Source organism: Pseudomonas pseudonitroreducens (genome assembly GCF_021603645.1).
In the GTDB taxonomy this organism is placed as follows: Bacteria; Pseudomonadota; Gammaproteobacteria; order Pseudomonadales; family Pseudomonadaceae; genus Pseudomonas; species Pseudomonas pseudonitroreducens.
Genome location: NZ_BQHJ01000001.1, coordinates 798,085 through 855,755, shown reverse-complemented (window position 1 = coordinate 855,755; position 57,671 = coordinate 798,085). Strand labels below are relative to the sequence as shown.

Below are 57,671 nucleotides of genomic sequence, written 5' to 3'. Positions count from 1 at the left end.
CAGCCCGCAGAGTGCCGAGCCCAGCAGGAACAGCACGATGGCGGTCTGCAGCACCAGCTTGCGGCCATACAAGTCGCCGAATTTGCCGTACAGCGGCACCACCACGGTGGATGCCAGCAGGTAGGCGGTCACCACCCATGACAACAGGTGCAACCCGCCCAGCTCGCCAACGATCGTGGGCAGTGCGGTGGATACGATGGTCTGGTCCAGCGCCGCGAGGAACATCACCAGCAGCAGCGCTGCCAGCAGCAGTGGAATGGATGGGCGGGTCGTCTCGGCGTCGTGCGCAGGACCGGCGCTGGTGCCCAGGGATTGATTGGAAGCCGATTGCATGGGGCTGACCTGATGAGATGGGACGTCGTTGGGTATCAATCGTGTGGCGGCCGCGCTCAGGACTTCGCTGGCGTGGCGCGCTGGTGGTACTGCCGGCCGACTTCCTGCAGGCCCGCCAGGGTGAAGCTGTAAAGCTGGGCGACAACCATGTCCGCGGGCATGTCGAGAATGTCGCGCAAGGCGCCATGCCCCCCGCGCGGGCCGATCAGCAACATTGCCCAGGGCGCGGTCACGCTGAGAATGCAGGGCACCAGCGCGGGATCATCGGCCGCTATGCCGGTGATCTCGCTGAACAACTGCTTGAGCAATGTCAGCTTCAGCGCCTTCTCCGGGTGCAGGACTTCCTGGCCATGGCTGCTGGGCGCCAGGGCCTCGGCCGCCAGCACTCGCAGATGCCAGCTCTCCCGCCCGCGCGCGGCCTTGCGCACGACTAGTTCGGTCAATGCGCGCAATTTGTCCGGCGCCGGCTGCTCGCTCTGGATGATCCGTTGCAGGTCGGCGATATCCAGAAAGCGCCGGCGGGCCTCCCCCAGTACCGCCTGGTAGAGGCCATTGCGGCTGCCAAAGTGGTAGTTGATCGAGGCCAGGTCGACTTCAGCCTTGGCCGCCACCGCCTTGTTGCTGGTTTCGCCAAAGCCGAGGTTGGAGAACAGCTCGCCGGCCGCCTCCAGGATGCGGATGCGCGTCGCTTCACCGTCTTTTCGGGATTCGCGGGAGGCCATGGTGACTCCTGAACAATCTGGCAATGTCGGCTAGCCTGGCCCAGGTTAAATCTAAATTCAATTTAAATTTAGATTTTGGCGACGAAGGGCGACACCCAGCAGAAATGGCAGACTCAGGTTTGGCGGGCTGCGCAAAACACTAGGCTTGCCTAAAACATATGGATAACCGTATATTCGATTATCCATATATGAAGATGAAGCCATGATCACCCCACCCGAAGTCTTCAAGAGCCTGGCCGACGAAACCCGCGCTCGCGCCACCCTGCTGATTGCCAGCCTGGGCGAGCTCTGCGTCTGCGAGCTGATGTGCGCCCTGGACGACAGCCAGCCGAAGATCAGCCGCCACCTGGCGCAATTGCGTAGCAGTGGCCTGCTGCTGGATCGCCGCCAGGGCCAGTGGGTGTATTACCGCCTCAACCCCGAGCTGCCTGCCTGGGTCCACGAGATGCTGCAGGTCACCCTGCGGGCCAACGCGCAATGGCTGGCCGACAACAGCCTGCGCCTGCAGAACATGGACGGCCGCCCCGTCCGTGACGCCGCCTGTTGCTGAGTCCATTCGAGCGAGTCATCCATGCTGGTCGCCATTGCTGTCTTCGTCTTCACCCTGGTTCTGGTCATCTGGCAGCCCAAGGGCCTTGGCGTTGGTTGGAGCGCCGCCCTGGGGGCGTTGATAGCCCTCGCCGCGGGCGCGGTTTCCCTGCACGACATCCCCACCGTGTGGGCCATCGTCTGGAACGCCACCGCCACCTTCGTCGCCGTCATCATCATCAGCCTGCTGCTGGATGAGGCCGGTTTCTTCGAATGGGCCGCACTGCACATAGCGCGCTGGGCGAATGGCAGCGGCTATCGCCTGTTCGCCTTCTGCATATTGCTCGGCGCCGCCGTCTCGGCACTGTTCGCCAACGACGGCGCAGCGCTGATCCTCACCCCCATCGTCATGTCGATGCTGCTCGCGCTGCGCTTCCCTCCCGCGGCGACGCTGGCGTTCGTCATGGCCGCCGGCTTCATCGCCGATACCGCAAGCCTGCCGCTGGTGGTGTCCAACCTGGTGAACATCGTCTCGGCGGATTACTTCGGCCTGGGCTTCGCCGAATACGCCTCGGTGATGCTGCCGGTGAACCTTGCCAGCGTCGCGGCCACCCTGCTGGTGCTCCTGCTGTTCTTCCGCCGCGATATCCCCAGGCAGTACGCACGCGAGGCGCTGAAGGAGCCAAGGTCGGCGATCCATGACCGCGCCACGTTTATCGTCGGCGGCTGGACGCTGCTGCTGTTGCTGGTCGGCCTGTTCACCCTGGAGCCGCTGGGCATCCCGGTCAGCGCCGTGGCCGCCGTCTGCGCAGCGCTGCTGTTTGCCGTCGCCGCGCGTGGCCAGCGCATCTCCACCCGGCGTGTGCTGCGTGAAGCGCCCTGGCAGGTGGTGATCTTCTCCCTCGGCATGTACCTGGTGGTCTACGGCCTGAAGAACGCCGGCCTCACGGACTTTCTTGCCCAGTTGCTCGACCGCCTTGCCGAACAGGGCCTGTGGAGCGCCGCCATTGGTACCGGGCTGCTCGCGGCGCTGCTCTCGTCGGTGATGAACAACATGCCCAGCGTGCTGGTCGGCGCCCTGTCGATCCAGGCCAGCGGCGCGGAAGGCCTGGTGCGCGAGGCGATGATCTACGCCAACGTCATCGGCTGCGACCTCGGCCCGAAGATCACTCCCATCGGCAGCCTCGCCACGCTGCTCTGGCTGCATGTGCTGGAGCGCAAGGGCGTGCGCATCACCTGGGGTTACTACTTCAGGGTCGGCATCCTGCTGACCCTGCCCGTCCTGCTGATCACTCTTTCGGCCCTGGCGCTGCGCCTGAGCCTCTGACGTCCGCCCTGAGCGGAGGAGCTTTCCATGCGAGTCCTGTTCATGTGCACGGCCAACAGCTGCCGCAGCATCCTCTCCGAAGCGCTGTTCAACCACCTGGCGCCGCAAGGCTTCGCGGCGATCAGCGCAGGCAGCTTCCCCAGGGGCCAGGTGCTGCCGCGCAGCCTCACCACCCTGCAACAGGCCGGCATCTCGATCGAGGGGCTGAGCAGCAAGGGCAACGATGCCTTCGAAGGCAACCCACCGGACATTGTCATCACCGTCTGCGACAAGGCCGCCGGCGAAGCCTGCCCGGTGTACTTCGGCCACGCGCTGAAATCCCACTGGGGCCTGGAAGACCCTTCGGATGTGCAGGGTGATGAGGCAACCGTCGACGCGGCCTTCCGCGCCACGCTGGCGCGCATTGAGCTGCGCTGCCGGGCCTTCCTGGCCCTGCCCTTCGACACCCTCGGCCGCGACGAACTCAAGCGCGAGCTGGATCGAATCGGCGCCCTCTGAGCAGGAGCAAGACATGTCGGAACAACTGCCCAACCTCGACCTTTCGCTGTTCGACCTGCCGCCGGCGGCAAACCGTACCAGCGAGCACAAACCGCGCATCCTGCTGCTCTACGGATCGACCCGCGAGCGCTCCTTCAGCCGCCTGCTGGTGGAAGAAGCCGCACGCCTGCTGGAGCACTTCGGCGCCGAAACCCGAGTCTTCCACCCTTCCGGCCTGCCGCTGCCTGACGACGTGCCCGTGGAGCACCCCAAGGTACTGGAGCTGCGTGAGCTGGTGCAGTGGTCGGAAGGCCAGGTGTGGTGCTCGCCGGAGCGTCACGGAGCAATGTCGGCGGTGTTCAAGGCGCAGATCGACTGGATTCCCCTGGCGCTTGGCGCCATGCGCCCCACCCAGGGCAAGACACTGGCGGTCATGCAGGTTTGCGGCGGCTCGCAATCCTTCAACGTGGTCAACCAGCTGCGCGTGCTCGGCCGCTGGATGCGCATGTTCACCATCCCCAACCAGTCCTCGGTGCCCAAGGCCTACCTGGAGTTCGACGAAGCGGGCCGCATGAAGCCGTCGCCCTACTACGATCGGGTGGTCGACGTCATGGAAGAACTGCTGAAGTTCACCCTGCTGCTACGTGATCGCCAGGAGTTCCTGGTGGACCGTTACTCGGAACGCAAGGAAAGCGCCGAACAGCTTTCCGCGCGCATGAACCAGCGTTCGATCTGAGGTCGCCATGTCCATCGAAATCAGACCAGCACGCGCCGAGGACGCCCCGGCAATCCTGGCCATCTACGCGCCGATCGTGACCACTACGGCAATCTCCTTCGAGGAAGTGCCGCCGACCATCGAGGAGATGCGCCAGCGGATCGTCACCACCCTGCAGGCTTATCCCTACCTGGTCGCGCTGCGCGACGGGCGCCTGGCCGGCTACGCCTACGCAAGCCAGCATCGGGCGCGCGCCGCCTATCGATGGGCGGTGGATGTCACGCTCTACGTTGCCCAGGGTGAACGCCGCACCGGCATTGGCCGCCGCCTTTACGCCGAGCTGCTGGCCCTGCTCGCACGGCAGGGATTCAACGCCGCCTATGCCGGTATCGCCCTGCCCAATGCGGCCAGCGTCGGCCTGCATGAACAAATGGGCTTCAGGCACATAGGCACCTTCCCGCAAGTCAGCTTCAAGCTCGGCCAGTGGCACGATGTGGGTTACTGGCGCCTGGCGCTCGGCGTGCAGAGCAACTCGCCTGACGAACCCCGTCGATACCCGGAGATCGCCGGCTGAGCCCTCGCCCGGCAACGGCAGGTGGATGCACTGCCGCAAAGACCGGTACCCGACCTGCAACAGTGGCCTGTTCAGGCTGCCGCTGCTCTTCAGGCAGCGCTGAGAAAGAGGAAGGCGTATTCCGACGCCGCCGCAGGCCTGGCGCTGGACCTGCTGGCTGCCTGCGCCACCGGGGCAATGCGTGCGGTGATGGAAGGCCACGGTGCACCGGCATGGCGCTGGAGACCATGGCGGTAAATCGCCTCGGCGCAGACCGGCGGAATGATGGGGTGGTGCACGTCAATGCGGCCTTGTTGGATGCTCATTGTTGTTATGCGTCTCCTGCGGCTGGCCATGACCTGGAGATGAAATATTGAACATCAGTGTTCAAATTCTTTAAGCCAATGCTCACCGCCGACAAGAATTGAAAATTCTTTACTTCCAACAAAAACGTTAAAAGACAACAATATATAGAAGTAAACGGTGAATCTCTTGGCCGCTTGTGGAAATTTGATCATTGACGGAAATTGAACACGAGTGTTCAATCATTTCCAGTTCGATTCTGGAACCCAGGCCAATGGAAGATCTCAACCCCGTGCAACGCCGCATCCACCAGGCAGCCCTGCGCCTGTTCACCGAAAAGGGCATCAGCCAGGTCAATATCAGTGACCTGGCCCAGGAAGCCGGCGTGGCGCGCGGCACCGTCTACAACAACGTGGAGAACATCGAGCAGTTGTTCCGCCAGGTTGCCAGCCAGTTGAGCAAGGAGATGCACCAGCGCGTGAGCAGGAGCTTCGCCGAGCTGCAGGACCCGGCCGAGCGCCTGGCCAACGGCATTCGCTTCTTCATTCGGCGCACTCACGAGGAACCGCAGTGGGGCGCCTTCCTCAATCGCTTCGCGATGAGTGATAGCGCGTTGCGGGAAATGTTCTACAGCCAGGCCACCACCGACCTGCTCAGCGGCCTGCAGGGCGGCCGTTACCGCTTCCGCCAGGAGCAGTTGGTGACAGTGATCTCGCTACTGGCCAGCGCCACCCTTGGCGCCATGTTCCTGGTCATCGAGGGCCTGAAGACCTGGCGTGACGCTGGCACCGATACCGCTGAACTGGTGCTGCGCGCACTGGGTGTGGAAGAAGCCGAAGCACGACGCCTGGCGACACTCGACCTGCCGCCGCTGGCCGCGCGCGACTGACCACGACGGACTGATTTCCGCCAACCGACAACACCTCCGCTCGCCGGAGGTGCGGGCCCGGCCTTGCCCGCGAAAAGGCTACGGAGAACAACAGGAATGACTCGAGCCACCGACCTCCCCGCGCTGGCAACGCCCCAGCCGGCACGGCATCCGCAGCCGACAGTGAAGGCCCGTGAGCTGGCCTGGCTGATCTTCGAACGCCCGGACCTGGAGCTGGCCGAGCGCTTCCTCGGCGACTTCGGCCTGCTCCTGGCGCGTCGCGATCGCGACTGCCTGTACTTTCGCGGCACCGGCACCGCGCCCTGCTGCTACCGGGTACAACGGGGCGACACCGCGCGCTTTGTCGGTTTCGGCCTGGCGCTGGGCAGCCGCGAGGACCTGCAGCGCGTCGCACGACTTCCCGGTGCCTCGGCCATCGAGAACCACGACGCCCCCGGGGGCGGCCAGCGTGTGCGCCTGCATGATCCTTCCGGCTTCCTCGTCGAAGCGATCCACGGCCAGCAGCCGGCAGCGGCGCTGCCCCACCGCCCGGCACTGCCACTCAACCAGGTCGATGCGGCGCCGCGCATCAACGCCACCCAGCGTCCCCCCATCGCGCCGCCGGAGATCATCAAGCTCGGCCACGTGGTGCTGGAAGTCGCCGACTACCAGGCCACCTGCGCCTGGTACACCGAACACTTCGGCTTCATTCCCAGCGACGTGCAGGTGCTGCCCGACGGCTCGCCGGCGGTGACCTTCCTGCGCCTGGACCTGGGCGATACGCCCGCCGACCACCATACCCTGGCGCTCGCCCAGGGCTTCATGCCCGCCTACAGCCACAGCGCCTATGAAGTGATCGACGCCGACGCCGTCGGCATCGGCCAGCGCGTGCTGCTCGAACGTGGCTGGAAACATGCCTGGGGCATCGGCCGGCACATCCTCGGCAGCCAGATCTTCGATTACTGGCAGGACCCCTGGGGCCACAAGCACGAACACTACTGCGACGGCGACCTGTTCACCGCCGAACGCCCCACCGGGCTGCACGCGGTCAGCCCCGAAGCCATGTCGCAGTGGGGCCAGCGCATGCCGCGCAGTTTCACCAAGCCGGTGATGAATATCGCCGCCCTGCGCGCCCTGCTGCACAACCTGCGGCACAGCCCGGACCTGACGCTGCGCAAGCTGCTGACGCTGGCGCGGATGTTCGGCTGAGTTCCCGACCACAACAAGACCAACGCCGCCCCGAGGCGGCCCACCGCAGTACCAGGAGTCGTTGCCATGCCCGTGCACCTCGTCCGCTACCAACACCAGAACACCGTCCGCTGGGGCGTGCTCCGCCAGGGGCGCATCACGCCGATTGCGGGCGAATACGCAACCACTGGCGAGCTGATCCAGCACACCAGTGCCGGGGAACTGGAGGCGCTGCAAGGTGACGAGATGGCGCTGGAGGCGGTAACGCTGCTCAGCCCGGTGACGCGCAACCAGCAGTTCGTCTGCCAGGGCGCGAACTACCGGCAGCACATGCTCGAGTCCGGCATGGACCCGGACGCCAAGCACTTCAACATGATCTTCACCAAGGCGCAGAGCTGCATCGTCGCCGCCGACAGTGACCTGATCAAACCGCGCCAGGTGCGCTTTCTCGACTACGAGATCGAACTGGGCCTGGTGCTGCGCCGCGAAATCACCGGCAAGGTCGCGGTGAACGAAGCCAACCTGCACGAGTTCATCGCCGGCGTGGTGATCGTCAACGATTACTCCGCGCGGGATATCCAGATTCCGCAGATGCAGTTCTACAAGGGCAAGAGCTTCCGCACCTTCGGCCCGGTCGGCCCGTACCTGTGCCTGTTGCGCCGCGAGGACATGCACTACCTCGGGCAGTTGCAGCTGCGCCTGACGGTCAACGGCGAGGTGCGCCAGAGCGACAGCACCGCCAACCTGGTGCACGGCCCGGCGGCAACCCTCAGCGAACTCTCCGGCGTGCAGGATTTCGCCGCCGGCGACCTGATCGCCACCGGCACGCCCGCTGGCTGCGCGCTGTCGATCCCGTCGCCGGCCAAGCAGCGCATCGCCGCGCTGCTGCCCGAGCAGATCAAGTGGAAGGCCTTCCTCAAGGCTCAGGCGGCCCGCCGCCAATACCTCAAGGCTGGCGACGTGGTCGAGGCGAGCATCCGCAGCGCCGATGGCGCCATCGACCTCGGCACGCAGCGCAACCGCGTCGTGGAGCAAGCCTGATGGGCGTGCGCAGCCTCGCCGACATTCATGCCCTGGAAGCCACGCCACTGGCCGCACGCAACCTGCCCGAGAACACCTACGAGGCACTGCGCCGCGGTGCCGCGCAGCACCGCGACGCCACGGCGCTGAGCTTCTTCCTCGATGCCGGCGACTTCACCCGCACCCATGACTGGAGCTATCGCGAGCTGTTCGCCGACATCACCCGGGCGGCGAACGCTTTCCAGCAACTGGGCGTCGGGCCGCAGGAAGTTGTCGGCTTCGTCTTGCCGAACCTGCCGGAGACCCATTTCACCATCTGGGGTGGCGAGGCCGCCGGGATCGTCATGGCGATCAACCCGCTGCTGGACGCCGCGCAGATGGCCGAGTTGCTGCGGGCTGCGAAAGTGAAGGTGCTGGTGACCCTGGCGCCGACCCCGGGCAGCGACCTGTGGCCCAGGCTCGCCACACAGCTGCACGCGCTGCCCGACCTGCGGCAGATCGTCTGGGTCAGCATGGCGCCCTATGTCAGCCTGCCCAAAGCGCTGCTGTTGCGCTGGCTGGCGCGGCGCGAGAAGGCCCGCCACCCGAATCTGCCGATCCACGATCTGCGTACGCTGATGAAGCGCCAGAACGCCGAGCGCCTGGACAGTGGCCGCTGTATCCAGGCCGGCGAGCGCTCCTCGTACTTCTGCACCGGCGGCACCACCGGCCTGCCGAAGATCGCCGCGCGCACCCACGGCTCGGAGGTATTCAACGCCTGGGCCATGGCCGCCAACATGCAACCGCGCGATGCCGGCCAGACCATCTTCTGCGGCCTGCCGCTGTTCCACGTCAACGGCCAGCTGGTGACCGGGCTGATGCCCTGGACCCACGGCGACCGGGTCATCCTCGGCACACCCCAGGGCTATCGCGGCGACGGCGTGGTGGCGAAGTTCTGGGCGCTGGTCGAGCACTTCGGCATCAACTTCTTTTCCGGCGTGCCGACCGTTTACGCCGCCCTGCTCCGCCAGCACCCCGAACGCCACGACCTGTCGAGCCTGAAGTACGCCCTGTGCGGCGCAGCACCGCTGCCCCAGGAGCTGTTCCGCGACTTCGAACGGCAGACCGGCGTGCGCCTGCTCGAAGGCTATGGCCTGACCGAAGCGGCCTGCGTGTCATCCAGCAACCCGCCCGAAGGCGAAAGGCGCATCGGCTCGATTGGCCTGCGCCTGGCCTACCAGGCCATGCGCGCGGTGATCCTCGACGCCGAGGGCCGCTACGAGCGCGACGCCGGCACCGACGAGGTCGGCGTCATCGCAGTGCACGGCCCCAATCTGTTCGACGGCTACCTGGAGCCGCAGCACAACCAGGGCATCTGGCTGCAGATCGACGGCAAACGCTGGCTCAACACCGGCGACCTGGGGCGCCAGGATGGCGACGGCTACTTCTGGCTCACCGGGCGCAAGAAGGAACTGATCATCCGCGGCGGCCACAACATCGACCCGAAGATCATCGAGGAGGCGCTCCAGGCACACCCGGCGATTGCCCTGGTGGCGGCGGTCGGCAGCCCCGACGCGCACGCCGGCGAACTGCCGGTGGCCTACGTGCAACTGCATCCCGGCCAGGCCTGCGACGCCACTGCGCTGCTGAGCTTCGCCCACCAGCACATCAGCGAGCGCGCCGCCGTGCCCAAGCGTATCGAAGTCCTCGACGCCCTGCCGCTGACGGCAGTGGGCAAGATCTTCAAACCGGCCCTGCAGCAGCGTGAGATCGCCCGTGTGATCCGCGAGGAAGCCCTGGCCCTGGGCCTGCCGGAGCCGGCCGTGGAAGTCGTCCAGGACGCCCGCCGCGGCCTGGTCGCGCGGATCGCCGGCAGCGCGGATCGCTCACCATTGGCCCGCGCCCTTGGCCGCTACAGCTTCCAGACCGACTGGTCGGGCTGAGTGACCCACCCCCTCCCCGCCTTGCGCGCACGTTGCCCATAACAGGAGCGGCTGAGCGTGCTCGCCCTCGCCATCGCTGCGACCAAAGCCCAGCAGCCACCTGGCAGCGCAACGACAACTGGAGCCTGACCAGCAACACCACCCTGCCGCTGTGCACCAACTGCTCCCCGCAGAACGCCGGCAAGGGCCACTGACCACGGCCGACGCCAACAGCATCGGCAATTCCGGCCACGGCGACGGCCTCGGTGCCGAGGAAAATCAGGGACGCACTACAACGCATCGCGCAGACGCACTATTACCCGCCATCGGTCCACGGCGAATGATCGTTCCTGAAGCAGAACTCCAGGAGATTCGCCATGAACCACAGTCCGCTGCACGCCAGCGCGCACTCGCCCCTTCGCCTCAAACGCCTCGCCATTGCCGTGGCGCTGGCGTCCCTCGGGGCCTGCTTTCCCCTCGCCGGCATCGCTGACAACCTGCCCCAGGGCGGTACGGTCATCGGTGGCCAGGCCACCATCTCCAGCCAGGGCAAGGGCATGGACGTCAACACGTCCAGCCCTCGCACCGCCATCGACTGGAAGAGCTTCAACGTCGGCCCGGATCACCGCATCACCTTCAACCAGCCGGATGGAAAATCGGTGACGCTGAACCGGGTGACCGGCACCGATCCGTCGAAGATCTACGGGGCAGTCACCTCCAATGGCCAACTGATCCTGGTCAACCCCAATGGCCTGATGATCGGACCCAATGCGCACCTTTCCTCCAGCGCCCTGGTGGCCAGCGCCGGCTTCCTCACCGACGAGCAGGCCAGACTGTTCGCCCAGACCGGCAAGCTGGATGTCCAGCTGACCGGCAACGTCACCCACCAGGGCCGGATCACCGTCCACGACAACGGCATGGTCGCCCTGCTCGGTGCCCAGGTGAACAACGCCGGTGTCATCCAGGCGAAGAAGGGTTTCGTGCAGTTGGCCACCGGGCCCAGGGCCACGCTGGACTTCCACGGTGACGGCCTGCTGAGCATTGGCATCAATGGCGAGCCCGGCGAGGCTTCCAGCGTCAACGGCGACGTCAGTGGTGGCGTCACTCACAGCGGCGAGATCGACGTCGGCAACGGCGTCGTCGCCATGAGCGCCGCCCGCGCCGCAAAGCACCTCGACTCGGTGATCAACGTCTCGGGCAGCGTCGCCGCCAATTCGGTCAGCAGTGACGGCGGCACCATCGTCCTCGGCAATGCGGCGCGAACCCAGGTCAGCGGCTCACTCAGTGCCAAGGGCGCCAGCGGCGGCACAGTGAAAGTGCTGGGTGATGAAGTGAATGTCGCCGGCACGGCGCGGATCGACGCCTCGGGCACCCGCGGTGCCGGCGGCAAGGTGCTGGTCGGCGGCAGCTTCCAGGGCAAGGGCAGCGAACAGCGCGCCCGCAGCACCAGCGTTGCCAAGGGCGCCGAGCTGCGTGCCGATGGCCAGACCCAGGGCGGGCAGGTAGTGGTCTGGAGCGATGGCCAGACCCACTTCGCCGGCCATGCCAGCGCCAGGGGCCAGCAGCAGGGCGGCGTGGTGGAAACCTCCGGCAGGCAGCTGCGGGTCACCAGCGACGCCACTGTCGATACTCGCGGCGCCGTCAAAGGCACCTGGCTGCTCGATCCGGAGACGGTCAATATCGTCAGCGACGCCCAGGCCGATTCCGCAACCGGCGTGAGCAGCGGCTCCGCCACCGGGCCGAGCACCGCCGACCTGTGGAACGTCGCCGCCAGCGCCATCGTCAACGGCCTCGCCAACGGCAATGTCGAGGTCTCGGCCAGCCAGCGTATCAACGTCAACAGCGCCATCGTGGCCACCAACATCGGTCAGGATGGCAACGGCCAGCCGGCTACCCTGGCGCTGATCGCTACCGGCAATCCGGTGCAGGGCAGATCCTACGAAGGCGCTGACCTGAGCAGCGACAGCGGCTCGGTGCATATCAACGCGCCGATCCTGCTCAAGGACGGCAACCTGTTCATCGCCGCCACCGGCGACATCCGCCTGAACAATGCCGGCGCGGATTACGGCCAGCGGGCAATCATCGATGTCGGCAACGGCATCGCCTGGCTGCGCACCTCCAACGTCGCCTCGATCATCCAGCAGGACGGCACCGCACTGATGGGCGGCCAGGTCGCCCTCGAGGGCGCCAGCGTGCGCATGGACAGCGACCTCAACTACGCCGGCAGGTTGGCCGGCAAGGCCAGCAATGGCGTGTTCCGCTTCAACCAGACCAATGCCAGCGGCACCACCACCACCGGCACCGTCACCGCGCCCTACTCCGGCGAAACCCTGACCGGCGTAACCGCCCAGCAACTGGTCTATCGCGGTTATCAGGACGTCGTGGCAGACCCATCCCAGACCTGGGGCGCGAATACCCGCCAGGTCACACTGCAAACCCAGGACGGCTCGTCGTTCGACTACCTGGTGTTCGAAGCCACCGGCTACGTCACACCCGACGGCAAGGGCGGCTACCGGGAAATCGACCCGGCCGTGCTGCTGAACTACCTCGACAGCTCCGACTACCTGGTCAGCGGCCTGACCTTCAAGGACTCGGCGGGTATCACCTGGCGGATCACCCCGGACGCCAACCAGCCCACCCTCTCCAGCGTCATTCGTATCGATACCGATGGAAACCGCAGCAGCGCGTCACTGCCCGTGGGGTTCTCGTTCAGCGCCAACGGAGGCCTGCAGGTGGTGTCCACACTGCACGAGCATGGCTGGGGCGTGGAGTCGTATTCGGCGATCCAGGGCGCGAGCGACCAGAAGGAAATCCAGCACAACGCCCAGGATGGCAGGAGCCAGCAGCTCATCGTCGATCTCGGCACCAAGGTCGACTCCCTCGATGCGCTGATCTCGAACCTGATCAACGACACGCCCTGGCTGCAGAAAGCCGACACCAGCGGCCCCTCGCTCGCTCCCGGCGAACAGGCCCTGGAGCGCGGGCGGGTGCACTTCTACGAGACCGTCGACAAGACCGCCGAGCCGGGCGTGATCCTCAACCACGCCGCCCAGGCCACGGTCAGCGTCACCGCCGATGACCAATCCCGCGAGTATGGCGAGGCCAATCCGACGCTTACCCAGACCACTGCCCGTGACAGCAGCGCCCAGGCCGTCAAGAGTGTCGACGACTACGTGAACCAGCAACTGGGGCGCAGCGGCATCCAGGCCGGCGCACCGAGCACCACCGCCACGGCAACCAGCGATGTGAAACCTGGCGGTTACGAGATCACCAACCAGATCAGCGCGGATGAGCGCTCCCAGGGGCGCTATCGCATCGAGGACAACCAGGGCACGCTGACAGTCCGGCAGGCGGAACTGAAGGTCAAGGCCGACGAGCACTCGAAGGTCTATGGCGACCAGGACCCGGCCCTGACCTACCAGGTCAGCGGCCAGAAGCTCGGCGAAGACGCCGCCAACCTGGTCGCCGGCAACCTCGCCCGCAGCGCCGGCGAAAATGTCGGCGACTACGGCATCCACCAGGGCGCAGTCGCCAGCCTTTCGGGGAACTACCGCCTCAGCTACGAAGGCAATCTGCTGCACATCACTCCGGCCCAGCTGGAGGTCACTGCCCAGGACCAGACCAAGGTTTACGGCGACCGTGATCCCGCGCTCGCGTACTCAGTCAGCGGGCTGAAGAACGGCGACAAGGCAGACGCTGTACTCAACGGCGGCGACCTGCAACGGGAGTCCGGGGAGAACGTCCGCCCGCAGGGTTACGCCATCGGCCAGGGCAGTCTGGCGCTGTCCAGCGCGAACTACACGCTGCTGTTCAAGGACGGCACCCTGCAGATCACTCCGGCCCGGCTGGTGGTGAGTGCGGACGACAAGTCGAAGGTACAGGGGCAGGCCGACCCGCAACTGACCCATCAGGTCAGCGGCCTGAAAAATGGCGACAGTGCCGATATCGCCCGGGGCAGTTTGAGCCGAGCCCCCGGCGAGGAAACCGGCAGCTATGCCATCGGCCAGGGCACGCCATTCAACGCAGGCAGCAACTACACCGTGGTGTTCCGCGACGGCACGCTGACCATCAGCGGCCCGCTGGCTCCACTGGAGCCGGTGAACCCGGTGGTGCCGGGCAGCGCACCGACTGCCCTGCCGGTTACCGCGCAGTCGCCCGGCAACACCCGCTGCGACGCGCTGGAATCGCCCAGCGCCGTCTCCGCCAACTACACCGTCTCGCCCGCGGTCGCACGCACCTATTCCGTCCAGCTGATCTGCAAGCCGCGCTCCTACGGCAACCAGCAGAGCACCACGGCGGACCTGCGCGACGTCCTCACCTACGCCAACAGCCTGTTCAAGGACGGCAAGCTGATCGTTCCCGACTGGAACCGCAGCGTGATCCCGCATGACCTGCCGGCCCCCGGCAAGGGAGGTAAATGATCATGAAATCGCATCCCTCTTCTCTCAGCCATCTGGCCGTAGCGGTGGTCTCGGCCTTCCTGCTGGCCGCTCAGGTGCAAGCTGCACCCCTGGGGCAACTCAACCCCGGCCGGGTGGAAATGCCGGACAAGGCGGGGGCCCGCACCTTGCCCACCGAGATGCCCGGCACCCTCGAATTGCCTGATAGCGTGGTCACGCCCGAACCCACACCACCGGAGCTGGAAGCCTTGCCCAGTACGCGCTTCCCGGTGGGCAGAGTGACCCTGGTCGGTGCCAGCAGTTACCCACCCGGCACCTTCGACGCAGTGCTCAAACACCTGGAAGGCCACACGGTCAACCTGGCCGAAGTGCATGCCGTTGCCGACACCATCACCGCTCGCTATCGCCAGGCCGGCTTCCTGCTGGCCAGGACCATTGTGCCGGCGCAACGGCTGGAGGGAGGCAACCTGGTGCTCCAGGTCTTCGAAGGCAAGGTCAATAAGGTCAGCTTCACCGGTCCCAGCAACAAGGCACTGGAACGCTACGCGGACAACATCCGCCAGGAAACCCCGCCGACCAGCGAGACCATCGAACGCAACCTGCTGTTGATGAACGACGTATCCGGCAACGACAGCCGCGGCACCCTGCAGGCATCGCCAGTGGAAAGCGGTACTGATCTGCTGGTCGAGAACGCCTTGCGCAAGTACGAAGGTTTCTTTGGCTTCGACAACCGCGACAGCCGCTACTTCGGCCCCTGGCAGGTGTACGGCGGCGTCGGCGTGAACGACCTCAGCGGCCATGGAGACCACCTTGGCATCCGCGCCGGCAAGTCCGTCGAAGGCAACAAGATGACCTTCTTCGAAGGGCAGTACGAAGTGCCAGTCGGCAGCCAAGGGGACGTCGTCAGCTTCCTCGCCCAGCACAACGACGGCCACGCCGACACCTACTCCTTCCTCAACGCCAACAGCTCGGGGGACACCTTCGCCGTACGCATCACCCGTCCCTGGATTCGCCAGCGCGACGAGACACTCAAGACCTCCGCCGCCTTCACCTACTACAACGGTACCTCCGAGTACCTGGACGACAAGAAGTTGCCGCCCTCGAGCGAGGACCGAATCCGCGCTGTTCGCCTGGGCGCCAGCTACGACTGGTTCGACGCCTACGGCGGCAAGAACCTGGTAAAAGCCGAGATCAGCAAAGGCCTGGCCATCATGGGAGCGAGCAACGAGAGTCGCCCCAACCCCTCTCGCGCAGGTGGCCAGACCGACTTCAGCAAGCTGCAGATGGACGCACAGCGCCTGCAGGACCTGTCGAAGCTGATGGATGGGCTCAACCTGTACCTCGCCGCCACGGCACAGACATCGTTCGGCCAGGCACTGCTCAGCCCCGAGCAGTTCGGCGTGGGCGGCAGCGAGTTCGGCCGCGGCTACGACCCGTCGGAGATTACCGGCGATAGCGGCTTCGCACTGAAGACCGAGCTGCAGTACAACCGCATCCATACCTTCAAGAGCTATGCCGTGCCGACGCAGTACTACGCGTTCTGGGATTTCGGCAAGGTCTGGAGCGAAGACCCCAGCTGGGTGAGCAGGGAAAGCCTCTCCTCCACCGGCATTGGCGCGCACCTGAACATCCTCAAGGACACCTATGTTTCGCCGGAAGTCGCCTTCCCGCTCACCCGCTCCGTTTCGGCGAAAGAGTTCGATGACGACAACGGGAAAGCGCCAAGGCTCTACATCAACTTCCTCAAACTGTTCTGACCCCGCAGCTGGGGCCTCGCGGCCCCAGCATCGCCTGTTCTTCGAGCGATTCCGGCTTGTGCTGAGCAGGCTGCTTCCGGGTTCGCCTTATGCTGACTCCAGGCTGTCGCCGGGCCGGTGCCGCCCAGGCAACTGAAATCGGTCAGCCTGAGTTGGCAGTAATCCGCCAGAAGCGGCTGCAAAGGCTCGACCTTGCAGGCTGGAGGCGTCCATGAACGCGAGGCCGTGCAGGATAGTGGCTACCCTGCGCTGATCGATTCAACTCGATTACGCCCACCTTTTTTGGCCTGATACAGACACTGATCTGCCCGCTTGAGTGTTGCCTCTGCCGACTCGCCTGCACTGCCGCAACTCGCCACACCAATGGACACGGTGACGTGACCGATCGGTGGAATCTCACGAGCAGCGATTGTTTCGCGAATGCGCTCGGCAATCGCTTGCGCCGTCGTCAACGACGCGTCCGGCAAGATCAGGGTGAACTCCTCCCCACCAGCCCGGCACGCCAGGTCACCAGCGCGGGTGTATTCCTGGAGCACTACCGCTACCTGTTGCAGCGCTACGTCTCCCGCATCATGGCCATAGGTGTCGTTGACACGCTTGAAGTAGTCGATATCCAGCGCCAGCACCGAGAATTCCTGGCCTGTTTGCTCCAGCAACTGAAGGAGCTCGCCCATGGCACGGCGATTGGCAAGACCGGTCAGGCAGTCACTTTGCGCCTCATGGCTCAGCCGTCCCAGTTTCTGCTGCAGCAACTGCACGCCAGCCAGCATGGCCTGGCGAATCGCCGAAGCATCGGGGTACCAGGCATTCACCGCCTTTAACCGCTCCGCTGTCTGCGACGCCGACAATTGCTCGGCGATCGACGCGAGCTCATGCAGCGGACGGGCAATCAGCGCAGTGCCGTACCAGACCAGGATCAGCCCGACGAGTCCAGCCGGAACCATCTCCAGGATCATGTCGCGCATCAGCCGCCCGAGCGGTGCCAGCGCTATCTCACGCGGTTGCTGAGCGACTACCGCCCAGTTGGCGCTTTCCACGTAGGCGTACCCGGCAAGCATCGGGATCCCCAGGTAGTTCGGTACCTCCATCGACCCGCTCGCACCTCGCAACGCAGCATCGACGGTCTTGCTCCAGTCGAGCTTTTCGCCGATGCGATTCTGCTCCGGGTGGAATAGCAGACGACGGTTTCCGTCGGCAACGAAAGCAAAAGTCCCTTCATGGTGGAAATGGCTGCTGATCACGGTATGCAGCGCACTCTGCTTGCGCAGATAGACAGACCCGCCAACGGTTCCGAGGAAGTTTCCGGAGGAATCGAAGATCGGCTGCGAGATGAACACCACCAGGTTGCCGGCCACGGAAACATAGGCTGGGCTGATTTGCGGGCGACGAGTCTGCAGCGCTTGCTGGATACTTTCCGAGCGCAGCGTGGTGCCAATGATCTGCAATGCATCCGGATAGGCCTGCAAGACCTTGCCGTCAGCATCGACAATGGCGATGGAGTTGAAGTCGATGTCCTGCGTCTGCAAACGCACCGCTTCGTCTCGCAGGCGTGAAGCATCGCCCCAATGCTTGCTCAGCTCGCCAGCGCTGAAGCGCAGGTGGCTTTGAGTCGAACGCAGGAACTCACTGATGCTCGAAGCGACCTTTGATGCATAGGCGCTGTTGGCCGCCAGTGCATGCTCGATCAGCGCATCACGCTGGACTCTGTATGCCATCGTCAGACTATTGGCCAGCGTGGCCAGAACTGACAGCAGGACCAGCCCGAGAATCAGCCAACGCAGATCCAGTGGCCAGGCAGTTTGCTGCTTCATGCGAATCACCTTGCTCCAACGCATCGACAAGCGCCCCGACGTCGCCACGAGCCTCGTGCTTACCGGGCCGGAGCGCCCCGGAACCAGGAGGACACGAGTTCAGTGAATCAGCCTCCGCCGCACGACAAAAAGCTACCGATAAAGGCATTCTCTTCGTATGTCGTGAAGCAAGAGATATGAAAAGCAGTCGAACTTTGTAGGAAAGTGATTACACGAAGATCAGCATGGCTGACTCTGCCACGCCCCGCAGCTTGGCCCGCGACAAGCGTTGGCAAGCTCGCCATGGCTCGGTAGTTGCCTCGCAGGAACGGCAGCAAGCGGCCATTAACGGACACTCGCAGACGCTGACTCGCCTCTGAGTGCCATCCATGAAAGTGCAGCCACCCAGACAACTGAAACTGCGTAATTGAGTCGCTGATACAAGCCAAACCCATGTCCGTCGCCGAATGCCTTGGCCATCATTGCGACTGTGACGATGGCAAGGATCACGCAGAACAACGAGAACCACCCGAACCATGGTGATGACAGTAGTTTCTCGCCAAGAAAGATCCACAACGCGCCGGCCAGCGTCAGCGAGAGGAACATCACCAATCCTGCCAGATTGTGCACCTGCTGCGAGACCGACGGCTGTGCCGGCGCACATCCCTGGTCGCAAGAGAACAGGCCGGTCGTGAAGCTCGCGAGACCGTGAAGCAGGATCAAGGCCGCGCTTAGCAGCGCCAGACGCGACCTTGCGAACCGCCGTGCCACACCTACCGCGAACAGCACAAAGAGCACCCCCAGGGGGAAGTTATTAACCCATGCTGAATAGTATTGCGTGGGCGCTCCCACCGCTCCCAACTGGCTCATCGCCTGGTCAACATGGCTATAACCCGGATATCCCAGCGAGGTCAGCGCCACGCCAGCGAGCAGCCAGAGAGGAATCAACAGCCCCAGCCCCAGAAACGTACGGTCAATGGTCTTCACGGTACGGCACTCCCTTGTCATGCGATGAAGAACTCCATCTTTTAGTCGCTGCATGCTAAGGAGGGGATTCGTCTTCGCGTTACCAATTTTTTTGCAAGCCAGCTTGCGCATGCGTCATCCTGTCGCCCCTCGAACCATGGAGGGCTCCAATGAGCAGACGTCTGCCGAGCATTGCCGCACTGCTTGCGCTGGAAGCAGCCGCCCGTCACCAAAGCTTCGCCAAGGCGGCACAGGAGCTGTCCCTCAGCGAAGCCGCCATCAGCCGACAGATCGCCAAGCTGGAAGAATTTCTTGGAATGCGGCTATTCCATCGTGTCGGCAATCGAGTCGAACTATCAACCCATGGTGCAGGCTACGCGTCTCAGATTCGCGCTTCACTGGCCGATATCGAGCGGCACACCCTTCAGCTAATTGCAGGCTCACGAGGCATTACCTCGCTGGAGATCGGAGTCATCCCGACGCTCGCCAGCCGTTGGCTGATTCCCAGGCTCACGCGCTTTCAAGAAAAACATCCAGAGATCGAGATCAACCTCCGCGAACGAACTCACCCATTTTCACTGGAGGAAAGTGGCCTGCACGCCGCGATCAACTTTGACTACCCCATATGGCACACCCTGAAAGTACAGCCACTGTTCGCAGAGCCGATGGTCGCTGTCTGTCATCCCCGCCTGGCAAGCCAATCCCCACAAAGCATGCCGCTGCTACACAAGCTGGCAAGCCCCTACACTTGGCCGCGCTATGCTGTGCTCGCCGGCTTGCCCCTTAGTGGTGACCCCACTGGCCCCACCTATGATCGCTACGCTCTACTGATCGAAGCGGCAAAAGCAGGAATCGGCATGGCGCTGGTACCTGGCCGCTACGTTGAGGAGGAGTTGCGGGGAGGCAAGCTCGTCGCGCCGTGGCCAGCCATCGCGGAATTGTGCGAACACTACGTCTTGGTGACACGCCCAGATATGGAGACCTCTTCAGCTCTGGAGAAATTCGAGCGCTGGCTGCTGGAAGAAGCTAAGGCGGAATAGACGAACCGCCTCCGCCCAGGAGCGTCCGCTATGGGTCGGTAGCTGCCTCTCACCAGCGGCGAAATCGGCCAGGAGCGGACGCTCGCCAGCCTGCAGTTTTCAAGCATTGCAACATCCCGTATATTTGATAACGATTGTCGTTTGCAAATTGTTCTTAGGGGATTGCAATGCAGGGAGATTCGTCGCTGCAGGCGGTAGGGATGCTTTACCGCGACCATCACGGCTGGCTTCGTGGCTGGCTGCGCAAACGCCTCAACGACTCTGCCGATGCGGCCGATCTGGCGCAGGACACCTTCGTGCGCGTCCTCATGGCAAAGAGCGCCGGGAGCATTCGCGAACCCAGGCACTACCTGCAGACCATCGCCCGCGGACTGGTGATCGACCTGTACCGGCGGCGCTCACTGGAGCGCGCCTATCTGGACGCGCTCGCCCTGCTTCCCGAGGCTGTTCAGCCGTCCCTCGAAGAGCAGGCCCTGCTCCTCGAGGCGCTGACAGAGATCGACCGGATGCTGGATGGCCTCGGGCAGAAGACCCGGCAGGCCTTCATCCTGTCCCAGCTCGAAGGACTGACCTACAGCCAGATTGCCGAGCGGCTGGGTATCTCGATCCGCACCGTCAACAAGTACATGGCCAAGGCCATGGAGCACTGCTGCCTGGCCATGGCGGGCATCTCGTGAACGACGCCCTCAAGCCGAGTGAACGCGAGGCCATCAGCGAAGCGGCGCAATGGTATGCGCGGCTCGCCAATGAATCGCCTGCCGCCAGCGACCAGCAGGCCTGGCAGCGCTGGCTGGCGGCCGACCCGATCAATCAGCGCGCCTGGCAACGTATCGAATCGGTGAACCTGCAGATGGCTCGGGTACCGGGTCGGCTGGCTGCGGCAACCCTGGCCTCGGCCGGAGAATCTCGACGCCAGGTACTGCGTAGCGTCGTGGTGCTGGCCTCGCTGGGCGGACTGGCCACCCTGGGTTGGCGCAGCGATGCACGCCAACGCCTCACTGCCGGTTACAGGACTGCCGTGGGCGAGCGCCGTAGCTTCACCCTGGCCGACGGCAGCCAGTTGCTGCTCAACACCGACAGCGCGGTGGATGTGCGTTTCGACGCGAACCAGCGCCTGATCATTCTGCGTGCCGGGGAGGTACTGGTAAGCACCGCCAGCGATGCGCTCGGCAGGCCATTCCGCGTACAGAGCCCCGATGCCAGCGTGCACGCTCTGGGAACTCGCTTCACTGTGCGCAGCTGGGCTGGCGGCACCGAGGTAGCGGTACTGGAGAAAGCCGTCGAAGTGAGCGTGCCGGGCCAGCGCACGGCCCTGCGCCTGGAGGCGGGCCAATACGCCCGCATCGCCTCTGGAATCATCGGCCCCGCGCGAGCCAACGATGCCTCTGTGGGCGCCTGGGAACAGGGCAGCCTGATCGCGATTGACCGCCCACTCGGCGAGTTGCTGGAGGAGCTCGGCCGTTACCGCCATGGCTGGCTGAGGTGCGATCCACGCATCAGCGGCCTGCGCATTTCCGGGGCCTTCCCACTGGATGACACGGACCTTGCGCTGCGAGCCCTGGAGCGCAGCTTCCCGGTCTCGGCGGTGTATCGAACAGGGTATTGGGTGACTGTGATTCCGCGCAGCTGACGCCTTGCGGATGCCGCCGAAAAAAATTCTGACCACCGTGCACTTTCTTCGTCCCTGGTTCGGCTTTCCCGGCATCAGTGACCCACTTGGTCACCATTACCGGGGAGAGACCATGCTGTATCCGTTCGTTCGCCATCGGCTCGCCATCCACGTGCAGGCCGCCCTCTTCAGCGTCGCCGTCGTCGGCGTACCTGCCGTACAGGCCGCAGAGCCGGTACCGTCCGGCGCGGTGCAAAGCATCCGTCAGTACGACATCGCCGCCGGCTCGCTGACCGAAGTGCTCAGCCGCTTTGCCAGCGAGGCAGGGGTTGCGCTCTCGTTCGATGCCAGCAAGACCGCCAACCGGCAGTCGAATGGCCTGCACGGCAGCTATTCGAGGGAGGCCGGCTTCGCCGCCCTGCTCGCCGGCACCGGCCTGCGTGCGATCGACCAGGGTGGCAGCTACGTGCTGGAGGAAATCCCGGCGGCCCTGGAAATGAGCGATACGGTCGTTACCGGCCAGGGGCTGGGGCCTACGACGGAGGGCTCCGGCTCGTACACCTCCAACGAAGCCACCATCGGCAAATCGACCCAGCGCCTGAAGGACATCCCGCAGTCGGTTACCGTCATCACACGCAAGGCGATGGACGACCAGCGTCTCGACACTCTGGACCAGGTGCTGGAGAAGACCACCGGCATCACCACCTACCAGAGCCCATCCGGCGGCAAGTACATCTACTCGCGCGGCTTCGAGGTGGAAACCATCCAGTACGATGGCGTCCCGCTCGACCGCCGCTACTACGCCATCGGCAGCAGCTTCACCTCCGACACGCTGTTGTACGACCGCGTGGAAGTGCTGCGTGGCGCCAACGGCCTGCTGCAGGGCAGCGGCAACCCCGGCGCGGCGATCAACCTCGTGCGCAAGCGCCCGAAGGCCGAGCCCTCGCTCTCGCTCACCGCCAGCGCCGGCTCCTGGGACACCTACCGGCAGACACTCGATGGCAGCGCTCCGCTCACTGCCGACGGCAGGCTGCGCGGGCGCGTGGTCGCCGCCCACGAGGATCGGGATTACTTCTACGACACGGCGGATAGCCGCAAGAACGTGCTCTACGGGATTCTCGAGTACGACCTGACCGACGACACCCGGGTAGCCGCGGGCGCCAGTGTCGAGGACCTGCACTCGACACCGTCCTTCGGCGGCCTGCCGCGCAACAAGGATGGCAGCGCGGTGCAAGCGGGCCGCTCCACCTTCACCGGCGCGGACTGGAACAAGTGGAACAACAAGCAGACCACCTGGTTCGCCGACGTCACCCATGACTTCAACGAAGACTGGCGCCTGAATGCCTCGGGCAGCTACATCCGCGAGACCAACGACATCCTCTACAGCTTCGGCCGCGGTGCGGTCGACCCCGCCACCGGCGACGGCATGCAGTCGCGCGCCTACCTCTACGACTTCGAGAACGTCAACAAGGGCGCCGACATCAACCTCGCCGGCAAGTGGCGCGCCTTCGACCTGGAACACCAGGTAGTGGTCGGCGCCAACGCCAGCGACCTGAAGACCGACGATGTGCAGGGAGGTCTGCTCAACCTCGGGCCGATCAACATCTACGACCCGGTCTCCCCGCGCAAACCGACCGAAGAAGAGATGCTGAGCACGACCTACGCCGGCGCCTCCGAGGGCAGGATCCGCCAGAACGGGCTCTACGGCGTCGTGCGCTACAAGCTGGCCGAGCCGCTGACCCTGGTCGTCGGCGGGCGAACCAGCAACTACCAGTACGACTATGAGCTGCGCCGCTTCACTACCTCGTCGCCCGCCCCCGCCCATTCGCGGGAGACCGGTGAGTTCACCCCCTATGGCGGCCTCATCTACGAGCTGAACAACCAGTGGTCGGTCTATGCCAGCTACACCGACATCTTCAAGCCGCAGACCGAGCTGACCCAGGACAGCGCCCCGCTCAAGCCCATCGAAGGCTCGAACTACGAGATCGGCCTGAAGGGCGAACTGATGGATGGCCGCGTGAACACCAGCTTCGCGATCTTCCGCGTGGACCAGGAGAACCGAGCGCAGTATGACTACGCCTCGGAGTGCGGGCAGAACGGCGAAGACAACTGCTACGTGGATGGCGGCAAGGTTCGCGCCGAAGGTTTCGATGCGGAGATCAGCGGCGAAGTACTCAGGGGCCTGCAACTGTTCGCCGGCTATACCTACACCTCGACCAAGTTCCTCAACGATCCGGGCGACGGCACCTCATCATCCGGCTCCACCTTCAACAGCTACACGCCGCGCCACCTGCTGCGATTCTGGGGTGACTACAACCTGCCCGGTGAACTGAGCCAGTGGACCGCCGGCGCGGGCGCCAGCATCCAGAGCGAAAACTACAACAGCAACTTCGGAGGGACCGGCGGCGTCGGCGATATCAAGCAGTCCGGCTATGCCATCTGGAACGCCCGCCTGGCCTACCAGATCAACAAGAACTTCAGCGTCGCACTGAACGGCAACAACCTGTTCGACAAGAAGTACTACTCCTCCATCGGCTGGTTGAACGCGAGCAACCAGTATGGCGACCCACGCAACTACACCGTCACCCTGAAGGCCGACTTCTGAGGTAAGTGGGTGGCGGCAGTCCCTCCTGACGATTCTGCTCAAGAGGATTGCCGCCCACCTGACGCCCGGCACGGTCAGATCGAACAACGCCGTATCCAGCGCGAATATCCACCCGACCCAGGCGACCGTAACCACAGTCTGCGAAGGGTCGGCAGCTAACCTCCAATAGTTTTCAGCCCCCCAGAAAACCACCGAAGCGAGTTACCAGTGGAGCAGAGATGAATCACTACTGCCACACGCCCGAAGGTCTTACAGGCGCTAGTCCTTGAGCGACTGCGCAAGCGCCGATAGCGGCTTTTTCATCTGGCGCAACGCCCAATGGGAACTGCTTTCGACGTCATAGACCGGCAGCGCTGCAACCGCCTCGCCCTGCCGCGCCAGCCGCGGGAAAAGGCTCAAGGCATTCCCCCGTTGAAGCTGACCCCGCCCGGTTGAGGTGAGCAGGTCTGTGGTCTGGATGAACTGGAAATCTCTTTCCCCAACATGGGGCAGATAGGGCCAGTCGGAGCCGTACAGAAGACGAGACGGTTCAACAAGTTCATTGAGCGTTGCAAGAACGCTGGGCGAGGCACACAACGCCGTATCGAAGTAGAAGCGCCGGAGATAGTGCAGTACCCCTTGGGGAGCAGCATCATCGAACTCGGGAAGTGCGTTTGCCAAAGAGATTCGCCAGGCAACGTAAGGCAGGCACCCTCCCCCCTCCGCGAGAATCCAGGAGATATTCGGGTATCGCTCCATGGTGCCGCTGAGGATCAGGTTGACGGCCGCGCGGGTGGTGTCGCAGGCAAACTCCACCAGGTAGCCGGGCGTCCCGAGAGCGAGTGACTGGCTTGTGGCGTGCATATTGGGATGCACAAATACCTTCGCCTGGCGCTTGTCGAGCTCCGCCATCAGCTCTTCGAATCGGGGCTCTCCTAGGAAGTGCTGCCCATCACTGGCAAGCAGTTGGACGCCATCCGCGCCGAGTTGATCCAGGGCATGGATGGCCTCCGCACAGGCACTCCCCGGCTCCCGTTGCGGAATGGCTGCGAAACTGCCGAAACGCCCGGGTTCGGACGCCTTCGCCCTGGCCATGAACTCATTGCAGCGCCTGGCCAGCAAGGACGCCTCCCTGGGTTCGTCAAAGCAAACGGCGGGCGCCGGCAGGGACAGGATTGCCGAGGAGATTTCCTGGTCGTCCATGTGCGCCAATGCAGACTGAGCGCTCCAGGTGGGCAACGACTCACCTGCGAAAACATTCAGCCCGCGACGCGTCAACTCGGCTGCGTAGAAGTCCGGGATCACGTGCTGATGGACATCGACCACACCTTCACTGCGACGGGACTCCGAACCCTTGTCGACTGGAGGTGGAGCTTCCGATGGCAAACCAGATGCGCCTGTGGCGGCGATGCTGTCTGTGGCGGAAAGGATAGAGGCGCCCAGAACAACCCCGGACGCCGCGACAAACTCACGACGTTTCATGACACCCTCTTATTGTTCTTCTGCGTAATGTGGGCTGATCAGCGATTGCGAATGCGCTCCGCGAACGCCGCCACCGGTTTTGTCATCCGCCGCCGCATGCGATTGGAGAAGGTCTCGCCTTCATAAATCGGCGCAGGAGTTACCTGCTCATTGGCCAACCGGTACTGTGGGAACAGGCTCAACGCGTGGCCACGGTTGATTCCGTATTGCTGCTCCTCATTCCACGGGCTGTTCTCTGCCAGTGTCTGGCACACCAGCGTCGTGACAGGAGCAGGAGCAAACGGGAAGTCGCTGCCAAACAGAATGTGCGATGGCTCCACGAGCTCCTTCAGGGCAACCATCGAGTAGCGGGATGGCGAAAGCGCCGTATCGAAGTAGAAGCGCTTTACGTAGGTAAGGACGCCCTGCGGCGCCTTCTCCTGGAATTCGGGAAGGGCATTCGCCAACGAGATGCGCCACGCTACGTAAGGCAGGAAGCCACCGGCATGAGAGAGAATCCAGCGGATGCGCGGATATCGCTCCATTGTCCCGGTCAGAATCAGATTTACCGAGGCGCGCGTGGTATCGCAGAGAAATTCCAGCAGGAAACCGGGGGTCTGAAGGCCGATCTCATCGCTGGTCTTGTGGATGTTCGGGTGGACAAAAACTATGGCCTGGCGACGATCGAGCTCTGCCATCAGTTCTTCAAATCGCGGGTCACCCAGGAAGTGGCCGTCGGTGCTGCCCAGCAGCACCACGCCATTAGCCTTCAGCTCGTCGAGCGCGCGAATGGCCTCCTTGCACGCCGCTTCGGTAAAAGGCGTGGGGAGCACTGCAAAATTGCCGAACCGGCCCGGGTAATCATGCGCCATCTGAGCCGCGAAATCGTTACAGCGCCTGGCCAGGTCAGTCGCTTGCTCGACCCCTCCGCCGAAATGCACGCCGGGAGCGGACAGTGAGGTGATCGCAGTTTGAATGCCGTTGAGATCCATGACTTCTATGGATTTCTCGGGAGACCATTTCGGCAGCGGAGCACCGGCCACCTTGGTCAGCCCCATCTTGTCCATGGTGGCCACAAAAGCCGGCGGGATGATGTGGTGGTGGACGTCTATGCGCCCTTGCTGAATGGACATGTGGATCCTCTTGCGGGAATTTGGGTTAGCGGAGCGGGAGGCTCCTGCACGGCAGGCAGTGAGAACACAACCATATCGATATGAACACCACTGTTCACAGAGTGTCAATATCGATCATCGAGCGCATAATGGCCCATAAGCATGGCGAAGCTTCAAAAAATCCCTTGACTCCCCGTGAACACAATTGTTCACTCGTGACCAGAAAAGACAGGATTCCACTATGAGTTCGATCGAAAAACGCATCCATGAAGCGGCCATTCGCATCTTCGCCGAACGCCGCATGGACGATATCAATGTGAGCGAGCTGGCCCAGACAGCCGGGGTAGCGCGCGGCACGATCTACAAGAAACTCGAGTCGATCGACACGCTGCTCGAGGATGTCGCGAGCCAGCTGGCAGCAGAGATGAACGAACGCGTCGGGCAGAGTGCTGCACCCGATCTGGATCCCGCGCAGCGTCTGGCCAATGGCATTCGTTTCTACATTCGTCGCGCTCACGAAGAGCCCCATTGGGGAGCGTTCCTGGTGCGCTACTCGGCGACCAGCGTCTCGCTGCAGAAAATGTGGGACGGCCCTCCCGTTCGTGACGTTCTCGATGGCTTGGCCAAACACCGCTACAGCTTCCGTCCGGAACAGATGATCTCGGTCATCGGCATGATTGCCGGCTCGGTGTTGATTGCCATCACGCTGGTTCTTGAAGGTCACAAGACCTGGAGAGACGTCAGTGCCGATACGGCCGAACTGGTGCTGCGCGCCTTGGGCGTCAAGGCTGAACAGGCGCGCGCCTTTGCCAACACGCCACTACCGGCCTTGCCCAGCATCGACTGAAACCCGCAGAACGTCCCACTGCCTGAACGGCGCGCGATTGCGCGCCGCGGGGACGCTTATTGCCAAAAAAAGGAGAGAACAACAATGAAAGACCTCCTTCACCCCCTCCCCCTCCGGGCGCTTTCCTGCCGAGCGCCGAGCCCCTGACAGTCGCGGCGTCACGCCGCTAACACCACCGATCGATCCCGCTGTGCCCCGTCAAGGGCGCAGGGGCAGCGTGCACCCCCTGGAAAGTCGAAAACAACAAAAAGAGGCTTTGACATGAAACGGGCAAGTCCCTCGCTCTTCCGACCCTTGCGCATTACCGCTGCACTCAGCCTGTACGCCCTGTACATCCCGGCCACTCATGCGGTGACCTTCAATATTGGAGAGATCGAGGGGCAGTTCGACTCCTCACTGTCCATAGGCTCATCCTGGTCAACTCAGAACCCCAAGGCCAAGTTGCTGCACAGCCGCAGCGTTGATGACGGGAAGCTCAATTTCCGCGAGGGCGACAGCATCTCGAGGGTCTTCAAAGGCATCCACGACCTTGAGCTGAAGTATGCGGACAGCGGCGTGTTTGTCCGCGGCAAGTACTGGTATGACTTCGTCCTCAAGGATGAAGACCTGCGCTACAAAAACATCAGCGACAGCGGGCGCGAGGAGGCAGCGAAATCCGCTGGCGCGGAGTTCCTCGACGCGTTCGTCTACCACAACTACGAGATTCACGAACTGCCCGGCGTAGTGAAGCTCGGCAAGCAAGTCGTGAACTGGGGGGAAAGCACCTTCATCCAGGGCGGCATCAACGCCATCAACCCGGTAGACGTCTCTTCCTTCCGCCGCCCCGGCTCCGAGATCAAGGAAGGCCTGGTGCCGGTCAACATGTTTTATCTTTCTCAAAGCCTGAGCGAGAGCTTCTCCACGGAGATGTTCTACCAGTTCGGATGGGACAAGACCGTCATCGATAACTGCGGGACCTTCTTCTCCGGTAACGATGTCGTTGCCGATGGCTGTGGTGGCTTGCCCGTAGGGCCGGTGATCTACCAGAACCCGCTTGCCCAGCAGGCGCTGTCTCCGTTCGGAATCAAGTTGACCAGCGAAGGGATCGAGATTCCGCGGGCGCATGACAACGACCCGCGTGATAGCGGCCAATGGGGTATGGCGTTGCGCTGGTTCGCCCCGCAGTGGGACAGCGAATTCGGCGCCTACTTCATGAACTATCACAGCCGCATGCCTTACATCAGCGCTGTGACCAGCCCGCATGCCGCGGATATGGGTTTCGCCCCGGAACTCTGCGGAAACCTGGGCGTTCCAGCTGCAGCCTGCTCGGCAGTGCTGGGGTCGGCGGCTGGCCAGAGCCTGGCGCAGGCCTACCGGCTCGGAACCTCAAAGTACTACGTCGACTACCCCGAAGATGTCCGCCTGTACGGCTTGAGCTTCAGCACCAGCCTGCCCACCGGGACCACGCTCGCCGGAGAGGTCAGCTATCGCCCCAACATGCCGCTGCAGATCAATCCGTACGACCTGATCACAGCAGGAACGGGGATCACAGCGCTCTCGCCACTGCTGTCCTCAGGTGCAGTCGACCTTCAGAACTCAGCCGCCATCGCTGGCTATCGGCGCAAAGAGGTTACCCAGGCCCAGGTCACTGCCACGCATTTCTTTGACCAGGTCATGGGGGCCGATCGCCTGACTCTGATCGGCGAAGTCGGATACGTGCACGTTGGCGGACTCGAAGGTAGAGGTGGCCTGCGATATGGCCGCAGCACGGCCTATGGCGGTGGCGCGATCTATCCGGATAACAGCGTGTGCACCTCCACCAGCGCAACGCCGGAGTACTGCAGCAACGATGGATTCACCACGTCGGATGCGTGGGGATACCGCGCGCGCGCCATCTGGGAGTACTCCAACGTCATCCAGGGGCTGGAGCTCAAACCGAACCTGGCCTGGTCGCACGACGTAGACGGATACGGCCCCGAACCAGGATTCAACCAGGGCTCCAAGGCCGCCAGCGTCGGACTCGATGCCACCTACCTCAACACCTATAACGCGAGCCTTTCGTACACCAACTTCTTTGGCGGTGATTACAACGTCAACGTCGACAGAGACTTCGTCGCGCTCAGCGTCGGCGTTTCCTTCTAACGGAGAACAACAATGAAAAATTCCTCCTTGCGTATCGCGCTGCTCGGCGCAGCCTTGACTGTCCCGCTGCATGCCTTCGCTGCGGTCTCTGAAGTGGAAGCCCAGAAGCTCGGCACCAGCCTGACGCCCATGGGAGCAGAGAAAGCGGGCAACGCCGACGCAAGCATTCCGCCGTGGACTGGCGGGCTGCCGACCAATGCGGGGCAACGTGGCGCCGATGGCCGCCTCGGCAACCCCTTTGCCGGCGAGAAGCCGCTTTTCACCATCACGGCGCAGAACCTGGCGCAGTACGCCGCCAATCTCTCCAGCGGGCAGCAGGCAATGTTCAAGCGCTACCCGGATTACCGCATGAACGTCTATCCGAGCCATCGTTCAGCGACCTATCCCGAAGCGGTCTTCAAGGCTGTGGCGGCCAACGCCCGCAAGGCAAGCCTGGTAGGCGGCGGTAACGGTCTGCAGGATTTCCAGACCGCAATCCCCTTCCCTATTCCACAGAGTGGCATCGAGGTTCTCTGGAACCACATCACCCGGTACCGCGGAGGCAGTGCGCAGCGCAACCATGTGCAGGCTGTCCCCACCTCCAACGGCACCTTCACTTCGGTTTACTTCAAGCAGCAATTCACCTATCGGGATCAGCTCAGTGACTTCGACCCGGGCAAGGAGAGCAACGTACTCTTCTACTACAAGCAACTGGTAACCGCGCCTGCCCGCCTGGCCGGCGACGTTGTGCTCGTTCACGAGACGCTGGATCAGGTGAAAGAGCCTCGCATGGCATGGATCTATAACGCCGGGCAGCGTCGCGTCCGCCGTGCCCCGCAGATCGCCTATGACGGTCCCTACCCCGCCTCCGATGGGCAGCGCGTCGCAGACAACCTCGACATGTTCAACGGCGCCCCGGATCGCTACGAGTGGAAGCTGCTTGGCAAGCGCGAGCTCTACATTCCCTACAACAATTTCGAACTGGAATCGCCGGCGCACAAATACGCCGAAATCCTTCAACCCGGCCACATGAACCAGGACCTGGTTCGCTATGAAAAGCACAGGGTCTGGGCCTTGGAGGCATCGCTCAAGCCTGGCGAACGGCACATCTATGCCAAGCGCGTCCTGTTCATTGATGAAGACACCTGGCAGGCGATGGTCGCCGAGCATTACGACGGTCGTGGCACCCTCTGGCGAGTTGGCGAAAGCTTCATGACGCCGCTGTATGACAGGCAGATTCCCTGGCTGGGCGTCGAGGCGCTCTACGACCTGATCAACGGACGCTACCTCGTCTCCGGCATGACCAACGAAGAGAAATCTGCGGTGGAGTTCGGATTCAAGGCCAGCGGGGCCGACTACACCCCCACCGCCCTGCGCAACGCTGGCGTCCGCTAACCCTCCCTTTCGCTCTGAACACCCGGCGCGTGGCATTAATTCGCCCTCCATGTGAACACCACTGTTCACATGGAGACAATAATGACTTAAAGTAGCTCCATGCTTCGCACGCGCCGCCAGGCCCCATAACAACAGGAGCAACGCAGTGAACATGAAAGAAACCATTTCCGAGCTGCAGACCCGCAGTGTCGTGGTCGGCAAGCGTCAGATCTTCGTCGCGGAGAAGGGCACCGGGCATCCGCTGCTCATGCTTCACGGTGGCGGCCCGGGTGCCTCCGGCCTCTCCAACTACTCGCGCAACATCGACGCACTGGCCGAGCAATTCCGCGTGCTGGTCGTGGATATGCCCGGATACGGCAAGTCGTCCAAGGGCGTGAACCGTGACGATCCGTTTGGCGACCTTGCCAGCTCCATGCTTGCTCTGCTGGACGTGCTTGGCATCAAGAGCGCGCACGTCATCGGCAACTCGCTGGGCGGCGCCTGTGGCCTGCGGATGGCTCTGGAGGCACCTGGCCGAGTATCGGGGCTGATTCTCATGGGGCCTGGTGGTATCAACACCACGCGAGGCCTCCCTACTCCCGGGCTCAAGCTGTTGCTGGACTATTACAACGGCGATGGTCCATCCCTGGAAAAGCTCACGCACTTCATCCGTGACTATCTGGTTTACGACGGCAGCCAGGTATCGGACGCCATGATCGAGGAGCGCTATCGCTCAAGCATCGATCCGGAAGTCGTGAAACAACCTCCGCTGCGGCGCCCACCAAGCCTCGGTGCGGCGATCCGCATGGACTTCACTCGCGATCATCGCCTGAAGCTCTGCCAGGTCCCCACCCTGGTTCTCTGGGGAACGGAAGACCTGGTGAACCGCCCGAGCGGTGGCACCACCCTCCTCAAGCGCATGCCCAACTGCGATTTGTACCTGTTCGCCAAGACCGGCCACTGGGTGCAATGGGAGCGTGCCGAGCAGTTCAACGCCATCAGCGCCTCCTTCCTGGCGGTAAATACGCCCAAGTCCTGAGGAGGATATCGATATGGCTCGGGACATCTTCGGCGCCAGTAGCATGGGATACGCGGTTATCGAATCCGAACGGATGGATCGCTGGCGTGCGTTGCTCAAGGCTGGCATCGGCTTGCACGAAGCGCAGGCCGACTCGGAGGTATTGGCCTACCGCATGGATGAACACCAGCGGCGGATCATTGTTAAGCGCGGCGCAACCGAGGACCTGGTTGCTGTTGGTTGGCAGCTGCGTGACCGGAGCACCCTGGATGAGGTGCTTCAACGGCTGAAGAAGCTTGGGATCGTGGCAACCAAAGGGTCGCCACACCAGGCCGCCGAGCGGGGTGTCCGTGAGTTCTGGAGGGTCATCGGGCCGAAACGGCTCGCGATCGAGCTATTTACCGAGCCACTCACTGACGACCGCCCTCTCGAGATGCTCAGCCCCGGATTCATAACCGGGGAAATGGGCATGGGACACCTGGCCATTACCTCGCGCAAGCCCGAGCAGATGCGCCGCTTCTGGCAGGAGGTGTTCGATGCACGGCATAGCGATCACATCGTTGAGCGCATTGCCGGCGTCACGCTGGACATTGATTTCTTCCGAGTCAATCCGCGTCATCACTCGATTGCGATCGCTGTCGTCAAAGACCTGCCCATGGATCCGATTCGCACTCGAATCCAGCACATGAACCTGCTGACGACATCTGTCAGCGGGCTCACCGATGCCTTCCTTCGCTGCCGCAAGCTGGGCTTCGAAATGGCCCATGAGATCGGCGAGCACCCCAATGATCGCGAGCAGTCCTTCTACGTCATGACCCCGTCGGGCTTCGAGATGGAGCTCGGCTGGAATGCCCTGGAAGTCGTTGAAGAAACCTGGCTCACGACGTCCTACCAAGGCATCAGCCTGTGGGGACACAAGCCTGAAAAGCAAACCCGCTGGAAAAAGCTGACGACCAACCTGGGCAACTTCGGCCGCGGCATCCGCTCGCTTTTCAACACTGAATTTTCACCGCTCTAGGGAGACACGCTGGAGATGGACAATAACAACAAGCTGCACAGCGAAACCGTTGATGTCGTGATTTCGGGCCTGGGTCCAACCGGTGCCACTCTGGCGCACCTGCTAGGGAAGCGCGGCCTGTCGGTCATCGTGCTGGAGCGCGAGCCCACCTTCTACGGGAACGCTCGTGCCGTATACACCGACGATGAATGCATGCGAATCATGCAGTCCGCCGGCGTCGCCGACGAACTTGCGGCCGACATGCAGATCGACACGCCGGCACAGTGGACCTTCGCAGACGGCCGCGTGCTGGGCCAGTACTGGCAACTGAAACGTCCGTTCGGCTGGCCGGTGATCAACTTCCTCTACCAACCCTGGCTGGAAACCCGCCTGACGGAACTGCTCCAGCGCTACCCCAACGTCCAGATTCGTCGGGGGCGCGAGCTCACCGCCTTCGAGCAGAACAGCGATTGGGTGACCATTACTCACCAGGCGACCCGCACCTTCCGCTTCAGCGAAAGCAGCGACGCGCGTAGCGAGCACGATATCGACCTGGATCCTCAGGCAATTCGCGCCCGTTACCTGGTCGGCGCGGACGGTGGCCGGAGCACCGTCCGCGAATCGCTCGGTATCAAGATGGACGGCAAGAACTTCCCGGAACCGTGGCTGGTGGTTGACCTGGAGTTGAAGGATGGCGAGGAAGCGCTGCGCCACATCCCCTACTTCAACTTCGTCTGTGATCCGGTTTGCCCGACCGTCAGTTGTCCGCAGCCGGGCCGGTTCCACCGCTTCGAGTTCATGCTCATGCCCGGTCAGACCAAGGAGTACATGGAGGACCCGGCGACCGTCCGCAAACTGATCAGTCGACACGTTGACCCGGACAAGTTCGAAATCAAACGTCGCCTCGTTTATACCTTCAATGCCCTGGTCGCACAGGAGTGGCGCCGAGGGCGAGTGCTGCTCGCGGGAGACGCGGCGCACATGACCCCGCAGTTCATGGGGCAAGGCATGAGCTCTGGCGTTCGAGACGCTTACAACCTGGCCTGGAAGCTCGATTCGGTCCTCAGAGGCAGAGCGGCAGAAGCGCTTCTGGATACCTATGGGCGGGAGCGCTACCACCATGCCAAAGCGATGATCGACATCTCGGTTGTGATGAAGGACTTCGTGTCGATGGCCCACCCGCTGAAGGCCACGCTGAGAAACTTTACGGCCAGGACGCTCCAGGCCACACCGATCATTGGCAAGTGGATCCGCGAAGGCGGATTCAAGCCGACGCCGACCTACAAGAGCGATACCTACCTGGGGATTGCGCGCCGTAATCGTCGATCCGTCGAAGGCAAGATGATCCCCCAGCCTCATGTCCGAACCTTCAAGGGCAAGAGAGTGCTGCTCGACAGCCTCCTGGGCGACGACTTTGCGCTGATTGGCCTTGGCGTGAACCCCCAGGACTTCCTCAACGGACAGTCCCGCGCGGTGCTCGCGGCACAGGGGGTCAACTACCTGAGCCTGTTCCCCTTCGGTGGCCGGCCTCAGGGCAAGGACATTCAATGCCGCACTCCCGCCGGCCTGGTTGAAGTCGAGGAAGTCGGCGAGGAAATGCTCAAGTGGTTCAAGCGCTCCGGCGCGAAACACAATGCGGTCGCCATCATCCGGCCGGACAAGTTCGCCTTTGCCGTCGTCTCGGGCGACAAGCTGAATGCCGCCATCGAAGAACTCAGTCGCCAGATCGGCTGGTCTGCCGCGCTTATCGGCTCCACCACCGAACCACGACCCATGAGGAAGTCCGCATGAGCCTGACCTCCGAAACGCTCGAACGGCTTGCCGCCGACCTGCGCCATGCAGAGCAGCAGGGAGAAGCCCTTGCACCGCTGCGAACCGAACTGGGCCTGGACAATGGTGACGCGGCATACGCCATCCAGCGCATCAACGTGGAGCACTGGCAAAGCACCGGCCGCCGCATCGTGGGGCGGAAAATCGGCCTGACCAACCCCAAGGTGCAAGCCCAGTTGGGTGTGGATCAGCCTGACTTTGGAACCCTGTTTGCCGACATGTGCTACGGCGAACAACAGGGGGTCGCAATCGAGCGAGTCATGCAACCGAAGATCGAGGCAGAGATCGCTCTGGTGCTGGGGCACGACCTGCCACAGGCAGATACCACGTTCGATGAGCTCTGCGCCGCAGTGCAATGGGTACTTCCTGCTCTGGAGATCGTCGGCAGCCGCATTCGCAACTGGGACATTCGCTACGTCGACACGGTCGCTGACAACGCCTCCTGTGGCGCCTATGTGCTGGGCGGGCCGCTTCGACGGCTGGAGGGGCTGGACCTGCTCGACTGTCAGATGCGGATGACGCTGAACGGCCAGGAAGTCTCAAGCGGCCGTGGCCGCGAGTGCCTTGGCCACCCGCTCAATGCTGCGGTCTGGTTAGCCCGCAAGATGGCTTCGCTGGGGACGCCGCTGCTGGCGGGGGATCTGATTCTGACCGGCGCTCTCGGCCCCATGGTGCCCGTCAAGGTCGGGGACCGCTTTACCGCCACCATCGAGGGAGTCGGCAGCGTCTCGACACACTTCTTCAGTTCGACGCCCGACGGCGTATTTCTTCCCACTTGAGAGCAGACCATGGCCACTAAACGCAAAGCCGCGATTATCGGCTCAGGCAACATCGGCACCGATCTGATGATCAAGATCCTGCGCAATGCGCAGCACCTGGAAATGGCCGCCATGGTCGGTATCGACCAGGCTTCTGACGGATTGGCACGCGCAGCACGACTGGGCGTCGCAACCACCCACGCAGGCGTAGAAGGACTGATCCACCTGCCGATCTTCAAGGAGATCGACTTCGTCTTCGATGCCACCTCCGCCGGCGCCCACGTGAAGAACGATGCATTCCTTCGGGGCCACAAGCCCGATCTTCGCGTGATCGACCTGACCCCGGCCGCAATCGGTCCCTACTGCGTGCCGGTGGTCAATCTGGAGCAACACCTCAAGGCTCTGAACGTGAACATGGTGACCTGCGGTGGCCAAGCGACCATCCCGATGGTTGCCGCGGTATCGCGCGTGGCGAAGGTGCACTACGCCGAGATCGTCGCCTCCATCGCTTCGAAGTCCGCAGGCCCCGGCACCCGCGCCAACATCGACGAATTCACCGAGACCACCAGCAAGGCCATCGAAGTCATCGGCGGCGCTGCCAGGGGCAAGGCGATCATCATCATGAACCCGGCCGAACCGCCGCTGATCATGCGCGACACCGTGTATGTGCTCAGCGAGGCGGTTGACCAGGCAAAGGTCGAGGCGAGCATCGAAGAGATGGCGGCGGCGGTGCAGGCCTACGTGCCGGGTTACCGCCTCAAGCAGAAGGTGCAGTTCGACGTCATTCCCGAGTCCGCGCCGCTGCACATCCCCGGCCACGGCAAGTTCTCCGGCCTGAAGACTTCGGTGTTCCTCGAAGTCGAAGGCGCTGCCCATTACCTCCCGGCCTATGCCGGCAACCTCGACATCATGACCTCCGCCGCGCTGGCCACCGCCGAGCGCATGGCCCAGGCGCTGGGAGCTTCGGCATGAGCAAGAAACTCTATATCTCCGATGTAACCCTGCGCGATGGCATGCACGCGATCCGTCACCAGTATTCGCTGGACGATGTTCGCGCGATTGCCGCCGCCCTCGACAAGGCCAAGGTAGACGCCATCGAAGTGGCCCACGGCGATGGCCTGCAGGGCTCCTCGTTCAACTACGGCTTCGGTGCTCACACCGATCTGGAATGGATTGAAGCGGCAGCGGATGTGGTCAACCACGCCAAGATCGCCACGCTGCTACTGCCAGGGATTGGCACCCTTCACGACCTGAAGGCGGCCTACAACGCCGGTGCCCGAGTGGTCCGCGTAGCGACTCACTGCACCGAGGCCGATGTCTCCAGGCAGCACATCGGGTACGCCCGCGAGCTCGGCATGGACACCGTGGGCTTCCTGATGATGAGCCACATGCAGACCCCCGAAGGTCTGGCGGGTCAGGCCAAGCTGATGGAAAGCTACGGCGCTACCTGTATCTACGTCGTCGACTCCGGCGGCGCGATGAACATGGACGACATCCGTGCGCGCTTCCGAGCGGTGAAGGCCGTACTCAAACCGGAAACCGAGACCGGCATCCACGCCCACCACAACCTCAGCCTCGGCGTGGCCAACTCCATCGCTGCCGTCGAGGAAGGCTGTGATCGCATCGATGCCAGCCTGGCTGGCATGGGCGCCGGGGCGGGCAATGCACCGCTGGAGGTGTTCATCGCTGCTGCGGACAAGCTGGGCTGGAATCACGGCACGGATCTCTATGCGCTGATGGATGCGGCCGATGACCTGGTGCGTCCGCTGCAGGATCGGCCGGTGCGCGTGGATCGCGAGACCCTCGCCCTGGGCTACGCCGGGGTCTACTCCAGCTTCCTGCGCCATGCCGAAGTGGCCTCGGCCAAGTACGGCATCAAGGCCGTGGACATCCTCGTCGAGCTGGGCAAGCGCCGCATGGTCGGCGGCCAGGAAGACATGATCGTCGACGTCGCGCTGGACCTGCTCAAGCGCCATTAACCCGCGCAAACGGAATACCAGAGCAATGGTGCAGCGTTCTGCGCCCAACCTTCATCGTGACGAGGCTGCCATGCAATCAGTGTCTCCGGCCACAAGGGTCGCGTTGGTAACAGGTGCCAATACTGGCATCGGAAAAGCGACCGCCAGTGCCTTGGCGAAGAACGGTTACCAGGTTTTCCTGGCGTGCCGCTCCAGGGAGCGAACCGAACCGGTGCTACGGGAAATCGAGGCTGCTTGCGCCGGGCGGGCCCAGGTTGAGTTCCTGGAGTTGGACCTTGCTGATCTGGCGTCGGTACGACGCTGCGCCCAGTCATTCCTGGAGCGAAATCTGCCGCTGCATCTGCTCGTCGCAAACGCAGGCCTGGCCGGCCAGAAAGGGCAGACTCGAGACGGCTTCGAACTGGCTTTCGGCACCTGCCACATGGGCCATTTCCTGCTGACCAGGTTGCTGTTGCCACGCCTGCAGGAGTCGGCACCGGCACGGGTCGTAGTCGTCTCCAGCAAAGCTCACCGACATGTGAAATCCATCGACTTCGAAGCAGTCCGCAGGCCAACCGCTTCCAGCAATGGGCTGAGGGAGTATGGGGTCGCCAAGCTGGCCAACCTGCTGTTTGCAAGAGAACTCGGCAAACGCCTGGAAGGGACTGGTGTGACGACTTACTCATTGCATCCAGGCGTGGTTGGCACCGACGTATGGCGCACCCTGCCCCGCCCCTTGCAGTGGTTGTTGAAGCGAGTGTTCAAGTCGCCCGAAGAGGGGGCAAAAACCAGCCTGTACTGCGCGACGTCATTCGAAGCCTCCACTCAATCGGGGCTGTACTACGAAAACTGCCGAACCCAGTCCCCTTCCCCGCTTGCTCAAAACGACTCGCTATCCCGGGCGCTATGGGATTTCAGCGAGCAACAACTCGCGATCTAGCCAAGTCGGCGCCAGCCCGGCGCCGCTCGACAACTACGTGCCCCGTGCCTGCTGCGCGAATGAACAGGACAGTTGCCCGCGCAGCCAGATTACAAGAACAAGGTTTATCGATGAAATTGCTTCAGTTGTCGGCGCCTGCGCGCCATATGCCCTCCTGTGCCCTTCTCACCATTCGCCGTCTCATTGCCTGCTCGCTCGGGCTGTCAACCTCGGCTCTTGCCAATGGCGTCTATCTCAACGAACAAAGTGCGAGCGCCGCAGGCACTGCCTACGCGGGGCGCTCGTCCTCTGCGCTGGATGCCAGCACCCTTTACAGCAATCCGGCCGGGCTGAGCAAAATCTCCCGGACCGAGATAAGCGGTGGCTTCGCGCTGGTAGAGGCCAATGTCGATATCAACGATGCCCATGGCGCCGCGAATGGCACCAACAAGGGAGATTCGGTGCCTTCGGCTGCCATACCGTTTGGCTTTTTCTCCACCCCGGTGAATGACAGGTTCACTGCAGGCATCGGTCTCTATGTCCCGGCAGGCCTGACCAACGACTATGAGGACAGTTTCCAGGGTCGCTACTTCGGCTCCTACAGTGCGGCCAAGGTCATCACGCTACAGCCAACCCTTGCACTGCGGATCAACGATCGCATTTCGATTGGCGCGGGCCCTACCTTCAACCGCATCGATGGAAAGCTGCAGAACTACCTGGCCACCGGAGCGCTGAACAACGGCACCGACACGCGGATTTCAGTGTCCGGCGACGACACTGCCATCGGCTACAACATTGGCATTCTGGCGGATATCACTGATAACACCACCTGGGGACTGACCTATCACTCGAAGGTGGATTACCACCTTGAAGGCACCACGAAAGTCACCGACGCCCCCGCCTTTCTTGGGGTCAACGGCAAGTACGATGGGCGTCTGGATATCACGCTCCCCGAAACAATCGACACCTCCATTACTCACCACTTCGATGATCGCTGGACGGGCTATCTCGGCACCGTCTGGAGTCGCTGGGAGCGTCTGGAGAAAATCGAGGTCAATAACAGCGGCGTACCGTCCTCCGCAGTGGGCTCGCGGCTTGCGCAGATCACCGAACCGCTGAATTGGCACAACACCTGGTCGTTCGCCGTGGGCGGTGCCTTCCAGATGTCACCTGAGGTGACGCTGCGTGCCGGCTTTGCGTACGACCCTTCCCCGACCGATAACCAGAACAGGAACGTGCGGATCCCCACCGGAAATCGGAAGAGCATCGCCTTGGGCATGGGCTATAGCCCCTCGGCAGACTTCACCGTGGACCTGGCCTACGGCTATATCCGGGAGTCGAAGGCATCGGTTTCCCAATCGGATGAGAGCGCTCTGAAGCCTTCGTACAGCGCGAGCTACAAAAACTCCGGGCAGGGCCTGGTTACCCAGTTCACTTATCGGTACTGATTCAAGCTTTACCCGGCCTGACCGCTACTCCAACGGGTCGGGCCGCTCTGCATCCAGGGCCAGACCGAAAAAATGCGTGATTCCGTCTGCCGGGGCATGGCCATCCACGGCAAGGCGCCGGCAAACTACGCGCGGACTGCCCGCGATGTGGGGGCTATTCGATATCCGCAGCTGCGATCAGCCTCTGCGGATATCGAATAGCCTGTTGGTTGCCTGAGGACACCTAATGAATATCTGGTTCGCTATCCCGGCTTTGCTCGCCGCTGGCTTTGCCACTCACTATTTCCGCACGGCGGCGCGCAAGCCACAGCTGATCTATCAGGCCAACATCGAGAACCAGAATCTGGTCGCCCGGATACCGCGTCTCACCAGGAGATTCTGGGCCACCCCCTGGCTGTTCAACGGGCATCTGCAACTCCTCGGGCTGGGCCTGAAGAAGGCTTTCGCGCCCAGGCTGAACTACGATCGGGTCGATACCTTGCGCATGGCCGACGGAGGCACGACGGCACTTCACTGGATGGGGAGTGAATTGCCGAAGCAGAAGCCGACTCTGGTAGTACTGCACACGATCACCGGATCACCCCAGAGTATGCGGGCCTTCGTTCGCGACCTGCAGCGTCTGACGGGATGGCGAGTCGTGCTGTGCGAGCGTCGTGGCCACGGCGGATTACCGCTGACCACCCCGAGGTTCAATACCATGGGCGATACCGGCGATCTGCGTGAGCAACTCCAGCTGATCAGCGAACGCTATCCGCAATCCCCCCTCTACGCTGCGGGCATCTCGGCCGGCTCCGGCCTGCTAACTCGCTATCTGGGCGAGATGGGAGTGAATACTCCCCTGCGCGGCGCTTTCGCTTACTGTCCGGGTTACGACATTCGGGTGGCCTTCGCGCGGGCCAAAGCCCCATACACCCGTCTGATGGCAAGGAAACTTGTGCGCCAGTTCGTTACCCCCCATCGAGCGGCATTGGCGCATTTGCCCAGCCTCGAATCGCTGGAAGGCGCGCAGAGCCTGGACGAATTTCATCGGCACTTGTATGAGTGCGCGGGTTATCCCAGCCAGCAGTCATTCCTCGACAACTGCAACCCGATGGGCGTGATGGCGAACGTGAGCATTCCGCTGCTGGTTCTCAACGCTGAAGATGACCCGGTGTGCGTGGTAGGCAACGTCAGAGATCACCAACAGGCTATGGCGCGTATGCCAAGAACCCTGCTGGTGGTTACCGCACGCGGCAGCCATTGCGCCTATCTCTCAGGTCTGAATGGACGTTCCTGGGCACATGAGCTGGCGGCCGAATTTCTGCAAGCTGTGCACCTTGAGTCCTCCCCGGAATAGCCCCACATGTCGGCACTGATCTACCGAAGACCTGCCGGGCTATGACCATCTGCTGAACTCGGTTGGTGCCCTCGTTGATCTCGCTGATCTTGTTGTCCTGGTGGTTCCCCTCGACCGTGTAATGACTGCCGTCCGCGGACAGCTCGCGCAGGTAACCTCCGCCGACGATCTGCACGCGCGACTTACCAGTCAAACGTCGAAACGATTATCGTAGGGAGGCGAGGACGCTTCCGGCGGGTGTTGCGTGCGGCCCGGTGCAGAGCCTGCGCGCCGGGAAACCGCCAACCGCAGCTGATCGACCTGCTCGGCCGGGGAATAATGGAACCGACAGCGGAACCAGACGAACAAGAAGGCAACGGTGCACATGAAGCGGGTACGTACGGTGGTGTCCGAGAATTTCTTCCGTCGATTCAGGGACTGCTTCGAGCCCTATCTCGGCCCGCTGGGAATCGACCGAAGGGTGCTGGAGCGTGCCGATGTCGAGATCCCCGGCGAGCAGTACGTCGCGCTCTGGGAGGCCGCCGCGCAGCACAACCCGAGCATCGGCATCGAACTGGGCTTCCAGACCGAAGCCGATGATTTCGGCGCCCTCGGCCACGCGCTGGGTTGCGCGCCCAGCGTCGAAAAGGCCTTGAAGACGCTGCAGCAGTTCATCGTGGTCTTCGCCCAGGAATCGCACTTCAACGTCGAGGTCGACGCCAACGCGCTGGCCGTCGAGTATCGGGTCAGCATTCCGACCATCCTGCAGCGACGGCAGGACGCCGAGTTCGCCATCACCTGCGTCCTGCGCATGCTCAATCTCATCACCAGCAGCTCCCTCAAGCCCCTGCGCCTGGACTTCGAACACGACCGCCCGGACGACCTTTCCATGCACAAGCATGTCTTCCAGTGCCCGCTCTACTTCAACCAGCCCACCAACCGCATTCTGTTCCCGCTACAGACCCTGCAGATGCCGGTAGTTCATGGCAACGAGCGACTGTACAAGGCGCTGGAGCCCTACCTGGAACGGGAACGAGAGGAACGCTCGGTCTCCAATGAACTGCTTGCCCAGGTAACGCGCATGATCGCCGCCGAGATGAGCAGCGGCGCGCCGTCCCTGGACGAAATCGGCGCGCAGTTGAACCTCAGCCGACGCACGCTGCAGCGGCGCCTCAAGGAACATGGCATCGAGTATTCCGCACTGGTCGAGGACGTTCGCCGGGAGCTGGCGCTGGCCTACATCAAGGACTCGGACTACTCCATGACGGAAATCTCGTTACTGGTGGGCTATGCCGAATCCGGCTCCTTCACCCGCGCCTTCCGTCGCTGGACCGGCCACTCGCCGCAGCAGTACCGCAGCAGCCATCGAGCCAACAGCTGATCCACCCCTTTCCGGAAGATTGGCGCGCGCGGCACAAATGCTGGCGCACGCTGACAATCCAGCCGCCCCGCCTCGCCACTACCCTCCCGACCATCCTGCCGTAAGCATGGGCTGTCGATTACCTCGGCCTGCGTCCCAACGGCCCTGTTTTTCCTATCAACAGACCGACAAGAAGAGATTGAGAGGATGACCAGCAGCAACATTCCGGCAACGGACAGCAAGTCCTTCTGGCAGCACGACTTCGGCCCTTACGCGCCCAACCCCGCGCTGAAGGAAAACCTCAAGGTGGACGTGGCGGTCATTGGCGGCGGCTTCACCGGCCTCAATAGCGCCTGGCAATTCAAGAAGGACAACCCGAACGCCCGCGTGGTGGTACTCGAAGCCCATGTCATCGGCTTTGGCGCCAGCGGCCGCAACGCCGGCTTCAGCACCAAAATGTTTGGCCTGGAGCCGGAACTGGTGTTGCTGCGCTGGGGCAAGGAGAAGTTGGTCGAGGCCCATCGTTACCTCGAGAAGGCCGTTGCCTACACCCGTGACCTGATCGAAGAAAACCGACTCGACGCCGACTACCGTCATAACGGCTTGGTCCGCATCAGCTACTCGAAACAACAGGCGGATCGCCTGAAGAAGAGCTACCAGTTGTTCGACGACCTGGGCATTGCCGGTGACATGCGCTGGCGGGAGCAGGCACAGGTCCGCCAGGACTTCCATTCCGAGCGCTTCAACAGTGCCATCTACGAATCCGCCACCGGCTACCTGAACCCCTGCAAGCAGGTCCGCGCGCTCAAGGGGCTGGCAGAATCGGCCGGAGTGACCATCCACGAATCGACACCCGTGACCAACGTCGAACGCTCCGCCGCCGCGATTACCCTCACCACTCCCGCAGGCACGGTCACCTGCGACAAGCTCGTGGTGGCGACCAATGCCTATTCACGGCAAGTCCCTGATACCCGCGCTCTGCAGGCCCGGCAGGTACCGCTCTGGACCTACCAGGTCGTGACCGAGCCGCTCAGCGCGCAGCAATGGGACAGCATCGGCTGGAAGAACCGCGAATCCTTCGGCGACAACCGCCAGATGCTTCATTACTTCCGCCCTACTGTGGATGGACGGATCGCCATGGGTGGCGGCGATGCGCTCGTCTATCGGTCGGCGCCCATGGAGGAAGTGCCGTCGCCCATGAGCTGGCAACACTGCGAGGCACACCTGAAGTGGATCTACCCGCAGCTCAAGGACGTGCGCATCGACTACCGCTGGGGCGGACCGGTTTCGGTCACCGCGGACATGGTGCCCGAGATCAGCTTCGTCGGTGACGAACGCGTCATCTATTCCGGCGGTTGTTTCGGCCATGGCGTTGCGCTGAGCCACCTCAACGGCCGGACCATCGCCGACCTGCTCAATGGCAGGAACACCGAGCTGACGAACTTCTGGATCGTGAATCGCAAGTCCTGTTCCATCGGCAGCGACACGCTTGCCTTCCTCTGCGGCCGCGTGGCGCGCCAGGGACTCAAGGCCTGGGACTGGTGGGAAGAACGTCGCCTGGGGAGCCGTCCATCGTAGGTCCCCTCCGCTTCGCTGGCCGCCCCTCGCCAGGCGTTGCAATTAGCCGGTGACAAAACCACCAGGCGCCGGCAATGGCGAGCGTTCCTCAGCTTGCCTGCCGGACGCTTACTGCTGCTCTGCCTGTCGCCGTTGATTGTTGTCTTCCGCCAGTTTGTAAGCCACGTAGTACTTGTAGATGTTGCCGACGTAGTCGACGGTTTCACGCCCTACCACGCGTGCGGCGGCGTGCTCGACGTTGCCGAACCAGATGTTCGGGTCGAGCCCGGATTCCTGAGCCAGGCGGCGGAACTTCATCAGGTTGCCGGGCCCGGCGTTGTAGGCGGCGAATGTCATCAGCGTCTTGTTCAGCGGCGTCAGCTGCGGGTCGTTGAGGTATTTGTCGGCCAACAGGCGCATGTACTTGGTGCCGGCCTCGATGTTCTTGTCCGCACTCTTGTCGATGCCGCGGATGGCCACCGAGCGGTCCGCCGCGGTACTGGGTTTCATCTGCATGACCCCGACCGCGCCACGCGAGCTGCGCGCCTTCTGGTTCAGCTGCGACTCCTGGAAGCCCTGGGCGACCAGCATCAGGTAGTCGAAGTCATAGGTCCCGGCGTGTTTCTGGAACAGCCCGACCATGTCGCGGAAGTTCTTCATCTCGGCTTCCGAGGTCGCGTCGAACAGGCGCTTGCTGTTCTTCACGTACTTGTTGCGCAGGGAGTTGCCGAAGGTCGTGCCGACCTTGTGGGTCTGCACGAAGGCGTCCAGCACCTTCAGCAGCTGCGGGCTGTTCTTGCGAACCGCCCAGGCGAACTCGGAACCCTGGGCATTGATCACGAGGTCCTGGTGCACCTGCATCTGCTGGTACAACGCGCTCCAGGCCCGGGCGATGTACAGGTCCACCACCGTGGCGGGAATCAGCCCGGCATTGACCATCTCCAGCAGGTCTTCAGACTCGAGGTTTTCGTCGGCCGCCTTGACCGTAATCGGTGCCAGGCCTTTCCCGGTGAAGGACTCGTTGAGCGACTGCAGATGTTCGTAGTAGCTGCTCGATGGGCGCACCATGAGTTCCTGCCCGGCCAGTTCCTCCAGGCTGCCCAGCGGCTTGTGGCCCGGCGCGGTCACCACCACCTCCTTGACGCCGATGGCGAACGGCGCGGCGAAGTCCACCGACTGCAGGCGGCTATCAGTGATGGTCAGGCCCCCGGCGGCAATGTCGCCGACGCCGGCCTGCAACTGCGGCATCAACTGGTCCCGGGGGGTGGGAATGAACAGGACGCGCCATTGCAGGGATTTCTCCGCGTAGGGGTACTGCTTGTTCAGCCAGGCCTCCAGGGCCTTGCCCAGCTCGTAGCTGATGCCGCCTTGGCGGCCGCGGTCCACGGCAAAGAAGGTCCGGCTGTAGGGAACGAGGATGCGCACCAGGCGGCGCTCGCGCATGCCGTCCAGGTCGCCTTTCCAGGCTGGCGGCACCGGCAGCACCATCGCCCGGACCTCCGCCTCTTCCTGCTGGGTCAACCTGGCCTCGGGCAATGCGGGCTGCGCGGCATGGGCAGCCAGGGAGAACAGAAACGCGAACAACAGGCACACGGAAGCGAGAGTGCGGCGTCCCATGATGTGAACCTTCCTGCTGAGCTGGATGACCGGCTGACGGACAAGCCCGTGGCGCGCTGCCGGTGCGCGTCACAGGCGAAAGCCACGGGCGGGACCGGGGCTGTCCCGCCGTTTTCCAAGACTAGTTCAAACCCGGCCGGGCGCAGTGCCACTCGGCGTCTGCGCATGCACGCCTGGCGACGACAGGAGGGCCGTCCGATCGCGCAGCGAAAAAAACCTCAGGCCGCTGGCCTGGGGGTTTCTCCACCGCTATCCAGGTTCAGCTGTAAACCGGCCACTGCTCGACGATACGCCCCCCACGCACAGCCAGGAGGTCACCGAACTGCAGGAGGATCGACTCGGACTGGGTCGGGCGCAGGAATATCTGGTCGTCCACCTTCAGCCCGACGGCGCTGGAGCCGTTGACCATTTCCTGGTTCGAGCTGCGTCCGTACAGGCCGTTGAACTGCAATCCCCTGGGTGACTCGGGCTCGGCCAGCCAGTTGCCGCCGTAGACGAAGAAGGTCTCGCGCTGGTTCGGGTCCCACCAGGAGAACAGTTTCGACTTGTCGTCCAGCGCCGGAATCCGCACCGGGCCGGTGCTCTTGATAACCGGTGTGGCGATAAAGGCGGCCGGCTGGTGCTCCACCAGCGACGGCAGGTCGTAGTGCGTGGGCTTGACCAGCGCCGAGCCCACCGACACTTCGCTGCTGGTGCGTTCGTTCTCGTGCATGCGGAAGCTCGGGCTGCCGGCGGTGTTCAGTGTCAGGCCCGGCTTCCACAGCGGCGCATGGCGGGTGCGGGCGTAGTCGACGAAGCCGTCATACAGGGTCATCACCTTGGCGAACAGTTCCTCCGGCGAGCCGAGGATCTCGGGCACGCCCATGCCGACGAAGGGGTCGTAACCCATGAAGCCGGCGAACTCCAGGTGTTGCGGGTTGGCGCCGATGATCGTGAGCATCCTGTCCAGGGTCTCATGGTCGGCCACCCCGCCCCGGTGCAACCCGACGTCCAGCTCGATGTTGATCCGCAGCCGGGTATTGCGCCCTTGTGCCAGCGCCAGGTACTGCTGCAGGCGCTCGGGAGTATCGAGCAGCCACTGCAGTTGGCTGGTCGGATCGAAGGGACCACGCAGATTCTCGTAGAACTGCTGCGCCGAGCCGACCGGCAGCGGCTTGCCCAGCAGCAGGTCGGAGTCGGGGAAGCGCTCGGCATCATGATTGAGGAAAGGCTGGTGGAACGACATCATCCGCCGCGTGCCGGCGCGCTTGGCGATGTAGTCGAGCAGGTGCGGCGACGGCAGGGACTTCTCCACCACGCGCAGGTGCTTGCCGGTGCGCGCCACCGACTGCATCACCGCATCGACGTTGTGGTCCAGCCGGTCGAGATCAATCAGCATGACCGGGCGCATCGGCCCGTGCTCGCGCAACTCGCGGTTCAGCCGGGCAAAGTAGTCGTCGTAGGGGGCGCCGTGGTCACCCGGCCGCAGCCAGGCGCCGGCACCGGCGAGCAGAACGCCCGCGCCCGCCGCGCCGACGATGAAATTGCGTCGTTTCATGGGTTGTTCTTCCTTGTCAGGCCACGCCCAGGATCGATGACAGGTGGGCATTGAGGAACTTGCCCTGCGGGTCCAGCTCGCGGCGCACCTCGGTGAATTCCTTCCAGCGCGGATACAGCGGTTGCAGCGTGCGCGCATTCAGCGTGTGCAGCTTGCCCCAGTGCGGGCGGCCGGCGTACTTCCAGAAGATCGGTTCGACGGCGGCGAAGAAGTTGTGGTGGTCCATGCTGTAGTGCTGGTGCACGGAGATCGAACAGCTGTCGCGCCCCTCGAACATGCTCAGGGGAATGTCGTCGGCCTTCACGTAGCGGTACTCGATGGGGAACCAGGTGCGCAGGTCCTTGTCGTTGATCAGCTTGAGAATCTCGCGCAGGCAGGCCGGGCCGTGCTCGGCGGGGACCGAATACTCCATCTCGTTGAAACGCACGTTACGCACGTTGGCGAAGATGTCGTAGGAGTCGCCGATGCGGTCGTCGAAGCTGGCGACATGGCGCAGGCTGTTGAGCAGGAAGCGCCGCGCGGCGGGGAAGTCGCTGCCGTACTTGTCGAGGTTCTCGATGATGCTGACGTACTCGTTGCCACCCTCCTTGGCCGGGTCCAGCGGCGGCGTGGCCGGGTCGCTGGTCTCGTTGAGGGCGATGGACAGCGCGTAGTCGGAGTGGGTCAGCACCTGCATTTCCCAGTGTTGGTTCTCGCGGGTGTTCTTCTCCACGTCCTCCAGCAGCTCCTCGGTGCTGGCGATCCACTGCCGTTCGTGCAGGCGGAACGCCTGGCGATTCTGCAGGCGCACGCGGGTGGCGATGCCGAAGGCGCCAAGGGATACCCGCGCGGCGTTGAACACCTCGGGATGGCGCTGGGCGTCGCAGTCCAGCACGTCACCGCTGGCGGTCACCAGTTGCAGGCCGGTCACGCCGGTGGAGTAGGAGCCGAAGCCGACGCCGGTGCCATGGGTCGAGGTGGAGATCGCCCCGGCCAGTGTCTGGTAGTCGATATCCGACATGTTCGGCAGGGCCTGGCCGATCTCCTTCAACGCCGGTCCCATGAGCGACATGGGCGTACCTGCGGCGAATTCCGCCTGCAGCGTGTCGGCATCATGGCCGAGCAGGCCGTTGAAGTAGGCCAGCGACACCAGCGTGCCATCGGTGGGTACCAGGGCGCTGAAGGAATGCGCCGAGCCCACCGGGCGTACCTTGCCCTGGGCCTGGCGAATGACCTGCACCAGTTCGTCCAGGCTCTGCGGCGCCAGGCGTGCCGCCGGCAGGCAGCTCTGCCCGCCGGACCAGTTGCGCCAGGGAATCAGTCGCGGCGCACGGGCCAGCTCGGCGGCCATCGGGCTGCTGGAAAGCGCCGCGAACGCGCCGGCAACGCCTGCGCTGCGCAGCAGCTGGCGCCGGGTGAGATGAATGGTCATCGAATGCTCCCCTCGCCTATTGGACTTGCTGGCCGGACATGAATGAGATCAGCGCAAGGAATTGCTCCTCCGAGCACTGCATGCACATGCCCATCGGCGGCATGCCCTTGTAACCGTTGATGCTGTGGTCCAGCAGGCTGTCGGAACCCTGGGCGACGCGCGGTTGCCAGGCTTTCCCGTCACCACTCTGCGGCGCCCCGGAGGCCGGGTTGGCGTGGCAGAGCTTGCAGCTGCTGTCGTAGATCTTCGCCAGGGCGGGGTCGGCAGGCGCCAGAGCGGCGGCGTTGCGGGGGGGTGTCGGCGCGGCGTCGTCACCACAGCCGCCGAGCAGGCCAGCCAGGGCCAGCAAGGCAATCTGCAGCCAGGGTGTTGCGGGTTTGTGCATGGTGCTCCCCTGTTCTTCCCGCGCGGACCGGCAGCGCGGATTCTTGTTGTCATGGGTAGCGGGCAGGTTAAGTCGCTGACCGTTCGTCCCCGAGGGCTTTGCCGGCCAACAAGGGGGCTTTGAGCGGACAGCGTGGCCGTTTCGGCAGTCTGTCGGTTTAAGGGTCTGTCGGTTTCAGGATGCGCAGGGTCGCTGCGGTGCAATCCTTGGGCAGCAGCAATGGCAAGCTTCCATACTGTCGAGGACCAGGCGCGCCCAGATGCCTGGCCGGATAATAACAATGGCGCCCCGAACAGCCACGCCAACCGTGACGTGGCCGGTACGCCGCAGCCGAAGGATTCCGGAGCGCCGCCCCTGGCGGGCATCCGCGATATCGAGGTGCGCTGTATGCCTGATGATTCGCTTCACCTGCCCCTGATCCACGCGCTGCTGGAACGCCTGAAAGCCACGCCCGGCGCCCTGCTGCCGGTGCTACACGGCATCCAGGACTGTGTCGGCTACATCCCCGATGCGGCCCTGCCGGAAATCGCCCACGCCCTGAATCTCAGCGTTGCCGAGGTGCGCGGGGTAATCAGCTTCTACCACGACTTCCGTACCGCGCCGCCGGCCCGCCATACGCTGCGCCTGTGCCGGGCCGAGTCGTGCCAGAGCCGCGGCGCCGAGGCGCTTGCTGCGCAACTGCGCGAGCAGCTCGGGCTGGACGATCACGGCACCAGCGCCGACGGCCGCATCGCCCTGCGCCCGGTCTACTGCCTGGGCGCCTGCGCCTGTTCGCCGGCACTGGAACTGGACGGCCGCGTACACGCCCGCCTCACCGCCGAACGCCTGCGCGAGCTGGTGAACGGTTGCCAGGAGGACGCCGCATGTTGAAGCTGTTCATCCCCTGCGATTCGCTGGCCCGCGCGGTGGGCGCCGATGAGTTGACCGATGCACTGGTCGCCGAAGCCGAGCGACGGCAGATTCCGCTGGAGATCCAGCGCACCAGCTCGCGCGGCCTGTACTGGCTGGAACCGCTGGTGGAAGTGGACAGCGCCGAAGGCCGGCTGGGCTTCGGCCCGCTGGCGGCGACCGATATCCCTGCCCTCTTCGATGCGCTCGCCGACGACCCTGCACGCCACCCGCTGGCCCTGGGGCTGGTGGAACAGATTGCCTACCTGAAGACCCAGCAGCGCCTGCTCTTCGCCCGCGCCGGCATCACCCGGCCGCTGTCGCTGGACGACTATCGCGCCCATGGCGGCTTCGCAGGGCTGAGCCGCGCCATCGGCATGGACGGCGCCGATGTCGTCGCCGCCGTGCTCGACTCCGGGCTGCGCGGGCGTGGCGGCGCAGCCTTCCCCGCCGGCATCAAGTGGCGCACCGTGCGCGACGCAGCCGGCAGCCAGAAGTACGTGGTATGCAACGCCGACGAAGGCGACTCCGGCACCTTCGCCGACCGCATGCTGATGGAAGGCGACCCCTTCCTGCTGATCGAGGGCATGGCCATCGCCGGCCTCGCGGTCGGTGCGAGCATGGGTTACCTCTACGTGCGCTCGGAGTACCCGGACGCCATCGTCACGCTCAACCTGGCCCTGACGATCGCCCGCGAAGCCGGTTATCTCGGCGACGACGTCTGCGGCAGTGGCCGCGCCTTCGAGCTGGAAGTGCGAGTCGGCGCCGGCGCCTACATCTGCGGCGAGGAAACCGCCCTGCTCGAGTCGCTGGAAGGCAAGCGCGGCGTGGTCCGCGCCAAGCCGCCGCTGCCGGCGCTGCAGGGGCTTTTCGGCCAGCCGACGCTGGTGCACAACGTGCTTACCCTGGCCTCGGTGCCGATCATCCTGGCCAGGGGCGCGCAGTACTACCGCGACTTCGGCATGGGCCGCTCGCTGGGCACCATGCCCTTCCAGCTGGCTGGCAACATTCGCCACGGCGGCCTGGTGGAACGCGCCTTCGGCCTGACCCTGCGCGAGCTGGTGGAGGGCTATGGCGGCGGCACCGCCAGCGGCCGCCCGTTGAAAGCCGCGCAGGTTGGCGGACCGCTGGGCGCCTGGCTGCCGCCGTCGCAGTTCGACACCCCGCTGGACTACGAAGCCTTCGCCGCCATTGGCGCGATGCTCGGCCACGGCGGCGTGGTGGTCGCCGACGACAGCCTGGACATGGCCCACATGGCGCGCTTCGCCCTGCAGTTCTGTGCCGAGGAATCCTGCGGCAAGTGCACGCCCTGCCGCATCGGTTCGACACGCGGCGTGGAGGTGGTCGACCGGCTGATCGCCGCCACCGACCTCGGCGCCCGCGAGGAACAGGCGCGGCTGCTCACCGACCTCTGCGACACGATGCAATACGGCTCGCTCTGCGCCCTCGGCGGAATGACCGCCTTCCCCGTGGCCAGCGCCCTCAAGCACTTCCCCGCCGACTTCGGTCTGGCGACTTCGGAGGCCGACTCGTGATCAATTTCTTCGACCCTGCCACGTCCAGCGCGAGTGACATCGACCTCGGCACCCCCGCCCGCGAGAGCGACGTGCAGGTCAGCCTGAGCATCGACGGCCGCGAAATCAGCGTCCCTGCCGGCACCTCGGTGATGCGCGCCGCCGCGCTGCTGGGCACCAGCATTCCCAGGCTCTGCGCCACCGACAGCCTGGAAGCCTTCGGCTCCTGCCGCATGTGCCTGGTAGAGATCGACGGCATGCGCGGCTACCCGGCCTCCTGCACCACGCCGGTCAGCGAGGGCATGGTGGTGCGCACGCAGACCCCGAAGCTGGCGGGCCTGCGGCGCAACGTGATGGAGCTGTACATCTCCGACCACCCGCTGGACTGCCTGACCTGCTCGGCCAATGGCAACTGCGAACTGCAGACCGTGGCCGGCCAGGTCGGCCTGCGCGAGGTGCGCTACGGCTACGACGGCGCCAACCACCTGAGTGATGCGAAAGACCGTTCCAACCCCTACTTCGACTACGACCCGAGCAAGTGCATCGTCTGCAACCGCTGCGTGCGCGCCTGCGAGGAAACCCAGGGCACCTTCGCCCTGACCATCGCCGGGCGCGGCTTCGAGTCCCGCGTGGCAGCGGCCGGCGGGGAGAATTTCCTCGATTCCGAATGCGTCTCCTGCGGCGCCTGCGTGCAGGCCTGCCCTACCGCCACGCTGATGGAAAAGAGCGTGGTCGAGATCGGCCAGCCGGAGCGCGCGGTCATCACCACCTGCGCCTACTGCGGCGTGGGCTGCTCCTTCCGCGCCGAGATGAAGGGTAACCAGCTGGTGCGCATGGTCCCGGACAAGAACGGCCCGGCCAACCACGGCCACTCCTGCGTCAAGGGCCGCTTCGCCTGGGGCTACGCCACCCATCCGGACCGCATCAGCAAACCGATGATCCGCAAGCACATCAGCGCCCCCTGGCAGGAGGTCAGCTGGGACGAGGCCGTCACCTACGCCGCCAGCGAATTCAGGCGCATCCAGGCGAAGTACGGGCGCGACTCCATCGGCGGCATCACCTCCAGCCGCTGCACCAACGAAGAGACCTACCTGGTGCAGAAACTGGTGCGCGCGGCCTTTGGCAACAACAACGTCGACACCTGCGCGCGCGTCTGCCACTCGCCCACCGGCTACGGCCTGAAGCAGACCCTGGGCGAGTCTGCGGGCACCCAGAGCTTCGACTCGGTCATGCACTCCGACGTGGTACTGGTGATGGGCGCCAACCCCACCGACGCACACCCGGTATTCGGCTCGCAGCTCAAGCGCCGCCTGCGCCAGGGCGCGCAGTTGATCGTCATCGACCCGCGGCGCATCGACCTGGTCGATTCGCCCCACGCCCGCGCCGAGCTGCACCTGCAGCTGCGCCCCGGCACCAACGTCGCCATGCTCAACGCGCTGGCCCACGTCATCGTCAGCGAGGGGCTGGTCAAGCAGGACTTCGTCGACGCACGCTGCGAGGCCAGCGACTTCATCCGCTGGCGTGATTTCGTCAGCCTGCCGGAGAACTCACCGGGAGTACTCGGCCCGGTGTGCGGCGTGCCCGCCGAGGAAATCCGCGCCGCCGCCCGCCTCTACGCCACCGGCGGCAACGCGGCGATCTACTACGGCCTGGGCGTCACCGAACACAGCCAGGGCAGCACCGCAGTGATGGGCATCGCCAACCTCGCCATGGCCACCGGCAACGTCGGCCGCGAGGGCGTCGGGGTCAACCCGCTGCGCGGCCAGAACAATGTGCAGGGCTCCTGCGACATGGGCTCCTTCCCCCACGAGCTGCCCGGCTACCGGCACATTTCCAACGCAACGGTGCGCAGCCAGTTCGAACAGGCCTGGGGCGTGACCCTGCAGCCCGATCCCGGCCTGCGCATTCCCAACATGTTCGAAGCGGCGCTGGGCGGCACCTTCAAGGCGCTGTACTGCCAGGGCGAGGACATCGCCCAGAGCGACCCGAATACCCAGCACGTCACCGCCGCCCTTTCCGCCATGGAATGCGTGGTGGTGCAGGACATCTTCCTCAACGAAACCGCCAAGTTCGCCCACGTGTTCCTGCCGGGCAGCTCCTTCCTGGAGAAGGACGGCACCTTCACCAACGCCGAGCGACGCATCTCGCGGGTGCGCAAGGTGATGGAACCGCTGGGCGGCAAGGCCGACTGGGAAGCCACGGTCGCCCTGGCCAACGCCCTGGGTTACCCGATGGACTACCAGCACCCGTCGCAGATCATGGACGAGATCGCCCGCCTGACACCGACCTTCACCCGCGTCAGCTACGCCGAACTGGACCGCCACGGCAGCCTGCAGTGGCCGTGCAACGACGCCGCGCCGGACGGCACGCCGACCATGCACATCGAGCAGTTCGTGCGCGGCAAGGGGCGCTTCATGCTCACCGGCTACGTACCCACCGAGGAGAAGGTCAACTCTCGCTACCCACTGCTGCTCACCACCGGGCGCATCCTCAGCCAGTACAACGTCGGCGCGCAGACCCGGCGCACCGACAACGTCGCCTGGCACGAGGAGGATCGCCTGGAAATCCACGCCAGCGATGCCGAAAGCCGGGGCATCAACGACGGCGACTGGGTCGGCGTCGGCAGCCGCGCCGGGCAGACCGTGCTGCGCGCCAAGGTCAGCGAGCGGGTGGCGCCGGGGGTGGTCTACACCACCTTCCACTTCCCCGAATCGGGCGCCAACGTGATCACCACCGACAACTCCGACTGGGCCACCAACTGCCCGGAATACAAGGTCACGGCGGTGGAAGTGGTGCGCGTGTTCCAGCCCTCGGAATGGCAGAAGCGCTACCAGGCGTTCAGCGACGAACAACGGCGTTTGCTCAAGGAACGGCGCCACGCCAAAGCCGAGAAAGCCGAGAAAGCCGAGGTGCGTCGATGAGCGTCGAGAACCTGATCAAAATGGCCAACCAGATCGGCCAGTACTTCGCCACCGAATCGGACCACGAGCTGGCGGTGCATGGCGTGCAGCAGCACCTGCAGAACTTCTGGACGCCGGCCATGCGCCGCGAGCTGAAGGACTGGCAGGAGCAGAATCAGGGCGACGAATTGCATACCCTGGTGCGGGCGGCGCTGCTGGAGCAGATGGCCTAGCCGGCTGCCAGTGCCCAGCCCGACAGGCGGGCCGGGCACTGGCAGGCCTCAGGCGTGCTTGCCCGATGCCGTCTCGGCCGGCGCGGCGTACTGCGGCTTGAGCTTGCCGTCCTGGTCGAGCAGCCAGGCGTCCATGATCTCGCGCACCACCGGCCCGGCCACGCGGCCGCCGGCCTCACCGTTCTCGATGGTCACCGAGACCACGATGGAAGGCGCGCTGGCCGGGGCGAATCCAACGAACAGTGCATTGTCGCGGTGGCGTTCCTGGGTCTTCAGGCGGTTGTAGCGCTCGCCCTGGCGAATCGCGACGATCTGCGCGGTACCGCTCTTGCCGGCGATACGGTACTGCGCGCCCTGCCCCGCGGCCCGCGCACCACCGCCCGGGTCGTGCATGACCAGCTGCATGCCGTAGTTCACTGCATCCCAGTCGTGGGGATTGCTCAGGTGGATGTCGGGCATCGGGTGGCTGTCGACGACGTCCTCGCCGCCCACCGACTCGGCCAGGCGCGGCCGATGCCAGGCACCCTTGCTGGCGATCAGCGAGGTCGCTTCGGCGAGCTGCAGCGGCGTGACCTGCATATAGCCCTGGCCGATGCCGAGGATCACCGTCTCGCCGGGGAACCAGGCCTGGCGCCGGGTGGCACGCTTCCACTCGCGGGACGGCATCAGCCCCGGGGATTCCTCCGCCATGTCGATGGAGACCTTGCTGCCGAGCCCGAAGCGGCTCAGGTAGTCATGCATGCGGTCGATGCCGAGCTTGTGCGCGACGTCGTAGAAGTAGGTGTCGTTGGAGCGCTTGATGGCCGTGTCCAGGTCGACCCAGCCATCGCCGCTGTGGTTCCAGTTGCGGTACTTGTGGTCGTAGTTGGGCAACTGGAAGTAGCCCGGATCGAAAACCCGCGACGCCGGCGTGATGGTGCCGGTATCCAGCCCGGCGATGGCCACCACCGGCTTGATGGTCGAGCCCGGCGAGTACAGTCCGCGCAGGGCCCGGTTGAACAGCGGCCGGTCGATGGAGTCGCGCAGCTCGGCATATTGCGCCGAGCTGATGCCGTTGACGAACAGGTTCGGGTCGAAGCTCGGGTTGCTGACCATCGCCAGTACCTGGCCGGTGTTCGGGTCCAGCGCCACCACCGAGCCGCGGCGATCGCCCAGGGCCTTTTCGGCGGCGACCTGCAGGTCCACGTCCAGGCCCAGCACGATGTTCTCGCCGGCCACCGGCGGCACCTTCTTCAGCACCCGCATGACGCGGCCCTGGGCGTTGGTTTCGACTTCTTCGTAGCCGACGTGGCCATGCAGTTGCGGCTCGTAGAAATGCTCGACGCCGGTCTTGCCGATGTACTCGGTGCCGCGGTACTCGGTGTTGTCCAGGCGCGCGGCCTCGCGCTCGTTGATCCGCCCGACGAAGCCGACCGAATGGGCGAAATGCTCGCCATACGGATAATGGCGGACGAACTCGGCGTCCACGTCGATGCCCGGCAACTTGTAGCGATTGACCTCGATGAGGGCGATCTGCTCCTCGCTCAACTCATGCAGCAGGGTCACCGGTTCGAAGGGATGACGACTCTTCTTCAGGGCCTTGTCGCACTGCAGGCGCTGTTCGGGACTCAGGTGAAGAATAACGCTGACCTGATCGAGCACCGCCTGGGAATTGCCGGCGCGCTCGCGGGTCAGGGTGAGGTTGAAGCTGGGCAGGTTCTCGGCCAGCACCTTGCCGTTGCGGTCAAAGATCAGCCCGCGTTCCGGAGGAATCGGCAGCACATGGATGCGGTTGCTCTCGGAGACGGTGGCGTTGGTCGCGTAGTCGGTGACCTGGAGGAAGTACATCCGCGCCACCAGGGTAACGCTCATCAGGGCCACCAGCGCGCCGCAGGCAATCAGGCGGCGGTTGACCAGGGTCGACTCCTGCTGGTGGTCCTTGAGTTTGATCGGATCGTGCATCGGGATTCCAGAAGGTCCCCATCGATCCTGCGGAAAAGCGATTCAGCCACGCCTCGCGTGGGGGCTTTCCGATCGATGCGGCCTGTTTGCAGCGCAGTGGGACGGAAGAAGCCGGCATCGCCCAGCGCGGCGTATTCGCGCGTCACATGGCATACCGGCGCGGCATGGTACCAGACCGACAGGCCGGATTCTGACCGGTAGTCGCGGCATCGCCCTCGTGCCAGGCGCCCCTGCAGTTTCCGGTAGTCCTCTGCCGGGCGATGCCAATCGCGGACGGAGTCCGCTCCTACGAAGCCTGACGCCTTTGCAGGAGAGGGCCTTGCCCGCGATATCTGCCGACCCTGCGGAAAACACCAACGGCATGCCCTCGCGTAGGAGCGGACTCTGTCCGCGATTGGCCCACCCTCGCACCCGGCTCACCCAGGATTGCGGACAGGATTCGCGGCACCTGAAGCCATGGCGCCGGACGCTACGGAGTGTGTTCGTTGCTGAAAAGTCAGACCACCGAGCCTTCCGGCGGCTGTTCCAGTACCGCCACGACCACCGCGCTGCCGACGATCAGCACGATGCCGACCAGCGACAGCAGGCTGAGCACCTCGCCCCAGATCAGGTAGCCCAGCAGGCTTGCCCATATGATGCTGGTGTAGGTGTACGGCGCCAGCGTGGCGGCGTGGGCACGGCGCACGGCGATGGTGAAGAGCAGTTGCCCGAGGGTCGCGAGCAGCCCGAGCGCGAGCATGAAGCCAAGGTCCGGCAGGCTCGGCGTGCTCCAGGAAAACGGCAGCGTGGCGCCGGTGACCAGCGTGCCGAGCACGGTGAAATACAGCACCGTGGTGGTGGAGTCGTCGGTCGCGCGGATGCGACGAATCTGGATCATCGACAACGCGCCGAAGAACGCGCTGGCCACCAGCAGGCCCGGCCCGAGCAGGCTGGCCTCGGCGTTGTCCGGCTTGACCACCATCAGCACACCGATGAAGCCCAGCACCGCCGCCAGGGCGTTGCGCGGCAGCAGGCGCTCCCCCAGCAGCAGCGGCGCCAGCACGATCACCAGCAGCGCCTCGGAATAGGCGATGGAGATGGCTTCGCTCAGCGGCACGTAGGGCAACCCGG

General features: G+C 64.0%; 46 protein-coding genes (2 of these 46 only partly in view). 33 read left to right on the top strand and 13 right to left on the bottom strand.

Annotation, left to right across the window (positions count from 1 at the left end; all coding sequences use genetic code 11):
* Together L6D89_RS03945 and L6D89_RS03940 are read right to left on the bottom strand one after the other, a co-directional pair.
* On the bottom strand, positions 1-333 hold the start of the coding sequence (locus L6D89_RS03945; RefSeq protein WP_236198814.1) for an MDR family MFS transporter. Its footprint begins 1,194 nt before the window's first position; only the first 333 of its 1,527 coding nucleotides appear in the window; its start codon is at positions 331-333; its stop codon lies off the left edge, out of view.
* A gap of 56 nt (positions 334-389) precedes the next feature.
* Entirely contained in the window at positions 390-1,055 is a 666-nt protein-coding gene (locus L6D89_RS03940) for a TetR/AcrR family transcriptional regulator (RefSeq protein WP_236198813.1), read from the bottom strand.
* Between the two features lie 202 nt (positions 1,056-1,257).
* Here L6D89_RS03940 and L6D89_RS03935 point away from each other — a divergent pair, with 202 nt between their 5' ends.
* From L6D89_RS03935 to L6D89_RS03915, 5 genes are read left to right on the top strand one after another with little or no spacing between them, the layout of a single operon-like run.
* The gene (locus L6D89_RS03935) at positions 1,258-1,605 is read left to right on the top strand and encodes a metalloregulator ArsR/SmtB family transcription factor (protein WP_236170622.1); all 348 of its coding nucleotides are present in this window, start codon (positions 1,258-1,260) and stop codon (positions 1,603-1,605) included.
* A gap of 21 nt (positions 1,606-1,626) precedes the next feature.
* Positions 1,627-2,910 (top strand): arsenic transporter, encoded by a 1,284-nt coding sequence (locus tag L6D89_RS03930; protein WP_236198812.1) that lies wholly within the window; start codon positions 1,627-1,629, stop codon positions 2,908-2,910.
* Positions 2,911-2,937: 27 nt separating this feature from the next.
* Positions 2,938-3,408: an arsenate reductase ArsC gene (locus L6D89_RS03925; protein WP_236198811.1), complete on the top strand. Its 471-nt coding sequence runs from the start codon at positions 2,938-2,940 to the stop codon at positions 3,406-3,408.
* 13 nt (positions 3,409-3,421) lie between these two features.
* The gene (gene arsH, locus L6D89_RS03920; protein ID WP_236198810.1) at positions 3,422-4,123 is read left to right on the top strand and encodes an arsenical resistance protein ArsH; all 702 of its coding nucleotides are present in this window, start codon (positions 3,422-3,424) and stop codon (positions 4,121-4,123) included.
* A gap of 7 nt (positions 4,124-4,130) precedes the next feature.
* Positions 4,131-4,676 carry an arsinothricin resistance N-acetyltransferase ArsN1 family B gene (locus L6D89_RS03915; RefSeq protein WP_236198809.1) on the top strand — a complete coding sequence of 182 codons (546 nt, stop codon included), beginning with the start codon at positions 4,131-4,133 and terminating at the stop codon, positions 4,674-4,676.
* A gap of 89 nt (positions 4,677-4,765) precedes the next feature.
* On the opposite strand, the gene L6D89_RS03910 is transcribed toward L6D89_RS03915, so the two are convergent.
* Positions 4,766-4,981 carry a hypothetical protein gene (locus L6D89_RS03910; RefSeq protein WP_236198808.1) on the bottom strand — a complete coding sequence of 72 codons (216 nt, stop codon included), beginning with the start codon at positions 4,979-4,981 and terminating at the stop codon, positions 4,766-4,768.
* A gap of 251 nt (positions 4,982-5,232) precedes the next feature.
* On the opposite strand from L6D89_RS03910, the gene L6D89_RS03905 reads away from it, so the two are divergent.
* The 6 genes from L6D89_RS03905 (at position 5,233) to L6D89_RS03880 (ending at position 16,092) form a co-directional block, all read left to right on the top strand.
* Entirely contained in the window at positions 5,233-5,847 is a 615-nt protein-coding gene (locus L6D89_RS03905; RefSeq protein WP_236198807.1) for a TetR/AcrR family transcriptional regulator, read from the top strand.
* 96 nt (positions 5,848-5,943) lie between these two features.
* Positions 5,944-7,035 carry a VOC family protein gene (locus L6D89_RS03900; RefSeq protein ID WP_236198806.1) on the top strand — a complete coding sequence of 364 codons (1,092 nt, stop codon included), beginning with the start codon at positions 5,944-5,946 and terminating at the stop codon, positions 7,033-7,035.
* A 66-nt stretch (positions 7,036-7,101) separates the two neighbouring features.
* On the top strand, positions 7,102-8,055 hold the full coding sequence (locus tag L6D89_RS03895; RefSeq protein ID WP_236198805.1) for a fumarylacetoacetate hydrolase family protein: 954 nt from the start codon (positions 7,102-7,104) through the stop codon (positions 8,053-8,055).
* Positions 8,055-9,956 carry an acyl-CoA synthetase gene (locus L6D89_RS03890; protein ID WP_236198804.1) on the top strand — a complete coding sequence of 634 codons (1,902 nt, stop codon included), beginning with the start codon at positions 8,055-8,057 and terminating at the stop codon, positions 9,954-9,956. The genes L6D89_RS03895 and L6D89_RS03890 overlap by 1 nt, the downstream gene beginning before the upstream one ends.
* 356 nt (positions 9,957-10,312) lie before the next feature.
* Positions 10,313-14,356, top strand: a complete 4,044-nt coding sequence (locus tag L6D89_RS03885) for an MBG domain-containing protein (protein WP_236198803.1) — start codon at positions 10,313-10,315, stop codon at positions 14,354-14,356.
* Positions 14,357-14,358: 2 nt separating this feature from the next.
* Positions 14,359-16,092, top strand: coding sequence for a ShlB/FhaC/HecB family hemolysin secretion/activation protein (locus L6D89_RS03880; protein WP_236198802.1), 1,734 nt, complete (start codon positions 14,359-14,361; stop codon positions 16,090-16,092).
* 239 nt (positions 16,093-16,331) lie between these two features.
* Here the strand turns inward: L6D89_RS03880 and L6D89_RS03875 are convergent, their stop codons facing one another.
* Both L6D89_RS03875 and L6D89_RS03870 read right to left on the bottom strand, forming a co-directional pair.
* Entirely contained in the window at positions 16,332-17,903 is a 1,572-nt protein-coding gene (locus tag L6D89_RS03875; protein WP_236198801.1) for a sensor domain-containing diguanylate cyclase, read from the bottom strand.
* 324 nt (positions 17,904-18,227) lie between these two features.
* Positions 18,228-18,869, bottom strand: coding sequence for a DUF998 domain-containing protein (locus tag L6D89_RS03870; protein WP_236198868.1), 642 nt, complete (start codon positions 18,867-18,869; stop codon positions 18,228-18,230).
* 149 nt (positions 18,870-19,018) lie between these two features.
* On the opposite strand from L6D89_RS03870, the gene L6D89_RS03865 reads away from it, so the two are divergent.
* The 4 genes from L6D89_RS03865 (at position 19,019) to L6D89_RS03850 (ending at position 24,102) form a co-directional block, all read left to right on the top strand.
* Positions 19,019-19,888 (top strand): LysR substrate-binding domain-containing protein, encoded by an 870-nt coding sequence (locus L6D89_RS03865; RefSeq protein WP_236198800.1) that lies wholly within the window; start codon positions 19,019-19,021, stop codon positions 19,886-19,888.
* A gap of 167 nt (positions 19,889-20,055) precedes the next feature.
* The gene (locus tag L6D89_RS03860) at positions 20,056-20,565 is read left to right on the top strand and encodes a sigma-70 family RNA polymerase sigma factor (RefSeq protein ID WP_236170638.1); all 510 of its coding nucleotides are present in this window, start codon (positions 20,056-20,058) and stop codon (positions 20,563-20,565) included.
* Positions 20,562-21,518 (top strand): FecR domain-containing protein, encoded by a 957-nt coding sequence (locus L6D89_RS03855; protein WP_236198799.1) that lies wholly within the window; start codon positions 20,562-20,564, stop codon positions 21,516-21,518. Before L6D89_RS03860 ends, L6D89_RS03855 begins: the two co-directional genes overlap by 4 nt.
* A 112-nt stretch (positions 21,519-21,630) precedes the next feature.
* The gene (locus L6D89_RS03850; protein ID WP_236198798.1) at positions 21,631-24,102 is read left to right on the top strand and encodes a TonB-dependent siderophore receptor; all 2,472 of its coding nucleotides are present in this window, start codon (positions 21,631-21,633) and stop codon (positions 24,100-24,102) included.
* 258 nt (positions 24,103-24,360) lie between these two features.
* Here the strand turns inward: L6D89_RS03850 and L6D89_RS03845 are convergent, their stop codons facing one another.
* Both L6D89_RS03845 and L6D89_RS03840 read right to left on the bottom strand, forming a co-directional pair.
* Positions 24,361-25,563, bottom strand: a complete 1,203-nt coding sequence (locus L6D89_RS03845) for an amidohydrolase family protein (RefSeq protein WP_236198797.1) — start codon at positions 25,561-25,563, stop codon at positions 24,361-24,363.
* A gap of 38 nt (positions 25,564-25,601) precedes the next feature.
* Positions 25,602-26,675 (bottom strand): amidohydrolase family protein, encoded by a 1,074-nt coding sequence (locus tag L6D89_RS03840; RefSeq protein WP_236198796.1) that lies wholly within the window; start codon positions 26,673-26,675, stop codon positions 25,602-25,604.
* Positions 26,676-26,895: 220 nt separating this feature from the next.
* Here L6D89_RS03840 and L6D89_RS03835 point away from each other — a divergent pair, with 220 nt between their 5' ends.
* The 14 genes from L6D89_RS03835 to L6D89_RS03770 all read left to right on the top strand — a co-directional run bounded on the left by L6D89_RS03835 (position 26,896) and on the right by L6D89_RS03770 (position 44,156).
* Positions 26,896-27,501 carry a TetR/AcrR family transcriptional regulator gene (locus tag L6D89_RS03835; RefSeq protein WP_236198795.1) on the top strand — a complete coding sequence of 202 codons (606 nt, stop codon included), beginning with the start codon at positions 26,896-26,898 and terminating at the stop codon, positions 27,499-27,501.
* Positions 27,502-27,762: 261 nt separating this feature from the next.
* On the top strand, positions 27,763-29,622 hold the full coding sequence (locus L6D89_RS03830) for a DUF1302 domain-containing protein (RefSeq protein ID WP_236198794.1): 1,860 nt from the start codon (positions 27,763-27,765) through the stop codon (positions 29,620-29,622).
* Positions 29,623-29,634: 12 nt separating this feature from the next.
* Positions 29,635-30,996, top strand: coding sequence for a DUF1329 domain-containing protein (locus tag L6D89_RS03825; RefSeq protein WP_236198793.1), 1,362 nt, complete (start codon positions 29,635-29,637; stop codon positions 30,994-30,996).
* Between the two features lie 151 nt (positions 30,997-31,147).
* On the top strand, positions 31,148-32,014 hold the full coding sequence (locus L6D89_RS03820) for an alpha/beta fold hydrolase (protein WP_236198867.1): 867 nt from the start codon (positions 31,148-31,150) through the stop codon (positions 32,012-32,014).
* Between the two features lie 13 nt (positions 32,015-32,027).
* On the top strand, positions 32,028-33,011 hold the full coding sequence (locus L6D89_RS03815) for a VOC family protein (RefSeq protein WP_236198792.1): 984 nt from the start codon (positions 32,028-32,030) through the stop codon (positions 33,009-33,011).
* A gap of 15 nt (positions 33,012-33,026) precedes the next feature.
* Entirely contained in the window at positions 33,027-34,781 is a 1,755-nt protein-coding gene (mhpA, locus tag L6D89_RS03810) for a bifunctional 3-(3-hydroxy-phenyl)propionate/3-hydroxycinnamic acid hydroxylase MhpA (RefSeq protein ID WP_236170647.1), read from the top strand.
* The gene (mhpD, locus tag L6D89_RS03805) at positions 34,778-35,599 is read left to right on the top strand and encodes a 2-keto-4-pentenoate hydratase (protein WP_236198791.1); all 822 of its coding nucleotides are present in this window, start codon (positions 34,778-34,780) and stop codon (positions 35,597-35,599) included. The genes mhpA and mhpD overlap by 4 nt, the downstream gene beginning before the upstream one ends.
* 9 nt (positions 35,600-35,608) lie before the next feature.
* On the top strand, positions 35,609-36,550 hold the full coding sequence (locus L6D89_RS03800; protein ID WP_236198790.1) for an acetaldehyde dehydrogenase (acetylating): 942 nt from the start codon (positions 35,609-35,611) through the stop codon (positions 36,548-36,550).
* Positions 36,547-37,557, top strand: coding sequence for a 4-hydroxy-2-oxovalerate aldolase (gene mhpE / locus L6D89_RS03795; RefSeq protein ID WP_236198789.1), 1,011 nt, complete (start codon positions 36,547-36,549; stop codon positions 37,555-37,557). The genes L6D89_RS03800 and mhpE overlap by 4 nt, the downstream gene beginning before the upstream one ends.
* A 25-nt stretch (positions 37,558-37,582) precedes the next feature.
* Positions 37,583-38,476: an SDR family oxidoreductase gene (locus tag L6D89_RS03790; RefSeq protein WP_236198788.1), complete on the top strand. Its 894-nt coding sequence runs from the start codon at positions 37,583-37,585 to the stop codon at positions 38,474-38,476.
* A gap of 146 nt (positions 38,477-38,622) precedes the next feature.
* Positions 38,623-39,903: an outer membrane protein transport protein gene (locus L6D89_RS03785; RefSeq protein ID WP_236198866.1), complete on the top strand. Its 1,281-nt coding sequence runs from the start codon at positions 38,623-38,625 to the stop codon at positions 39,901-39,903.
* Positions 39,904-40,129: 226 nt separating this feature from the next.
* Positions 40,130-41,239: a YheT family hydrolase gene (locus L6D89_RS03780; RefSeq protein ID WP_236198787.1), complete on the top strand. Its 1,110-nt coding sequence runs from the start codon at positions 40,130-40,132 to the stop codon at positions 41,237-41,239.
* Between the two features lie 364 nt (positions 41,240-41,603).
* Positions 41,604-42,599: an AraC-like transcriptional regulator QhpR gene (gene qhpR, locus L6D89_RS03775; protein WP_236198786.1), complete on the top strand. Its 996-nt coding sequence runs from the start codon at positions 41,604-41,606 to the stop codon at positions 42,597-42,599.
* A gap of 186 nt (positions 42,600-42,785) precedes the next feature.
* Entirely contained in the window at positions 42,786-44,156 is a 1,371-nt protein-coding gene (locus L6D89_RS03770) for an NAD(P)/FAD-dependent oxidoreductase (RefSeq protein ID WP_236198785.1), read from the top strand.
* Positions 44,157-44,264: 108 nt separating this feature from the next.
* Here L6D89_RS03770 and L6D89_RS03765 read toward each other — a convergent pair whose 3' ends face one another.
* From L6D89_RS03765 to L6D89_RS03750, 4 genes are all read right to left on the bottom strand, one after another.
* On the bottom strand, positions 44,265-45,752 hold the full coding sequence (locus L6D89_RS03765; protein WP_236198784.1) for an MltF family protein: 1,488 nt from the start codon (positions 45,750-45,752) through the stop codon (positions 44,265-44,267).
* A gap of 259 nt (positions 45,753-46,011) precedes the next feature.
* The gene (locus tag L6D89_RS03760; RefSeq protein ID WP_236171055.1) at positions 46,012-47,220 is read right to left on the bottom strand and encodes a DSD1 family PLP-dependent enzyme; all 1,209 of its coding nucleotides are present in this window, start codon (positions 47,218-47,220) and stop codon (positions 46,012-46,014) included.
* Positions 47,221-47,305: 85 nt separating this feature from the next.
* Positions 47,306-48,619, bottom strand: coding sequence for a D-arabinono-1,4-lactone oxidase (locus L6D89_RS03755; protein WP_236171056.1), 1,314 nt, complete (start codon positions 48,617-48,619; stop codon positions 47,306-47,308).
* Between the two features lie 97 nt (positions 48,620-48,716).
* Positions 48,717-49,085 (bottom strand): c-type cytochrome, encoded by a 369-nt coding sequence (locus L6D89_RS03750; protein ID WP_236170655.1) that lies wholly within the window; start codon positions 49,083-49,085, stop codon positions 48,717-48,719.
* Between the two features lie 387 nt (positions 49,086-49,472).
* On the opposite strand from L6D89_RS03750, the gene L6D89_RS03745 reads away from it, so the two are divergent.
* The 4 genes from L6D89_RS03745 to L6D89_RS03730 are packed head-to-tail and all read left to right on the top strand — an operon-like array spanning position 49,473 to position 54,620.
* Complete coding sequence (locus L6D89_RS03745; protein WP_236198865.1) at positions 49,473-49,955, top strand: formate dehydrogenase subunit gamma; 483 nt, start codon at positions 49,473-49,475, stop codon at positions 49,953-49,955.
* On the top strand, positions 49,949-51,508 hold the full coding sequence (locus tag L6D89_RS03740) for a formate dehydrogenase beta subunit (protein ID WP_236198783.1): 1,560 nt from the start codon (positions 49,949-49,951) through the stop codon (positions 51,506-51,508). The genes L6D89_RS03745 and L6D89_RS03740 overlap by 7 nt, the downstream gene beginning before the upstream one ends.
* Positions 51,505-54,408: a formate dehydrogenase subunit alpha gene (fdhF, locus tag L6D89_RS03735; RefSeq protein WP_236198782.1), complete on the top strand. Its 2,904-nt coding sequence runs from the start codon at positions 51,505-51,507 to the stop codon at positions 54,406-54,408. Before L6D89_RS03740 ends, fdhF begins: the two co-directional genes overlap by 4 nt.
* Positions 54,405-54,620, top strand: a complete 216-nt coding sequence (locus L6D89_RS03730; protein WP_236198781.1) for a formate dehydrogenase subunit delta — start codon at positions 54,405-54,407, stop codon at positions 54,618-54,620. Before fdhF ends, L6D89_RS03730 begins: the two co-directional genes overlap by 4 nt.
* A 48-nt stretch (positions 54,621-54,668) precedes the next feature.
* Here the strand turns inward: L6D89_RS03730 and mrdA are convergent, their stop codons facing one another.
* Entirely contained in the window at positions 54,669-56,561 is a 1,893-nt protein-coding gene (gene mrdA, locus L6D89_RS03725; RefSeq protein WP_236198780.1) for a penicillin-binding protein 2, read from the bottom strand.
* Between the two features lie 496 nt (positions 56,562-57,057).
* On the bottom strand, positions 57,058-57,671 hold the 3' portion of the coding sequence (locus tag L6D89_RS03720; protein ID WP_236170660.1) for a DMT family transporter. It continues 286 nt past the right edge of the window; only the last 614 of its 900 coding nucleotides appear in the window; its start codon lies off the right edge, out of view; the stop codon is at positions 57,058-57,060.

Bases quoted from the DNA above. Each gene is read 5' to 3' on its own strand.
- L6D89_RS03740 (WP_236198783.1), top strand. From the start codon at position 49,949: ATGTTGAAGCTGTTCATCCCCTGCGATTCGCTGGCCCGCGCGGTGGGC.
- L6D89_RS03850 (WP_236198798.1), top strand. From the start codon at position 21,631: ATGCTGTATCCGTTCGTTCGCCATCGGCTCGCCATCCACGTGCAGGCC.
- L6D89_RS03755 (WP_236171056.1), bottom strand. From the start codon at position 48,619: ATGGCCGCCGAGCTGGCCCGTGCGCCGCGACTGATTCCCTGGCGCAAC.
- L6D89_RS03840 (WP_236198796.1), bottom strand. From the start codon at position 26,675: ATGTCCATTCAGCAAGGGCGCATAGACGTCCACCACCACATCATCCCG.
- L6D89_RS03770 (WP_236198785.1), top strand. From the start codon at position 42,786: ATGACCAGCAGCAACATTCCGGCAACGGACAGCAAGTCCTTCTGGCAG.
- mhpA (WP_236170647.1), top strand. From the start codon at position 33,027: ATGGACAATAACAACAAGCTGCACAGCGAAACCGTTGATGTCGTGATT.
- qhpR (WP_236198786.1), top strand. From the start codon at position 41,604: ATGAAGCGGGTACGTACGGTGGTGTCCGAGAATTTCTTCCGTCGATTC.
- L6D89_RS03835 (WP_236198795.1), top strand. From the start codon at position 26,896: ATGAGTTCGATCGAAAAACGCATCCATGAAGCGGCCATTCGCATCTTC.
- L6D89_RS03785 (WP_236198866.1), top strand. From the start codon at position 38,623: ATGCCCTCCTGTGCCCTTCTCACCATTCGCCGTCTCATTGCCTGCTCG.
- L6D89_RS03935 (WP_236170622.1), top strand. From the start codon at position 1,258: ATGATCACCCCACCCGAAGTCTTCAAGAGCCTGGCCGACGAAACCCGC.
- L6D89_RS03910 (WP_236198808.1), bottom strand. From the start codon at position 4,981: ATGAGCATCCAACAAGGCCGCATTGACGTGCACCACCCCATCATTCCG.
- L6D89_RS03800 (WP_236198790.1), top strand. From the start codon at position 35,609: ATGGCCACTAAACGCAAAGCCGCGATTATCGGCTCAGGCAACATCGGC.
- L6D89_RS03860 (WP_236170638.1), top strand. From the start codon at position 20,056: ATGCAGGGAGATTCGTCGCTGCAGGCGGTAGGGATGCTTTACCGCGAC.
- L6D89_RS03830 (WP_236198794.1), top strand. From the start codon at position 27,763: ATGAAACGGGCAAGTCCCTCGCTCTTCCGACCCTTGCGCATTACCGCT.
- L6D89_RS03820 (WP_236198867.1), top strand. From the start codon at position 31,148: ATGAAAGAAACCATTTCCGAGCTGCAGACCCGCAGTGTCGTGGTCGGC.
- arsH (WP_236198810.1), top strand. From the start codon at position 3,422: ATGTCGGAACAACTGCCCAACCTCGACCTTTCGCTGTTCGACCTGCCG.
- mhpD (WP_236198791.1), top strand. From the start codon at position 34,778: ATGAGCCTGACCTCCGAAACGCTCGAACGGCTTGCCGCCGACCTGCGC.
- L6D89_RS03900 (WP_236198806.1), top strand. From the start codon at position 5,944: ATGACTCGAGCCACCGACCTCCCCGCGCTGGCAACGCCCCAGCCGGCA.
- L6D89_RS03730 (WP_236198781.1), top strand. From the start codon at position 54,405: ATGAGCGTCGAGAACCTGATCAAAATGGCCAACCAGATCGGCCAGTAC.
- L6D89_RS03875 (WP_236198801.1), bottom strand. From the start codon at position 17,903: ATGAAGCAGCAAACTGCCTGGCCACTGGATCTGCGTTGGCTGATTCTC.
- L6D89_RS03940 (WP_236198813.1), bottom strand. From the start codon at position 1,055: ATGGCCTCCCGCGAATCCCGAAAAGACGGTGAAGCGACGCGCATCCGC.
- L6D89_RS03845 (WP_236198797.1), bottom strand. From the start codon at position 25,563: ATGAAACGTCGTGAGTTTGTCGCGGCGTCCGGGGTTGTTCTGGGCGCC.
- L6D89_RS03890 (WP_236198804.1), top strand. From the start codon at position 8,055: ATGGGCGTGCGCAGCCTCGCCGACATTCATGCCCTGGAAGCCACGCCA.
- L6D89_RS03885 (WP_236198803.1), top strand. From the start codon at position 10,313: ATGAACCACAGTCCGCTGCACGCCAGCGCGCACTCGCCCCTTCGCCTC.
- L6D89_RS03925 (WP_236198811.1), top strand. From the start codon at position 2,938: ATGCGAGTCCTGTTCATGTGCACGGCCAACAGCTGCCGCAGCATCCTC.
- L6D89_RS03780 (WP_236198787.1), top strand. From the start codon at position 40,130: ATGAATATCTGGTTCGCTATCCCGGCTTTGCTCGCCGCTGGCTTTGCC.
- L6D89_RS03915 (WP_236198809.1), top strand. From the start codon at position 4,131: ATGTCCATCGAAATCAGACCAGCACGCGCCGAGGACGCCCCGGCAATC.
- mhpE (WP_236198789.1), top strand. From the start codon at position 36,547: ATGAGCAAGAAACTCTATATCTCCGATGTAACCCTGCGCGATGGCATG.
- mrdA (WP_236198780.1), bottom strand. From the start codon at position 56,561: ATGCACGATCCGATCAAACTCAAGGACCACCAGCAGGAGTCGACCCTG.
- L6D89_RS03750 (WP_236170655.1), bottom strand. From the start codon at position 49,085: ATGCACAAACCCGCAACACCCTGGCTGCAGATTGCCTTGCTGGCCCTG.
- L6D89_RS03865 (WP_236198800.1), top strand. From the start codon at position 19,019: ATGAGCAGACGTCTGCCGAGCATTGCCGCACTGCTTGCGCTGGAAGCA.
- L6D89_RS03745 (WP_236198865.1), top strand. From the start codon at position 49,473: ATGCCTGATGATTCGCTTCACCTGCCCCTGATCCACGCGCTGCTGGAA.
- L6D89_RS03930 (WP_236198812.1), top strand. From the start codon at position 1,627: ATGCTGGTCGCCATTGCTGTCTTCGTCTTCACCCTGGTTCTGGTCATC.
- L6D89_RS03815 (WP_236198792.1), top strand. From the start codon at position 32,028: ATGGCTCGGGACATCTTCGGCGCCAGTAGCATGGGATACGCGGTTATC.
- L6D89_RS03895 (WP_236198805.1), top strand. From the start codon at position 7,102: ATGCCCGTGCACCTCGTCCGCTACCAACACCAGAACACCGTCCGCTGG.
- L6D89_RS03880 (WP_236198802.1), top strand. From the start codon at position 14,359: ATGAAATCGCATCCCTCTTCTCTCAGCCATCTGGCCGTAGCGGTGGTC.
- L6D89_RS03765 (WP_236198784.1), bottom strand. From the start codon at position 45,752: ATGGGACGCCGCACTCTCGCTTCCGTGTGCCTGTTGTTCGCGTTTCTG.
- L6D89_RS03825 (WP_236198793.1), top strand. From the start codon at position 29,635: ATGAAAAATTCCTCCTTGCGTATCGCGCTGCTCGGCGCAGCCTTGACT.
- L6D89_RS03790 (WP_236198788.1), top strand. From the start codon at position 37,583: ATGGTGCAGCGTTCTGCGCCCAACCTTCATCGTGACGAGGCTGCCATG.
- L6D89_RS03905 (WP_236198807.1), top strand. From the start codon at position 5,233: ATGGAAGATCTCAACCCCGTGCAACGCCGCATCCACCAGGCAGCCCTG.